The organism is Brevibacillus sp. HD3.3A, assembly GCF_013284375.2.
In the GTDB taxonomy this organism is placed as follows: Bacteria; Bacillota; Bacilli; order Brevibacillales; family Brevibacillaceae; genus Brevibacillus; species Brevibacillus parabrevis.
Genome location: NZ_CP085874.1, coordinates 2,653,925 through 2,711,059, shown reverse-complemented (window position 1 = coordinate 2,711,059; position 57,135 = coordinate 2,653,925). Strand labels below are relative to the sequence as shown.

Annotated in this window: 57 protein-coding genes, 3 tRNA genes and 1 pseudogene (2 of these 61 only partly in view); 13 read left to right on the top strand and 48 right to left on the bottom strand. The window is 54.1% G+C overall.

What is annotated here, in order from left to right; translation table 11 throughout:
- From HP435_RS13425 to HP435_RS13415, 3 genes are all read right to left on the bottom strand, one after another.
- Positions 1-582: the beginning of an MATE family efflux transporter gene (locus HP435_RS13425; protein ID WP_173598828.1), read on the bottom strand. Its footprint begins 801 nt before the window's first position; only the first 582 of its 1,383 coding nucleotides appear in the window; it begins with the start codon at positions 580-582; the stop codon falls past the left edge of the window.
- A 37-nt stretch (positions 583-619) separates the two neighbouring features.
- The gene (locus HP435_RS13420; protein WP_173595872.1) at positions 620-1,207 is read right to left on the bottom strand and encodes a TetR/AcrR family transcriptional regulator; all 588 of its coding nucleotides are present in this window, start codon (positions 1,205-1,207) and stop codon (positions 620-622) included.
- Positions 1,208-1,426: 219 nt separating this feature from the next.
- A complete protein-coding gene (locus HP435_RS13415) occupies positions 1,427-1,882 on the bottom strand; it encodes a hypothetical protein (protein WP_173598827.1) in 456 nt (151 codons plus the stop codon).
- A 218-nt stretch (positions 1,883-2,100) separates the two neighbouring features.
- Here HP435_RS13415 and HP435_RS13410 point away from each other — a divergent pair, with 218 nt between their 5' ends.
- Both HP435_RS13410 and HP435_RS13405 read left to right on the top strand, forming a co-directional pair.
- On the top strand, positions 2,101-2,763 hold the full coding sequence (locus HP435_RS13410; RefSeq protein ID WP_173598826.1) for a hypothetical protein: 663 nt from the start codon (positions 2,101-2,103) through the stop codon (positions 2,761-2,763).
- 160 nt (positions 2,764-2,923) lie between these two features.
- A complete protein-coding gene (locus HP435_RS13405; RefSeq protein WP_173598825.1) occupies positions 2,924-3,424 on the top strand; it encodes a hypothetical protein in 501 nt (166 codons plus the stop codon).
- Positions 3,425-3,820: 396 nt separating this feature from the next.
- Here the strand turns inward: HP435_RS13405 and HP435_RS13400 are convergent, their stop codons facing one another.
- The 4 genes from HP435_RS13400 to HP435_RS13385 all read right to left on the bottom strand — a co-directional run bounded on the left by HP435_RS13400 (position 3,821) and on the right by HP435_RS13385 (position 4,826).
- A complete protein-coding gene (locus tag HP435_RS13400; RefSeq protein ID WP_173598824.1) occupies positions 3,821-4,291 on the bottom strand; it encodes an imm11 family protein in 471 nt (156 codons plus the stop codon).
- Between the two features lie 245 nt (positions 4,292-4,536).
- Positions 4,537-4,620 (bottom strand) — tRNA-Leu (locus tag HP435_RS13395).
- A gap of 11 nt (positions 4,621-4,631) precedes the next feature.
- Positions 4,632-4,707, bottom strand: a tRNA-Thr gene (locus HP435_RS13390).
- Between the two features lie 42 nt (positions 4,708-4,749).
- Positions 4,750-4,826, bottom strand: a tRNA-Asp gene (locus HP435_RS13385).
- A gap of 185 nt (positions 4,827-5,011) precedes the next feature.
- On the opposite strand from HP435_RS13385, the gene HP435_RS13380 reads away from it, so the two are divergent.
- Complete coding sequence (locus tag HP435_RS13380; protein ID WP_122963463.1) at positions 5,012-5,920, top strand: C40 family peptidase; 909 nt, start codon at positions 5,012-5,014, stop codon at positions 5,918-5,920.
- 63 nt (positions 5,921-5,983) lie between these two features.
- Here HP435_RS13380 and HP435_RS13375 read toward each other — a convergent pair whose 3' ends face one another.
- From HP435_RS13375 to HP435_RS13295, 17 genes are all read right to left on the bottom strand, one after another.
- Positions 5,984-6,226: a hypothetical protein gene (locus HP435_RS13375; RefSeq protein ID WP_063227052.1), complete on the bottom strand. Its 243-nt coding sequence runs from the start codon at positions 6,224-6,226 to the stop codon at positions 5,984-5,986.
- Between the two features lie 98 nt (positions 6,227-6,324).
- Complete coding sequence (locus tag HP435_RS13370; protein ID WP_173598823.1) at positions 6,325-8,106, bottom strand: M3 family oligoendopeptidase; 1,782 nt, start codon at positions 8,104-8,106, stop codon at positions 6,325-6,327.
- Positions 8,107-8,234: 128 nt separating this feature from the next.
- Positions 8,235-9,452, bottom strand: coding sequence for a M20 family metallopeptidase (locus HP435_RS13365; protein WP_122963465.1), 1,218 nt, complete (start codon positions 9,450-9,452; stop codon positions 8,235-8,237).
- Positions 9,453-9,510: 58 nt separating this feature from the next.
- Entirely contained in the window at positions 9,511-10,470 is a 960-nt protein-coding gene (locus HP435_RS13360; protein ID WP_173598822.1) for a P1 family peptidase, read from the bottom strand.
- A 3-nt stretch (positions 10,471-10,473) separates the two neighbouring features.
- Entirely contained in the window at positions 10,474-11,031 is a 558-nt protein-coding gene (locus HP435_RS13355; protein ID WP_122963467.1) for an ECF transporter S component, read from the bottom strand.
- 61 nt (positions 11,032-11,092) lie between these two features.
- Entirely contained in the window at positions 11,093-11,929 is an 837-nt protein-coding gene (locus HP435_RS13350; RefSeq protein ID WP_173595865.1) for an energy-coupling factor transporter transmembrane component T family protein, read from the bottom strand.
- 12 nt (positions 11,930-11,941) lie between these two features.
- Positions 11,942-12,802: an energy-coupling factor transporter ATPase gene (locus tag HP435_RS13345; protein WP_122963469.1), complete on the bottom strand. Its 861-nt coding sequence runs from the start codon at positions 12,800-12,802 to the stop codon at positions 11,942-11,944.
- A complete protein-coding gene (locus tag HP435_RS13340) occupies positions 12,799-13,668 on the bottom strand; it encodes an energy-coupling factor transporter ATPase (protein ID WP_173598821.1) in 870 nt (289 codons plus the stop codon). The genes HP435_RS13345 and HP435_RS13340 overlap by 4 nt, the downstream gene beginning before the upstream one ends.
- Before the next feature lie 158 nt (positions 13,669-13,826).
- Positions 13,827-15,128 (bottom strand): sigma-54 interaction domain-containing protein, encoded by a 1,302-nt coding sequence (locus tag HP435_RS13335; protein ID WP_122963471.1) that lies wholly within the window; start codon positions 15,126-15,128, stop codon positions 13,827-13,829.
- A complete protein-coding gene (locus tag HP435_RS13330; RefSeq protein WP_173595863.1) occupies positions 15,125-15,370 on the bottom strand; it encodes an LPXTG cell wall anchor domain-containing protein in 246 nt (81 codons plus the stop codon). Before HP435_RS13330 ends, HP435_RS13335 begins: the two co-directional genes overlap by 4 nt.
- A gap of 110 nt (positions 15,371-15,480) precedes the next feature.
- Positions 15,481-16,152, bottom strand: a complete 672-nt coding sequence (locus HP435_RS13325; RefSeq protein WP_173595862.1) for a GNAT family N-acetyltransferase — start codon at positions 16,150-16,152, stop codon at positions 15,481-15,483.
- Positions 16,153-16,189: 37 nt separating this feature from the next.
- Positions 16,190-16,858 carry a GNAT family N-acetyltransferase gene (locus HP435_RS13320; protein ID WP_173595861.1) on the bottom strand — a complete coding sequence of 223 codons (669 nt, stop codon included), beginning with the start codon at positions 16,856-16,858 and terminating at the stop codon, positions 16,190-16,192.
- A gap of 26 nt (positions 16,859-16,884) precedes the next feature.
- Complete coding sequence (locus tag HP435_RS13315; RefSeq protein WP_173595860.1) at positions 16,885-17,742, bottom strand: carbon-nitrogen hydrolase family protein; 858 nt, start codon at positions 17,740-17,742, stop codon at positions 16,885-16,887.
- 155 nt (positions 17,743-17,897) lie between these two features.
- Positions 17,898-19,157 carry a M20 family metallo-hydrolase gene (locus tag HP435_RS13310; protein ID WP_173595859.1) on the bottom strand — a complete coding sequence of 420 codons (1,260 nt, stop codon included), beginning with the start codon at positions 19,155-19,157 and terminating at the stop codon, positions 17,898-17,900.
- Positions 19,154-20,776, bottom strand: a complete 1,623-nt coding sequence (locus tag HP435_RS13305; protein WP_173598820.1) for an amidohydrolase — start codon at positions 20,774-20,776, stop codon at positions 19,154-19,156. The genes HP435_RS13310 and HP435_RS13305 overlap by 4 nt, the downstream gene beginning before the upstream one ends.
- A gap of 45 nt (positions 20,777-20,821) precedes the next feature.
- Entirely contained in the window at positions 20,822-22,315 is a 1,494-nt protein-coding gene (locus HP435_RS13300) for a sodium:solute symporter family protein (RefSeq protein ID WP_173595857.1), read from the bottom strand.
- The gene (locus HP435_RS13295; protein ID WP_063227036.1) at positions 22,312-22,515 is read right to left on the bottom strand and encodes a DUF3311 domain-containing protein; all 204 of its coding nucleotides are present in this window, start codon (positions 22,513-22,515) and stop codon (positions 22,312-22,314) included. Before HP435_RS13295 ends, HP435_RS13300 begins: the two co-directional genes overlap by 4 nt.
- A gap of 165 nt (positions 22,516-22,680) precedes the next feature.
- Here HP435_RS13295 and HP435_RS13290 point away from each other — a divergent pair, with 165 nt between their 5' ends.
- On the top strand, positions 22,681-24,339 hold the full coding sequence (locus HP435_RS13290) for a PucR family transcriptional regulator (protein WP_122963479.1): 1,659 nt from the start codon (positions 22,681-22,683) through the stop codon (positions 24,337-24,339).
- 40 nt (positions 24,340-24,379) lie between these two features.
- Positions 24,380-24,571 carry a hypothetical protein gene (locus HP435_RS13285; RefSeq protein ID WP_063227034.1) on the top strand — a complete coding sequence of 64 codons (192 nt, stop codon included), beginning with the start codon at positions 24,380-24,382 and terminating at the stop codon, positions 24,569-24,571.
- 75 nt (positions 24,572-24,646) lie between these two features.
- Here HP435_RS13285 and HP435_RS13280 read toward each other — a convergent pair whose 3' ends face one another.
- The 6 genes from HP435_RS13280 to HP435_RS13255 form a co-directional block, all read right to left on the bottom strand.
- Complete coding sequence (locus HP435_RS13280; protein WP_122963480.1) at positions 24,647-26,260, bottom strand: ABC-F family ATP-binding cassette domain-containing protein; 1,614 nt, start codon at positions 26,258-26,260, stop codon at positions 24,647-24,649.
- A gap of 458 nt (positions 26,261-26,718) precedes the next feature.
- Complete coding sequence (locus tag HP435_RS13275) at positions 26,719-27,834, bottom strand: sulfate/molybdate ABC transporter ATP-binding protein (RefSeq protein ID WP_122963481.1); 1,116 nt, start codon at positions 27,832-27,834, stop codon at positions 26,719-26,721.
- A complete protein-coding gene (gene cysW, locus HP435_RS13270; protein ID WP_173595856.1) occupies positions 27,831-28,697 on the bottom strand; it encodes a sulfate ABC transporter permease subunit CysW in 867 nt (288 codons plus the stop codon). Before cysW ends, HP435_RS13275 begins: the two co-directional genes overlap by 4 nt.
- Before the next feature lie 12 nt (positions 28,698-28,709).
- Positions 28,710-29,546: a sulfate ABC transporter permease subunit CysT gene (gene cysT / locus HP435_RS13265; protein ID WP_173598819.1), complete on the bottom strand. Its 837-nt coding sequence runs from the start codon at positions 29,544-29,546 to the stop codon at positions 28,710-28,712.
- Positions 29,547-29,587: 41 nt separating this feature from the next.
- Positions 29,588-30,655: a sulfate ABC transporter substrate-binding protein gene (locus HP435_RS13260; protein ID WP_173595854.1), complete on the bottom strand. Its 1,068-nt coding sequence runs from the start codon at positions 30,653-30,655 to the stop codon at positions 29,588-29,590.
- Positions 30,656-30,842: 187 nt separating this feature from the next.
- Positions 30,843-31,076, bottom strand: coding sequence for a hypothetical protein (locus HP435_RS13255; RefSeq protein WP_173598818.1), 234 nt, complete (start codon positions 31,074-31,076; stop codon positions 30,843-30,845).
- Between the two features lie 90 nt (positions 31,077-31,166).
- On the opposite strand from HP435_RS13255, the gene HP435_RS13250 reads away from it, so the two are divergent.
- Positions 31,167-31,469 carry a DUF3846 domain-containing protein gene (locus HP435_RS13250; RefSeq protein WP_122963651.1) on the top strand — a complete coding sequence of 101 codons (303 nt, stop codon included), beginning with the start codon at positions 31,167-31,169 and terminating at the stop codon, positions 31,467-31,469.
- A 93-nt stretch (positions 31,470-31,562) separates the two neighbouring features.
- Here the strand turns inward: HP435_RS13250 and dut are convergent, their stop codons facing one another.
- On the bottom strand, positions 31,563-32,099 hold the full coding sequence (gene dut, locus HP435_RS13245) for a dUTP diphosphatase (protein ID WP_122963484.1): 537 nt from the start codon (positions 32,097-32,099) through the stop codon (positions 31,563-31,565).
- Between the two features lie 208 nt (positions 32,100-32,307).
- Here dut and HP435_RS13240 point away from each other — a divergent pair, with 208 nt between their 5' ends.
- Positions 32,308-33,252 (top strand): oxygen-dependent tRNA uridine(34) hydroxylase TrhO, encoded by a 945-nt coding sequence (locus HP435_RS13240; protein ID WP_122963485.1) that lies wholly within the window; start codon positions 32,308-32,310, stop codon positions 33,250-33,252.
- A 449-nt stretch (positions 33,253-33,701) separates the two neighbouring features.
- On the top strand, positions 33,702-34,166 hold the full coding sequence (locus HP435_RS13235) for an NUDIX hydrolase (protein ID WP_229049904.1): 465 nt from the start codon (positions 33,702-33,704) through the stop codon (positions 34,164-34,166).
- Here HP435_RS13235 and HP435_RS13230 read toward each other — a convergent pair.
- Entirely contained in the window at positions 34,159-34,854 is a 696-nt protein-coding gene (locus HP435_RS13230) for an HAD family hydrolase (RefSeq protein WP_173595851.1), read from the bottom strand. The genes HP435_RS13235 and HP435_RS13230 overlap by 8 nt on opposite strands.
- Before the next feature lie 125 nt (positions 34,855-34,979).
- Between HP435_RS13230 and HP435_RS13225 the strand changes: the two genes are divergently transcribed.
- The 3 genes from HP435_RS13225 (at position 34,980) to HP435_RS13215 (ending at position 37,318) form a co-directional block, all read left to right on the top strand.
- Positions 34,980-36,431 (top strand): amidase family protein, encoded by a 1,452-nt coding sequence (locus HP435_RS13225; protein WP_173595850.1) that lies wholly within the window; start codon positions 34,980-34,982, stop codon positions 36,429-36,431.
- A 126-nt stretch (positions 36,432-36,557) separates the two neighbouring features.
- Positions 36,558-37,034, top strand: a complete 477-nt coding sequence (locus tag HP435_RS13220) for a GNAT family N-acetyltransferase (RefSeq protein WP_122963652.1) — start codon at positions 36,558-36,560, stop codon at positions 37,032-37,034.
- Positions 37,035-37,147: 113 nt separating this feature from the next.
- On the top strand, positions 37,148-37,318 hold the full coding sequence (locus HP435_RS13215) for a hypothetical protein (RefSeq protein ID WP_173595849.1): 171 nt from the start codon (positions 37,148-37,150) through the stop codon (positions 37,316-37,318).
- 80 nt (positions 37,319-37,398) lie between these two features.
- Here the strand turns inward: HP435_RS13215 and HP435_RS13210 are convergent, their stop codons facing one another.
- The 16 genes and pseudogenes from HP435_RS13210 to HP435_RS13135 all read right to left on the bottom strand — a co-directional run bounded on the left by HP435_RS13210 (position 37,399) and on the right by HP435_RS13135 (position 54,972).
- Positions 37,399-37,845: a hypothetical protein gene (locus HP435_RS13210; protein ID WP_122963495.1), complete on the bottom strand. Its 447-nt coding sequence runs from the start codon at positions 37,843-37,845 to the stop codon at positions 37,399-37,401.
- Between the two features lie 320 nt (positions 37,846-38,165).
- Positions 38,166-39,767 (bottom strand): serine hydrolase domain-containing protein, encoded by a 1,602-nt coding sequence (locus HP435_RS13205; protein WP_173595848.1) that lies wholly within the window; start codon positions 39,765-39,767, stop codon positions 38,166-38,168.
- Between the two features lie 72 nt (positions 39,768-39,839).
- The gene (locus HP435_RS13200) at positions 39,840-40,916 is read right to left on the bottom strand and encodes a M42 family metallopeptidase (RefSeq protein WP_229049903.1); all 1,077 of its coding nucleotides are present in this window, start codon (positions 40,914-40,916) and stop codon (positions 39,840-39,842) included.
- Positions 40,913-41,554: an FMN-binding negative transcriptional regulator gene (locus tag HP435_RS13195; protein ID WP_173595846.1), complete on the bottom strand. Its 642-nt coding sequence runs from the start codon at positions 41,552-41,554 to the stop codon at positions 40,913-40,915. Before HP435_RS13195 ends, HP435_RS13200 begins: the two co-directional genes overlap by 4 nt.
- Positions 41,555-41,572: 18 nt before the next feature.
- Positions 41,573-42,526: an alpha/beta hydrolase gene (locus HP435_RS13190; protein WP_173598817.1), complete on the bottom strand. Its 954-nt coding sequence runs from the start codon at positions 42,524-42,526 to the stop codon at positions 41,573-41,575.
- The gene (locus tag HP435_RS13185; protein ID WP_173598816.1) at positions 42,523-43,845 is read right to left on the bottom strand and encodes a serine hydrolase domain-containing protein; all 1,323 of its coding nucleotides are present in this window, start codon (positions 43,843-43,845) and stop codon (positions 42,523-42,525) included. The genes HP435_RS13190 and HP435_RS13185 overlap by 4 nt, the downstream gene beginning before the upstream one ends.
- Before the next feature lie 5 nt (positions 43,846-43,850).
- On the bottom strand, positions 43,851-44,828 hold the full coding sequence (locus HP435_RS13180; RefSeq protein ID WP_173598815.1) for an ABC transporter ATP-binding protein: 978 nt from the start codon (positions 44,826-44,828) through the stop codon (positions 43,851-43,853).
- An 8-nt stretch (positions 44,829-44,836) separates the two neighbouring features.
- A pseudogene (locus HP435_RS13175) lies at positions 44,837-45,852 on the bottom strand (ABC transporter ATP-binding protein).
- A gap of 13 nt (positions 45,853-45,865) precedes the next feature.
- Positions 45,866-46,894: an oligopeptide ABC transporter permease gene (opp3C, locus tag HP435_RS13170; RefSeq protein ID WP_173598814.1), complete on the bottom strand. Its 1,029-nt coding sequence runs from the start codon at positions 46,892-46,894 to the stop codon at positions 45,866-45,868.
- Positions 46,891-47,823: an ABC transporter permease gene (locus tag HP435_RS13165; protein WP_173598813.1), complete on the bottom strand. Its 933-nt coding sequence runs from the start codon at positions 47,821-47,823 to the stop codon at positions 46,891-46,893. Before HP435_RS13165 ends, opp3C begins: the two co-directional genes overlap by 4 nt.
- 37 nt (positions 47,824-47,860) lie before the next feature.
- On the bottom strand, positions 47,861-49,525 hold the full coding sequence (locus tag HP435_RS13160) for a peptide ABC transporter substrate-binding protein (RefSeq protein ID WP_173598812.1): 1,665 nt from the start codon (positions 49,523-49,525) through the stop codon (positions 47,861-47,863).
- A gap of 30 nt (positions 49,526-49,555) precedes the next feature.
- Positions 49,556-50,494, bottom strand: coding sequence for a dipeptidase (locus tag HP435_RS13155; protein WP_173598811.1), 939 nt, complete (start codon positions 50,492-50,494; stop codon positions 49,556-49,558).
- A 16-nt stretch (positions 50,495-50,510) separates the two neighbouring features.
- Positions 50,511-51,473, bottom strand: a complete 963-nt coding sequence (locus HP435_RS13150) for an ornithine cyclodeaminase family protein (protein WP_173598810.1) — start codon at positions 51,471-51,473, stop codon at positions 50,511-50,513.
- A 10-nt stretch (positions 51,474-51,483) separates the two neighbouring features.
- Positions 51,484-52,590, bottom strand: coding sequence for an alanine racemase (locus HP435_RS13145; RefSeq protein ID WP_173598809.1), 1,107 nt, complete (start codon positions 52,588-52,590; stop codon positions 51,484-51,486).
- Entirely contained in the window at positions 52,587-53,255 is a 669-nt protein-coding gene (locus tag HP435_RS13140; RefSeq protein WP_122963509.1) for a helix-turn-helix transcriptional regulator, read from the bottom strand. The genes HP435_RS13145 and HP435_RS13140 overlap by 4 nt, the downstream gene beginning before the upstream one ends.
- 346 nt (positions 53,256-53,601) lie before the next feature.
- Positions 53,602-54,972 carry a D-serine ammonia-lyase gene (locus HP435_RS13135; protein ID WP_173598808.1) on the bottom strand — a complete coding sequence of 457 codons (1,371 nt, stop codon included), beginning with the start codon at positions 54,970-54,972 and terminating at the stop codon, positions 53,602-53,604.
- A gap of 312 nt (positions 54,973-55,284) precedes the next feature.
- On the opposite strand from HP435_RS13135, the gene HP435_RS13130 reads away from it, so the two are divergent.
- Both HP435_RS13130 and HP435_RS13125 read left to right on the top strand, forming a co-directional pair.
- On the top strand, positions 55,285-56,316 hold the full coding sequence (locus HP435_RS13130; protein WP_173598807.1) for an ABC transporter substrate-binding protein: 1,032 nt from the start codon (positions 55,285-55,287) through the stop codon (positions 56,314-56,316).
- A 126-nt stretch (positions 56,317-56,442) separates the two neighbouring features.
- Positions 56,443-57,135, top strand: partial view of a helix-turn-helix domain-containing protein gene (locus HP435_RS13125; protein WP_173598806.1) — the beginning only. The gene runs 945 nt beyond the window's last position; the window shows 693 of its 1,638 coding nt (coding positions 1-693); the start codon lies at positions 56,443-56,445; its stop codon lies off the right edge, out of view.

Here is a 57,135-nt window from a genome sequence, read left to right as displayed (position 1 = left end):
GAGCACAAACAGAAACACATAGTTCAAAACAATATTGAAAAATGCGGTGACGAGCAGTGACATCATCGCCAGATTCGGGTTGCCGTCGTTGCGGACGAAGACACTGAACGTGTTTTGCACAGTAATGGCGAACCCGCCGACCAGCAGTACGTTCATGTATTCCTTCACATAAGGCAACGTATCGTCGTTCGCCCCGAGAAAGACAGCCAACGGCTCGCGGAACAGGAAAGCGAGCGCTGCCAGCAGCAACGTCAAGCCGAAAATCAGCGTCAACGAATGGGTAAATACGGAGCGTGCCTCCTTGATTTGCTTGGCTCCCAAATGACGCGAGCAAATCGTCGCCCCTCCGATGCCGATCCACAACGATAAGGCAAAATAGATGGAGAACAGCGGAAATGCAACGTTGACACCAGCAAGCGCCACTTCACCAAGCCGTTGCCCGACAAAAATGCCGTCCACAACAACGTTCACTGACATCATGAGCATACCGATGACAGAAGGAACCAAGTAACGGACAAAAACTTTCCCCACAGAATCGGTTTCCAAAGACAACAACTGGTTATGATCTTGATTTGTATTCATCCTGCACCTCTATTCGATTAGCTGAAACTGGGCAGACTCACTCTTCCCGCCCGTCGCTGCCCGGAACAATTCCTCGCCATAGCAAGGAAAAGGTCGTATTTGTCACATGGAGAAAATAATCCGGATTTTCGAAAATGAGCTTGGCCGTCGCCCCTTCGTAAATGGTATGCACAGCCAAAGCGCTCGCCTTGGCGTCGGCCTGAATAGTCGAATCTCTCCGGAAAGCAAGCTCCAACAAATGAAGCAAGTGATACGAGTACAATTCATACATCGTAATGAACAGCTCCCGCAATTGCTCCGGAGGCATGAAAGCCATCAGAAACATCAGCTTGACATTTTGATTGTCCAGATAGCGGTCTTTCATTTCGATCACAAACCGATCAAGCAGCGGGCGCATCGGCTCCCCCTTGTGCTCATCGAAGAAAGAGGTCAGAAAAGCCATCTCCTGCTTGGTCGCTTCCTCGTGAATCTCTATGACAAGCTCTTTTTTGCTGGCAAAATGCGCGTACATCGACTGCTTCTTAATCCCGACCGCATCGGCAATATCCGCAAGCTTCGTTCCCTCGAACCCGTACTGCAGAAGATGACTGACCGCGACTTTTTTAATCTCTTCTCTTCGGCTCACAAACGTCCCACCTTTCGAATGACTTCTCTCAATACCTGACCACAGTCAGTTTTTGGAACAAAAACATAATACCATGCGAAAATGTAAGCAGCAACAAAAAACTGACCGTAGTCAGTTTGAGGTTATTACTCTTTTTGTTGTACGAATCATCTGACCATTTTGCTGAGCTTGCTGTCTTCCCATCATGAAGATCCGCTCTATCGTAAAAATCCTTCGTCTCTAGCCTTGCTTGTTGATGAGAAAATCCAGCCACCAGCCATCTTGCGGATGCAGGAAAGCAGGGCTATTGCCGACGTTTACAGCCGAAATCACAAGCTCCACTGCTCGCGCTTCCTCCGATTCAACAAACAGCACTTTGTTCGGTCCCGGAAAATCCTGTTTGCTGGACGTTGACTGAAAAAAGGCTTGCGCTCCCCGCACTTGCACTCTCAGTCGTATACTCCGGTTTTGGAAATGAAAACGTGCAGCGTTCAGCACGAGAAAAGCCGAAGAAATGATCCCGACTGTGATCACTTGAATGTTCCTTCGTTGCTTCGGGGCGATTTGAAAGGACTTGGCCCCACCTACATTGCCGCTCAAGGAGAATCTTTCAAGACGAATCACTCGCGCGCGGATTCTCTTAGGTTTATGCTTCAGTTTCAGTTTCTTGACAGGGGAAGATTTTTTTACTGCCATCGCTTGTCACCTCCTCTATCAACAAATGCTGGAAACAAAAAGTCGGCAACGGACAAGTGTACCCTGGAACAAAAATAGCTTCCTGCCCATCGATCATCTCGCTCCTTTTCTTTCCTTTGCCCCGCGAATGGGGAACAGACCAATTACGATTCATTCGTTTTTTTGTCCAATCCCCCATCTGCATTTTCGAATAGATTATCGCATGGAGGTGAAATAAATTGAGCAAAGACAAACTAAAGGTAAAATATACCGATAGCTCTTTAAAGGAACCTTTATCCAACGAAGAGTATAGACAGACTTACGCTGATATGAATGATTTAAATGAAGCGGCAAGCGCGTTTTTTCGAATCCCTGTTTTTTTTAGCCACCAAAACCTGTTTACTCTTGGACCATCGCAGCCACTGTTATCACCGGAGCAAAAATTCATCATTCGGATGTTTAAGGAAATCAAAAAAGTTCTGCTTTTTCCTAGGACGATACCGAACACCGACCAATATCCGAATACAACCTTGGAAAATATCCGGACGATGATCAACTCCAGTTACGGTGCGGCAGCTGCTTTATTAAAGCCAACAAGTGCAACAGGTCAAGGAGAACCTTATACCCCCTTCTTGCAGATTGAACCTTCCATGGCACTGCAATACGGACTCCCTTTGCTCCTTGTGAAACAAGATACGATTTCAGCAGGAGGAATTTGGGGTGATGCCGGTCCGCTTGCTCCCTACACGCCACTGACCTGGCACTCTTCAACCGGTGTAACCGTGAATGAGTTTTTTGATAGTGTTCAGTGGAAGGAGGCTTTGCAAAACTGGGCAGGGCAAGTGCGCAGCGGTTACTTTATTCAAACAGGCCCTGAATTTAAACATACTTGCCGTAACTAAATGAAAGATTGCAGGGGACTACAAATGGCGGTTACATTCCCCGTTACAAGTCCCCCTATTTAAACTTGCCTGCCTATTGTTGAATTTTCCGTAACAGGATCAGGTCTGTTGCCCCACCCTTTGACGTGTATTGGATACTAGAAAGGAAGCGATCCAAACGATGGCAAATCCAAACCTCAATCTGAAAAAAGGAGAATGCGTCGGAGTCGTGTACAAACAAGCGGGCGTTTGGAAAGTGCATGACGGAGTTTTGACTGCACCGATTGCGGATGGCAACAAGCCGCCGAATACCGTTACAATCATTCATTTCGTCGTGAATCAAAAGACTGGCAAACTCGTACGGCAAACACGCAAATTGCAAAATGTGAACCAGGTGCTGCGGACCATCAATAACCCGACGTTCGCCTTAAAATGTCCCTCTACTACCAATCCGAATCTGCGCGTAGGCGATTGTGTCGTTGTCAAAATAAATAAAGTGAACACGCCATCAGGCTTGGATGCCAAAAATGGTCTATTAGTCTGTTCTCTACAAAACCGCCTCGCCCCAAAAGGGAGAGTTTGGATTAATCATTGGAAGATCATCACGAAGACTCGACCTCGCGTTTTCCTGGAAACCAAACAATATCCGAACGCGCTTTTTGTGCGAAAAGTAATGGTCTAAACACACAACACTTCGATCCGTGACACTGGCAAGCAAATTCAATGGTTTGCAATGATCAAGTTGTACATCATTATTGTTAATTACGTACAACACTTATGTTCATACACACGATACGCAAAGTTGTGAAGTGAAAAAGATCCCGGCCAATGACAAACTTTGGCCGGGATCTTTCCATTTTAAAAACGATAAGCACGTTGAATTTTTCAAGCATACAGGTCATGAGCGGTCACATCCACTTTCCTAAAAACGCCGAGACGTTTTTCACAGAAAAAATCCCGTAGTCACCTGTTGGTAACGTACGACATTGACCTCATACCAAGCAACGTCGAGCTGTCCGTCTCAGAAATTAACCTGCGGGATGAAGAAACGTCTGTAACGCATGCGGATGACCCGGTTTTATTGGATGACAAGCTCTTCCAGGTGCACCTTCAAGCGCTCGTTTAACATCGACTTGGCAAGCGTCTCCGACACGATCGGGTCAACCAGAACAACGTTCTTGAGAAAAAAGAAATCGGCGTCTGCCGCGCACTTCTCATCAATAACTACGGACCGGACTCCCTTGACTAAGAAGCTATCGGGATGCTCGCCCTGCGCCAGCCGCTCCAGAGCCAGAGCCTTGCCCGCGTATTCCGACTGCTGATAGTCAAAGCAGGACAAGCGTTGCTCTGCATGAACGAGAAAATATGTTTTCTCGGTATTCTTGCCATTGGAGTAGCGCGTATCTGCTTGTATGATCTGTACGTCACATTTATGAAGCTTCAAGAGCGCAGCCAATTCAGCCGATGCAAAAAAAGCCCCTGAGGTCGTTACTGCATGCTCCGACTTGGTAGTATGTTTCAAGCGGAGGGTCAAATACGACATCGCCATCGATGTAGCCGCCGTCCGGATAGGTATGTCCGAGCAGAAAATATTTCATCCCTTCCCCCCCTCATAGAATAAGCCAGCATGTCTATTTTAACTCTAATTGCTCATAGGTTCACCAGTATTCTCCAAAAGAGTACAGGCAGCAACGGAATCGCCGAGGAATCTAGCCGGAGCGGTGACGATAAATAAAAGACCCTTAAATTACGAAACTAAGCAATTTAAGGGTCTTTTATTATGTTCGCAGTTGATGCGGTCGAGAGGACTTGAACCTCCACGGTGTTGCCACCACTAGAACCTGAATCTAGCGCGTCTGCCAATTCCGCCACGACCGCATATGAAAATATGGTGCCGGCAATAGGACTTGAACCCACAACCCCCTGATTACAAGTCAGGTGCTCTACCAATTGAGCTATACCGGCATGTTTGCTGATTTGCTTTTCGCCATGCTTCTCGTAAAAGAATGGCGGAGCTGACGGGACTCGAACCCGCGACCTCCGGTGTGACAGACCGGCGTGAACTCCAACTTCACCACAGCTCCATGTGGTTTTTCCATTTTTTGCTCACTCTCGTGGGCACTCTTGTAATATAGCATGTTCCCTATCAATTATGCAATAGTTTTTGAAATCTTTTTTAAAACATCATTTTTTCATAGATTTACCATTGAAAATCCGCTAGAATTTTATCTAGATATGCAGAAAATAGTAGATTGGTGGAGACGATGATATGAAACTTACTTCGAAGCTACTCACCTCCCTCGCCCTCTTCACTCTGCTGCCTACTGCTGCCCACGCCGCCTCAGGAGTGTATGTGGTATCAGCAGGTGATACGTTGAGTAAAATCGCCCGCGAGCACCAGACTACCGTGAGCCAGCTCATGCAAGTCAACCAACTGCAAAGCGACCAGCTGTCGATTGGTCAGACGTTGTCTTTGCCTGATGGCAGTCTGTCGACAAGTGGTGACTCCGACGCTCCTCATGATGTCGTAACCGCGCCTTCCGACTTCGCGCAGGAAGAACCAGCAGAATTGACCGCTGGCGAAAAGGCTCGTGTGACGGTTGACGTTCTCAATGTTCGCAAAAAAGCGTCCACCGATGCAAAAGTATTAGGCAAGCTCAAATTTGGTGATGTAGTTGAGGTCGTCCAAACTGGCAGTGAATGGACAAAAATCGAATTTGAAGATGATGAAGCGTACGTCTTCACCTCTTACCTGAGTCCAAAACTCACTCCGGATGTTACTTTTTCTGGTGACGTTGATTCCGCCAGCCTGAAGCATCTGGAAACGATTTTTGAACCTTTGCTGAAAACTCCGTACGTGCTTGGCGGGACCACGCCGGACGGATTTGATTGCAGCGGCTTTACTTCTTACGTTTTTAACCGCCTTGGGGTTACACTTCCTCGCACATCCGAAGAACAATTTCGCGGCGGGACATCGATTCCGCTGGATCAAGCCCAACCGGGCGATCTGCTCTTCTATGATGCGCTTGGAAAAGGACGCGTTTCCCACGTAGCGATTTATTTAGGGAACGGAACGATCGTCCACGCAAACGGGGATGACGTTCGCTACGGAAAAGTGGAATACATGCACAAGCTGTATCCATTTTACGGCGTCAAGCGCTACATCGATCTGCAATAAGGAATCCACGCATACAGCCCACACCTGTCATCAGGTTGTGGGCTGTTCGCATGTTGGATCGGCTCAGTGAATTTCGGTGTTATGTCCTGCCTGGGGCGGCTGTTGGTTCGCCCCGATTTCGATCTTGCCCAGAGCTTGCTTCATTTTGTCGAGCTGAAGCTGGTAATCGCGCACCACTACGGTGAGAACGCTGACCGATTCCTTGAAATCCGGTTCGCTGCTGACCCTGTCGATGGCTCTATGTAGATGCAGCATTTTGTTCTCTGTTTCCCGTAGTAGGTCGAGTAACTGCAATCCGTTTACCACGTGATCACCTCATTTGTTTTTTCTTACTTTCTCCCTGTCAGCAAGTTGCTATGCGCACAAAAAAAGCCCGATGCTCAGATCGGGCTTTTTCCTGCAGGCTAGGCGCGCGCAGCCGCCAGCTCTACAAACGTATCGATATCTTTGGCAATCAGGGCGAGCGAGTTGCGCCAGAAGTCAACGGAGCGAACATCTACGTCCATAATCGCAGCGACGTCGGCGATGCTCATTTTTCCGGTCACGGACAACAGCTCGTCATATTGCTGCACAAACGCTTCACCGCGCTTCACATACTCGGCGTACAGCCCTTTGGCAAACAGCAGGCCAAATGCGTACGGGAAGTTGTAGAAGTTGAAATCGGCGCTGTAGTAGTGCGGTTTGCACACCCACATGTACGGATGCAGCACGGAAGAATCCAGCCCTGCTCCATATGCGTCTTTTTGCGCTTGCAGCATCAGTTCCTTCAACTCGCCAACCGACAGGGAGCCTTCGGAACGGCGGGCAAACACCGCGCTTTCAAACAAGTAACGGCTGTAAATATCGACGATGACCTGGCTTGCACCGGAGATGTCATTTTCCAAAATCGAAAAGGCTTCTTCCGGGGTTGCCTGAGCCAACGCCGCTTTGGCGATGATCGTCTCGCACAAAATCGACGCGGTTTCCGCGATCGGCATCGGGTAGTCGCTGTTGTAAAACGCTTCCTGCACCAGACATTCTCCGTGATAGCCGTGGCCCAGCTCGTGCGCCAATGTGCTCACGTCGTTGTAGCTGCCCGTGTAGTTTGCCATGATCCGGCTTTCCCCTACCATGTGCAAGTTGTAGCAAAATGCTCCGCCGCGCTTGCCTTCGCGAGTCTCAGCGTCAATCCACTGGTTGTCGAACGCGCGGGCAGCATAATTCGCCAGTTTTTCGCTAAAGCTACCAAAGTGCTTCACGATGAAATCACGCGCTTCCTGATACGTAAAGCGCATGTCCGCTTCGCCAACCGGAGCGAACAAATCGTAGAACGGCAGACCGTTCTCATGGCCGAGCAGCTTCGCTTTGGCCTGGAAGTATTTTGTAAAAGCTGGCAAGCTTTCCTTCATCGCGGTCAGCATCGCGTCGAGTGTCGCCTTGTCCATGCGCGAGTCGAGCAGCGTTTTTTCCAGAGGCGATTCATAGCCGCGCAGCTTCGCTACCGTAATGACTTCGCCCTTGATCCCATTCAGGCTCGCCGCAGACGATTCCTCGATCTTCTTGTAGGCTGCCAGTTCAGCCTCGTAAGCCGTTTTGCGCAGAGCGGCATCTTTTTCATGCGCCATGTTGCGAACGACAGGCAACGGCAATTGCTTCGCCTCTCCGTCGATGGTAATGTCGACCAAAAGCGTCGACGTCAGCATTTCTTGCAGCTTCGTCCAGGCATTGGAACCTGTGTTTTTCATTTTGGCCAAAATGATTTCTTCTTTTTCGCTGAGCATGTACTTGCTCTTCTCGGACAGTTCCGTCAGCATGTAGCGATGGGTTTCCAGCAGGTCGGACTGGCTGATCAGCTCGCTCAGATTGTCCAGTTGGCCGAGCCATTTCTGGAACAGGACGCCCGGCTCCACCAGTTCAACAGACTGATCCTGGATTTTCTCGATGAATTGCAGCGCTTTTTCATTTTTGGCGTCAACGCTCGCGGTCAGTTCGCCATAAGCGTACAAGCGATATTGCGTCTGCAAAATCGAAGTCATCTGCGCAATGTATGTCTCCATCTTTTGCACAGCGTCATCTGCCGTTTGCAGGCTCGCTTGCGCCCAGCTTTTTACCTCGTCCATCTCCCGGCAAAGTTTCTCCCAGTCTTGCTTGCACTCCGGCGAATCAAACGATGTGTACAACACATCCAAATTCCAGCGCATATTCATAGGCCCGGCCTCCTCTTGCGTATGTATCAGTCTCTATTGTAAAAAAATTTGGATAGATTAAGCAAGTTTTTATCAAATTGCAACGCGAAAAAGACTTTGCCACACGCTTTGGCAAAGTCAGCTTTTTCTCACGCACGGACAGGCTGTGTCAAGAAGGTCAAGGCAGACAAGGCAAACAGCTGAGTCGATTCCACCAACTCATCAATGTCCACGTACTCATCGGCATGATGCGGAATGTGGCGATCGCCCGCTCCGGTCGTCAAGATCGGGATTCCGGCCTTGTGCAAAAAAGTTCCGTCCGTCGCTCCCGGCACTCCGTTGTAAATCGGTGCCTTTCCGGTGATCTCGCGGTAGGCGCTGGCAACGGACGTGACGACTTCCGCTTCCATCGCGGTCAACGTCCACGGACGCTCCTCGATGACTTCCAGTGTCGCCTTGAATTTGTCGTCCTCTCTGGCCAATGCTTGCAAAATCGCTTGCATCTCTTCGTGGAGCCGCTCATGCTCTTGTCCGGGAACAGTCCGAATATCCAGGGTCGTCATGCACTGATCGGGCACGACGTTGATTTGCGCATCGCCTTTGACCGGCGCCTGAACAATCGTTGGCGTAATGCTCGGCCAGCCAAGCATCGGGTGCTCGCCCAGTCTCGCCATCTCCCGGCGCTCCAGCTCTTCCAGGGCCACGATAGCGCGGGCCATCCGCGTATTGGGATTGATCCCTGTCAGCGGCATCGCGCCGTGCGCCATTTTGCCATATGTACGCAAGATCGCCCGCATCGCTCCTTTTTGGGTGATGCACAGCTGGTTTTCTTCCGGCTCGCAGATGATGGCGGCATCGACGCCTTTTGCCCAACCCCTTTTGATAAAGTCCTTGATCCCGATCATCATGCCTTCTTCATCGCACGGGATGCACAACAAAATTTTGCCCGCAAACGCTTCCTTGGAACGTTGAATGGCCTTGACCGCGCAAATCGCGGCGGCGAGGTTTCCTTTTGTATCGCACGCGCCCCGTCCGTAAATCCGCCCGCCGGAAATAGCCGCACCGAACGGATCGTAGCTCCAGGCATCGCGATCGCCCTCTGTCACGACGTCTGTGTGTGCTTCGAACAGCAACGTTTTCCCCGGTCTGCCCGAGTCGTAAAAAGCGATGACATTCGGACGTCCTGGAACGACTTCTTCGTAAAAGACTTGCAGCCCCATCTTGCGCAGGTAATCGGCCACAAACAAAGCGACCCGCTCCTCGTTTGCCCCCGCCTGCTCCGGGCGAAACACGCTCGGAATCCGCACCAGCTCCTGCGTCAAGCGCACAACCTCTTGCTCGTCTACAAAGGATATTACCTGATTCATCAGACCGTCTCCTCCCCTGCGTCCCTATGCGTGATCAATAGGCTGTTTTCTGTTTTCGTCAGTTGTGAAAGCTGCTGTAGGCCGGAAGACCGCCCGCTTCTTTCGCCGCCTTGACCGCGTTCACGACAGCCGCAGCCAGCACATCTGCCGACAAGGCTCCCACTACATCTACCGCAGCTTCCATCTCTCCTGTCGCGACGGAAAAAATCGTGTCGCCATCGTACATCGTATGGATCGGCCGAATGGTGCGAGCAAGCCCGTCGTGCGCCATTTGCGCGACTTTTTGCGCCTCGGCCTTGGTTAGCTTCGCATTGCTGGCGACGACGGCAATCGTCGTGTTCGTGCCCGGGGGAATCGGGGAAAAAGCGTGTTGGAGCATCATGTCCACGCTGTCGCGAATCTCGCGGTGCTCATCCAAAGGGCCTGCGAGAATCTCGCCCGTCTTTGGCTCCATCACATGCCCGACCGCATTGACTGCGACGAGCGCACCGATGACCAGACCGTTTGGCAAAGTGAGCGAAGCACTGCCCAGACCGCTTTTCATCGCGTTGGCAAACCCGTTCAGCTTGCCCACCGAAGCGCCTGTACCCGCGCCGACATTTCCTTCGCTGACCGCTTCCGAAGTCGCCGCCGCTGCCGCCTGATAGCCCATGTGGCGATCCGGCCGCACCCGATAATCCCCGACAGCAAGATCGAACAAAACCGCAGCAGGCACGATGGGCACGACCCCGTAGCCAACATCCAGACCGACGCCTTTTTCCTCTAGATACTGCATAACCCCTGTGGCGGCGTCGAGGCCGTACGCGCTGCCTCCGGAAAGGCAGATGGCATGCACGACGCTCACGAGATTGAGCGGGTCAAGCAAATCCGTCTCGCGGGTGCCCGGGGCAGAACCCCGGACATCCACGCCGCAGACAGACGGCTTGTCGAGCAAAATGACGCTGCAGCCTGTCAATGCTTCTTCGTTTTGGGCGTGCCCGACTTTGACGCCTGGCACGTCGACAATCGTTCCTGTCATTGGCTAAAAATCTCCTGAAATTTTTGATTTTTGTCTCCCGGAGCTTCCAAGCTTTTTCCACGCTGCCACGACCGCCAAGGTGACGATCACGGAAACGACCGCTTCCGGCAAACCGTTCGTAACGGCAACCGTCGCCGCTACCCCGAATGGCATGTAGCCGCGAATTACGGCCAGCCCGAGCACCAGGACGGTGTTCGTCAACGCTCCGATGAATCCGGCTGCGCCAATGGCGAGGTACTGGTTGACATTTTTCAACCCGACGTAGGTCAAATACGCCGTCACCCCGATAAACAAGCGCGGGAGGATCGCTACCAGCGGATCTTTAAAGAGCGGAACAGTGGCGTTCAGGAAGGAAGAAACTCCAAAAATGAGACCAATGATCATTCCAACGCCCCAGCCCTCCATGATGCCGCCAATGACTGCCGGGATGTGCATGATGGTGGCATTGCCTGCCGCCGTAGGAACAGGAATGTAGCCGAGGCGCGTCACCCCGAGCAAAATCGCAATCGCTCCGAGAACCCCGGCAATGACGATCTTGCGTACGGTCAATCCTTTTTCCATGCGTACTCCTCCTTTTACCTGCGATTGATATGGAACCCTCTGTAGGGAGAACTCCCGAATACTACCACGGTATTCCCAGCATGACGACGGAAATGACTACGCTTGCAACCAACGCCGCATAGTCGATGCCTTTGGCCTTGTACTGCGTATAACGCGTCCGGGATGCACCTGGCATATAGCACCTTGCTTCCATCGCCAAAATCAGATCCTCGGCGCGGGACAGCGCGACATTGAATAGCGGAATGATGATCGGGAACATGTCTTTGGTGCGCTGCACGATCCGCCACCACTCGCCTGTGCCGAAGTCTGCGCCGCGCGAAGCCTGCGCTTTCATCATTTTTTCCATTTCCATCGCAAACGTCGGGACGAAGCGAATCGCGATCGTAATGATCAAGGCAAACGCATGGACGGGAAACTTGACTTTTTCCAACGGCCCCAAAAGCCGCTCCATCCCGTGTGTCAGCTCGGTCGTCGAGGTGCTCAGCGTCAGCACGCTGGAGAGGAAAATCACTTCCACAAAACGCATCGCCGAGACGATGACGAGCCGGATGCTTTCGCTGGAGATCGAGATAATGCCGTACTGGAAGTAGACTGTGCCGCCATTGGCGATCTCGCCGTAAAAAAGCAATTGCATGATGGCCAAAATAATGATGAACGGAATCGCTGGCTTGATGCCGGAAATGCCGTAGTGCAGCGGGATTTTCGATACCTGGAACAGCCACAGGCACACCGCCAGCGCAAACAGGTTGCCGACGTATGTGTTGCAGATGGCAATCGCTACGATCAGGATGGCAAAAGCGCCAAGCTTGAACCGGGGGTCGAGGCGATGCACGACAGAAGCAGTCGGCAAATACTGGCCGATGGTAATATTGCGCGTCAATTCAAATTCCGCAGACATGGACTCCCCTCCCTAGCGTTGGATCAGCTTCAAAATTTCGCAGGCGGTTTCTTCCGGCAAAAACGCTCCCGGATTGATGTCGTAGCCGCGTTCGCGCAGACGGTACAAAATATCGACCGATTCCGGCGTGCCGATATGATGCTCGCGCAGCAGCTCCTGGTTTCCGAAAATTTGCCGCGGCGTTCCTTCGCAGACCGCCTTGCCATTTGCCATCACGTAGACGCGGTCCGCGAGCTGCGATACCTCTTCCATGTTGTGGGAAACAAAAATTACCGTCAGTCCTTCTTCGCGATTCAAGCGTCTGATTCGCCCGAGCAGTTCCAGGCGGGAACGGGGATCGAGACCAGCGGTAGGCTCGTCAAGCACCAGCACTTTTGGCTGCAAAGACAAAACGCCTGCCAGTGCGACCTTGCGCTTTTGACCGCCGCTCAGTGCGTAAGTCGGCCGATCCTTCATTTCCTGGAAGTTCAGGCCAACGAGGTCCATCGCCCATTTCACGCGGTTTTTCACTTCTTCCAGCGGAAGTCCCATTTTAAACGGACCGTAGGCCACATCGTCTCCGACCAGCTTTTCGAACAGCTGGTCTTCCGGGTTTTGAAAAACGAGGCCGACTTGTCTGCGCAAGGAACGAATGTCGATTTTCGGCTGGGAAACATCCATGCCGTTCACGATGACTTTCCCTGATTGCGGCCGAATCAAGCCGTTGAAATGCTGGATCAGCGTCGATTTGCCGGAGCCTGTATGACCGATGATCGCCAGGCACTCGCCCGCTTGCACTTGCAGGCTGACTTCATTCAGCGCCACATGCGATAGCGGGGTTCCTTGCATGTACACATGGGACAGCTTTTGCACGTCTACAATCGGCTGTGTCATGACCCGCTCGCCTCCGCCTGTCTGACGTACAGGCGGTCGACCTCCGCCACGACTTCCGTATTGTGGATCAGATCGGGGGCAAACGCTGGCAGCTCCGCATGAACCAGTGCGGCGATCCGGCTTGCGTCCGGAACGTCCAGATGAAGCTCGCGCAGCCTGTCCTGATGCGCGAACACTTCTCGCGGCGTTCCTTCCAGCACGATTTGGCCGCCCTCCATCACAACGACCCTGTCCGCCTCCGCCACCTCTGACATGTGGTGTGTGACGGTCACAATCGTCATCCCTTCCCCGTGCAGCTTGCGAACGACTGCCAGGATGTCCTGTCGGCCGTAGCTATCGAGCATGCTCGTCGCTTCATCGAGAACGAGGCATTGCGGCTTCATCGCGAGAATGCCGGCAATGGCGATCCGCTGCTTTTGCCCGCCGGACAGATGATGCGGCGGACGATGGCGAAAAGCGCTCATCCCGACCGCTTCCAGGGCGAAATCGACTCGCTCCTTCATCTCCTCCAAGCCTACCCCGATGTTCTCCAAGCCAAATGCGACATCATCCTCCACAATCGTCGCCACAATTTGATTGTCAGGATGCTGGAACACCATTCCTACGCGGCTGCGCACTTCGTGAATCCGCGCTTTTTCCTTCGTGTTAATACCATTGACCAGGACATCGCCCTCTTTTGGCATCAAAATGCCGTTGAGGTGTTTGGACAACGTCGATTTTCCAGACCCATTGTGCCCGATGATCGCCAAATACTCACCGGGGTACACTTCGAGAGAGATGTTTTGCAGCACCGGGATTTGCTGGTCCTGACTCACCTGGTAGGCGAACGAGACGTTTTCAACACGTATGATAGGCTCCATAGACATGTGCTTCCCTCCCTTTCCACGGGTGTGCGTATGTATGCTATGCCTTGAAAGTAAGCAACTCCCGTGCCAAGTCTTTATGTTTCAAATTTTCTGTAAATTACACAAATTTTGTTGACTCACCTGTTGCATCCAGCATCATTTCCGTTGCGTTTGCAACATTAGTTCCATTCCTCATACTTCTTCATCTTTCTCCACAGCGTCGTGCGATCCATTCCCAACATCTTCGCTGCTTCTCGCTTGTTTCCTTTTGTCGCTTCCAGAACCTTGCGAATCATCTCTTCCTCATCATCCTGCTGCTGTCTGAGCGCTTGTTTGCGGGCGAGTTTTTTGGACAGAAACTGCGTGTCTTCCAGCCGCAAGTAGTCGCTTTTGCACAACAGCACCATCCGTTCCACGACATTGCGCAGCTCGCGCACATTCCCCGGCCAGTCGTATTGCCCGAGAAAATGGTACACCGCTTCATCGACGCCTTGCAGCCGCCTGTCTCCTCGCTGTGCGATTTCCTCCATGATGGCCTCCATCAAAAGCGGGATGTCCTCCGTGCGTTCGCGCAAAGGCGGCAGCTCCAACGTCAGCACGTTCAGCCGATAGTACAGGTCGGAGCGAAACAGCTTTTCTTCCATCATCTGCTCCAGATTCCGATTCGTTGCGGCAATGATGCGCACATCGACAGGCACGATTCGCTCGCCGCTGACCCGGCGCACCTTTTTTTCCTGAAGGACGCGCAACAGCAATGCCTGAATCGTGATGGACATTTCCCCGATCTCGTCGAGAAACAGCGTGCCTCCGTGGGCCAGCTCAAACAGGCCGGGTTTCCCGCCTTTTCGCGCTCCGGTAAAAGCCCCTTCTTCGTAACCGAACAGCTCGCTCTCCAGCAGATTGCCCGGAAGCGCGGCACAGTTCACCGCGATAAACGGCCCTGTCGCTCGCTGACTGCTCAGATGAATGCCTTGGGCGAACAACTCCTTGCCTGTCCCGGACTCCCCTTGAATCAGCACAGTCGCATCCGTTCTGGCAAACGTTTCGGCCCATTCTTTCGCCTCTTGCATCGCTTTGGAATGCCCGACGATATCTTCCAGGCGGAATTTGGCTTCCAAGCCGCTTTCCATGCTTTGCTTGCGAATGCGCATCTCCATTTTTTGAATGTCCGTAATCTCTTTAAAGGTCGAGACAGCTCCGACAATCTCTCCGTTCACGACAATCGGCAGCCGATTGATAATAATTTGCCGATTCAGCACGGTAGCAATGTCACCGATTTCCTTTTTTCCGGTCGCCAAAATGCGCAACATGTCCGAGTTCGGGATGTAACGGGTTATTTTTTCGCCGACGACATGGGACGGCAACCCGAGTATTTCTGTCGCGTTCTGGTTGACCCAGATGATCGTATAGTCGTGGTCGACTGCGATGATCCCGTCATGAGAAGCATCGAGGATGGCTTGAATGTGAATGTCGCTAATCATTGGCCTGGCTCTCCTTCCTCGGCACGGTCCACGAGAGCAGCCACTTCTGCTGGCGGCCGTCTGGGCCGGCGCTTCGTTTTTCGCTTCTTTTTCCGCAAGACGAACAGGGCGAGCAGCATCAAAGCGAGCATCGCAAGCTGGATGGGCTGAGACATTTTCGCGCTGACCCAGCCGCTCATGAGCAACAGATGGAGCAGGACGGCTATGTAGAGAAGAATGGATGCGAGGTTTGGCGCATTCACTCTCTTCCCTCCTCTATGGACAATGTTGGGGGCGGTAGAAGAAAAACTCCCGTGAAGCCACGATGAATAGCCCCACAGGAGTGTCGGTTCTTGCTGTCAGATCGTTTCGTTTAGATCGGCAAAAGCTCCACGCTGTCTTTGCTTTCAAGCTCTGCGACCATGTCCAGCCAAGCTTGCGGCTTTTGCGGGAGGACGGCGTAGTAGCGCTTGAGGAAAGTGACGATCAAATCAGCTTCCAGCGTGTTTTGCTCTTCATTGGTCGGCATGAAGCCAAGGTCCAGTCCTGCGACTGCCTCCCCGTCGTTTTGCCAGGATGGATGGACGTAATGGAAATTGGTGCGCTTGTAGCCGAGATGGGACAGCACTTCGCGGCGAACGAACGGGTCCATCGGCTTGATGCCGCCGAAGCTGTGCTCTTCCACGCGGTACGGGTCGTAAATTTCCGCAAACATGCCGTACAGTTCTTTGCCGTTTTCCGCAGCGAGCGCGAGCAAGTCTTTTTGGCGCTCTCTCGCCAGGAAGCGGCCCACTCCCAGTCCTTCGCGGCCAATGATAGTGAAGTCGGTCATGGCGACGTTCATGTCCGGGTAATAACGGTATTCGGTAGCGCCTACCACTTCTCCTTCATGAACGGCCACAAACACGCGGATGGACGGGTCTTCGAGCGGTTCTTTCCACAGATCGTAGTCAAGCACTTCCTCCGGCGGGAAAACGTCCTGCATCAAGCGGTGCATGTTGGCGAACAGCGGGTTGTCGATATGTTGAATGCGTACAAATTCCATCGGTTTCGTCCTCCTGAAAAAATGATTCTTTTTTGGCTTATCGTGCCAGAAACGGATTTTTCCATTCCATCAGCACGGCGTAGTTGCGGGATTCCTCGTCTTCCAAATAATCGGCCACGATCTGCACAGGCACGCGCCCGCAGCGCATCAGAAACGTGATGACGGGGTCTTTCACTTCGCCCGAAACCACATGCTCCACGTATTGCTCTGGCGTCCATTGGTTCGCATAGCGTCCGTAGCCCGGCATTCTTCCGCCGCCGAGCAAGCGCGTCAAGCCTTTTTGCACAACCAGCTCATACATCGCCTGCATCATCAGCTGTCCCAGTCCGAGCTTGCGGTGGCTTGGCCGAATGCATATGTCCACGATGTACAAGGTGTCGCCGCCAGGATTGTGGCTCCTGATATAGCCGTCGTCCGTCACGTCCGCCCATTTGTGCTCGGGGTGCGCCGGATCGAACGACACGAGCAGCGCCGTCATTGATCCGGCCAGCACTCCGTCTACCTCAACGCAAATCGCGCCCTCGGGAAACAGCGTGATATGGTTGGTGAGCTGCTCCTGGTTCCACCACAGCTCGGATGGAAACGGCGGCGGGAAGCTCTCCGCCTGAATCTGGATCAGCTCGAAAAAGTCGGAGCGGTTGTAGTTGCGGATCACAGCCTTGCGCGGCTTGTCACCTTCAAACACATACAGCTCTTTGCGGTACATTGCCATCCTCCTTACGTGCGCTGATGCTAGTTCCAATCGGTGTACAAGTCTGTCCGGCGGTCACGCCAGGTCGTCACGGAGCCTTTTTCCCGCACTTCATACAAAAGCGACAGGTCGAGGTCGGCAGTCACGAGCATGTCGTGGTTGATCTCCCCTTCGGCAAGCACTCCGCGCGGCGGGAACGGCACATCGTTTGGCGTCAGGATCGCTGCCTGGCCAAAATTGGCGCGCATAAAGTCGACAGTCGGCAGCGAACCGATTGTGCCTGTCAGCACGACGTACACCTGATTTTCGATCGTGCGCGCGTGGCTGGTGTAGCGCACGCGATGGAAGGCGTGGCGGTCGTCTGTGCAGGACGGACAGAAAATGACATCCGCTCCGCGCGCTTTGGCAATCCGCACCCACTCTGGGAACTCGATGTCGTAGCAAATGATCATCGCGACTTTACCTTTGTCGGTTTCAAAAATTTGCAGGGAGTCGCCCGCGCCCATGTTCCAGCCTTTGACCTCCCACGGGGTGATGTGGATTTTCTTTTGCTGGCCGACTCGGCCATCCGGGTAGAACAGAAAAGCCGTGTTGTACAGCTTGCCATTCTCCTCGATGATGTGCGTGCCCCCGATCAGGTGCATGTTGTACTTGGCCGCCAAGGAAGAAAACAGCTGGACGTACCGCTCGGTGAACGAAGGCAGCGCGGTAATCGGCAAAGCGCGTCCCTGCTCATCGCCAATGGACATCAGCTGGGTGGTGAACAGCTCGGGAAACAGCAGAAACTCGGTTTCGTACTCATCGGCGTTGCGAACGTAGTGCTCGACCTGATTCGCAAAATCTGCAAAACTATGTATCGTGTGCAAGTGGTACTGCACAGCGGAAACGCGCATTTTCATTGCATTCTTCCTTCCTGTTTTCTTATCCTTAAAATATATCAAAAACGATCGGCAAAGTCTTCCTTTCCATGCGCCGCAAAGGTTTCGCTTCACGAAAAGTCGCCTGCCAGTGGATCGGCAGGCGATTTTTTGTGCGGCCGCGGCGCGGTGTCCGTCTAGCTGCTCGCGCTCATGCGCAGCGCCGTTTGGTACAGCAGCTCTGTCCCGAGCGCGATATCCTCGTAGGTGGAAAACTCTTGCGGGTTATGGCTGATTCCGTCTTTGCAGCGGACAAAAATCATCCCGTAGTCGCATACGTACGATAACGCCAGGGCGTCGTGAAACGGGCCGCTCATCAATTCCCGCGGCTCTAGGCCGAGTGCGCGGCTCTCTTCGTGCATGATCGCCTTGATCCAGTCCGCACAGTAGCGAGGGTCGCTGTTCGTATCTTCGGTAATCGTGTATTGCAGGCCGCCTTCTTCTGCTGCCGTCGCGATCGCCTCGCGCAGCGCCTTTTCCCGATCGTCGCGCCGGGCCAGGTCGATGTCGCGCAAATCGACGGAAAAACGCACGCGCTCCGGGATGATGTTGCGCGAATCAGGAAACACCTGCAAATGCCCTACCGTGCCGACAGTAGGCGCCGCAGGGTCGAGCTTCGCCAGCTCATTGACCGCGAGAATGACCTTCGCTGCGCCGACCAAGGCGTCTTTTCGCATCGGCATGGGCACCGATCCGGCATGTCCGGCAAAGCCCGTCAGCTCCACCGTCCACCAGAGCGGGCCGGAGATCCCGGAGACAATGCCGATCGGCTCGTCTGCGCCATCGAGCACAGGGCCTTGCTCGATATGCAGCTCCAGGTAAGCCCCGATGCTGCCTTCCGGATAGACAGATTCGGCCAACCGATCCGGGTCGCAGCCAAAGGCGACGAGCGCTTCCCTGCGTGTCACGCCATCTTTGTCGGCTCGCGCCAAATCTTCCTCAGCCCATTGTCCCAAAATTCCTTTTGATCCGAACAAGCCTTTTTGAAACCGACAGCCTTCCTCGTCGCAAAACGCGACCACTTCGATCGGTTGCTGCGGCACGATCCCTTGTTCGCGCATCGTCTGCACGGCTTCCAGAGCGCCCAACACGCCGATCACGCCGTCGAATCTGCCGCCGTACGGTTGGGAGTCGATGTGCGAGCCGATCATCAGCACAGGCGCTTCCGGGCTTTTCCCCGCCATTCGCCCGATCAGGTTGCCAAAATGATCCACCCTGGCAGCAAGTCCCGCTTCCTCCATCCACGAGCGCACCAAGTCCACCCCTGCCCGATCCTCTGTGGACAAAGCCAGCCGACATACGCCCGTCTCGCCGATTTTGCCGATTTGGGCCAGCGCCTCGATCCGTTTGCGCAATCGTTCTGCGTTGATCGCAAGCGTCCTCGCTTTTTCATTCATGACTGGATAACCTCCTCGTCTTGTCTTTGGTAAACCAGCTTGCCGTCGATCATCGTCTGTTCGACCTTCAGTTCCTTGATCCGGTCATGCGGAGTGGCGAGAATATTGCCGCTGAGCACGACGAGATCAGCCAGCTTGCCAGGTTCGATGCTGCCTTTTTGCCCTTCCTCAAAGCTGGCGTACGCCCCGTTCCAGGTGAACATGCGGATCGCTTCCGGCACACTCACTCGCTGGTTGGCTCCCACCGATTGGCCCGATTTGCTCTGGCGGTTGACCGCCGCATGAATCCCGATCAGCGGGTTAAAATCGGTAACAGGGCTGTCCGAAGCGCCTGCGGCCACGATTCCGCACGCAAACTGATCCTTGGCCGGGAACATGTGGCGAACCCGCTCCCCGATATTTCGCACGTACGAATCGCCATGGTCGTAAATAAACGCCGGGTTCGGGATCGGCACGACACCGAGTTTCGCCATCCGCGCAAGCAAGTCAGGAGAAGAGACGCCTGCATGCTCGATCCGGTGGCGGTGATTTTCGCGCGGATGGGCAGCGAGAGCGGCTTCGAAGCAAGTGAGCAGCATGTCAATCGCACGATCTCCCTGTGCATGGGCAGTAATCTGGAACCCTTTTGCATGGGCCTCTCCCAAAATCGTATTCAACTCGTCCTGCTCATAGTAGAGGATTCCGCAATCGTCGGGGCGACTGGTGAACGGCTCGCGCATCGCCATCGTCGGCGCAATGCTCGCTCCATCTGTGAAAATTTTCGCCGGGCCGATGCGAAAGCGCTCATCGCCAGTACCCGTCACCATTCCCGCGTCGATCATCCGCCGCACAAATTCCTCCGACTGGTTCAACGAGCAGACGATGGCGTAGATGCGCACCTTGACGTCTCCGGCGAGCACCGCCTTTTGCATCGCCCGGAAGTTTTCAGGGCCATACCCGCCCGCGTCGTGTATGCTGGTGATTCCTGCCGCCACAAAGTCTTCCGAAGCCAGCCGCAGCCCTTCCCTGTATTCCGCTTCGGAAAAGGCAGCCTGCTCGAACATTTTCATGTGTGCCGTCTCGACCAAAAAGCCTGTCAGGTTCCCACGCTCATCGCGGTCAATCCGTCCGCCCTGCGGGTCAGGCGTGTGCCGATCGTAGCCGGCAAGCGCCAGTGCCCTGCTGTTGACCACGCTGTGATGGGCGCAAGTGCGCATGACAAAAATCGGATGATCGGTCGAGACGTCGTCCAGCTCGGCCAAAGTGGGATAGCGCTGCTCTGCCATCCCGTTTTCATCGAATCCGCACGCTCGCACCCACTCGCCCGCCGGGGTTTTTTGCGCCTGCTCTTTGAGTGCGGCGAGCAGTTCGTCAATCGAGCGAATGCCGCGCGCCTTGCAGTCCACCCCCAATTTGTTCGTGCCGTAAATCGTCATGTGCAAATGCGCGTCAATAAAGCCTGGCAAAAGGCTTTTGCCTTGCAGATCGATCACGTTTGTCTGCGGGGTGATCCAGCGCTTGATCTCCTCCGTCGTTCCGACCGCGACAATGCGGTTCTCTCTGACAGCTACCGCCTCTGCGATCCGATTGTTTGCATCCACTGTCACTACATGTCCATTGAGAAACACCGTTTCTGCCATTTCATTTCCTCCTTTTTGTCGTCAGCCGTGTTTGGGCCTTTTGCTTTATTTGAACGTAGGCGTTCCTTCCGTATTGGCCGCCTGCTGTCCGTTGACGAACAGCGGTTTGGTGATAAGCGTCACGCCGAACATCACGACGATGTTCACCAGCAGCGCCACGACCCCGATGTTCAGATCCTGGATGACGGAAGGCCAGTGCGGAAACAGCGTCGCGAGCGTCGCCTGCGAGACCGTCGTATAGGCGACCGTCAACACTCCGGCTGCAATTCCGGCAAACGCCCCGTATTTATTGACGAGCGGCTGTTTGCCCAAGCTGAACAGCAAAGCGGGAAACAACTGGGTCACCAGACTGTAGCCCATCAACAGCAAGGTGACGAGCGTGTCTCCGCCGCTGAGCGTAAAGTACAGCGAGATGAGCGACAAAACCGGAACGAGCAGCTTGGCGACTTTGGCGATCTGGACATCCGAGGTGGCTGGCGCCATGACTTTGTAGACGTTTTTCGCCAAAAGGGTCGCTCCCGTCATCAGCAGCATCGAGCCTGGAACGAGAGCCGTCAGCAGCCCAGCCGCGCCGATGATGCCGACGATCCACGGGTCAAACGTCTTCAGCGACAAACGCAAAAGCGATAAATCCCCATCTGCCCCTTTCAAGCCGGGCACTTGCAAAATCGCCGTAAAGCCGACGAAGAACACAAACAGCAGCATCAAGGTGTACAGCGGAAGCATGATCGTATTTTTGCGGAACACGTTTTCGTTTTTGGCGGAAAACACGGAACCGAACGTGTGCGGCCACATGTAAAAACCAAAAACCGTGATGAGTACGGTAGAAATATACCAGGAGGTGCTAAGCCCTTCTGTCGGGAAGGTCAAAAAGCCCGGATTAGCCGCATGCACGGCTGCAAACATCGGCTGGATGCCACCGTAATAGTGATACGGCAAATAAATCCCGAGAAAAATGACCACGAAAAAAATCATGATGTCTTTGATCGCCGCCGTCCAGGCCGAGCCGTGGATGCCGGAGAGCATGACGTAGATGGTAACGGCAATGACTCCGAGCCAGACAGCGGCTGCTGGCGAGATCGTGCCGTACGAGGCTTCGGAAACGATGATGCCCAGCCCTTTGAATTGCAGCACGAGGTAAGGAATGATCGCGATCACGCCAACGGCGGCGACGAGAATCCCCAGCATCGGGCTGTTGTACTTGCTCACGAAAAAATCGGATTGGGAAACGAGCTTGTGCTCTTTGGCATAGCGCCAGATCGGGGGCAACAGCCAGTAGGAGATGACGTAGGCAAGCGAAATGTAGGACAGGACGTAGTAAGACGGCGCTCCTTTGGAGTAAGCCCAGCCGCTCCCTCCGAGGAAGGTGAACGTCGTGTAAATCTCCCCGGCGACCAGCAGGAAAATAAAGATCGAGCCAAACCCTCTGCCGCCTACTGTCCATTGCTCCATGTTCATGTCTTTGCCTTGGCGTGCGCGAATCCCGGAGTAGAACGACAGCAGCAGGAAGGCAAAAATGATCAGCAGAGCAATGTTCATGATGAACTCTCCTCCTCTTTTGTAGCCGGATCGAGTTGATGGATGACCGCCATAATGACAGAAGTCAGTACAACCCACAGGACAATCCAGAACAAGACAAAAGGCATGCCCAGCACATAAGGCTCCACCCGGTTCACAAACGGCACTCCGCCAAGCATGCCGATAAACGGCACGACTCCAAGCCAATCTCTTGCTTTCATGCAGATCCCCCTGTTTACTCGATTTGTCCCATTGCCTGCGCGCGCTTTGGACATGTACTCTATTATTATCGAAAAATTCAATTTTCTCCTTTGTCCTGCTGACCAGAAAACAGCGCGTTCTTTTGTTTATTGAGCCAAAAGCATTGAAAGACGGAGGGAAATGGCGTGATAACAGTCCGTGAACTGATCGAAGTTGGAGGCTTTACGAAAGCATCCGTGCTTGCCGGGGAAGACTTTCTCGACAAAGAACTGCTTGGGGTTACCTCGTTTGACTCGCCGGATGGACACAGATGGCTGCGCGCAGGCGAATTTGTGCTGACGACAGGCTTTCCTTTTCTGATCCGCCAAAATACGTGTGAAGCTACCTTGATTCAATTGATCGACGAGTTGGCTGCCATCGGAACGCCTGGTCTGGCGATCAAACTCGGCCGCTACATGGCGAGCGTGCCTGCTGCCGTCCTCGCCCACGCCGCGAAAAGGCAAATGCCGATTTTGTCCTTTCCGATGGATAAAGCGTGGTCGGACGTCATCGTGCCTGTCACGCAGTACATCAACGACAAACAGCGCCTTGAGCTGAATCGCACACATGCGATCTACGAGCGGTTTCACCTGCATCTGACTGCCAATGATCCGGTGTCCAAGCTCGCGGCACTGCTCGCAGACTTGCTGCAAACGCCGATCAGCATCGAAGTGCCGAGCCTGAGATGGAAGTGGGCCGCTTCGCCTGACGCTCCCCCTGGCGGCTTTGGCTTTGCAACCGACGAGGGGCACGACATCCCGCTCGGACAAGCCGCTTCGCCTTCCATGCTGAAAAATCCGCTCGTCAAAAGGGCAGATGGCCGTCACGTGCGCTGGCTGCTTCAGGAGCGGAACGTACAAGGCGCGATCTGCACCGGAATCATCGAACGAGATTTATACGCCTGGGAAAAAGTCGCGATCGAGCAAAGCGCCGCCCTGTTGTCGCTGGAAATCGAGCGGCAGCGTTCCGTAAACGAGACGTACCAGCGGTTTCGCAATGACTTTTTGCAGCTGTTGCTAAGCGATCAGATGCACGCGCGAGACGTGCTCACGCGCAAAGCGGATGAGGTAGGCTGGAAGCTCGCCGATCACTACACGGTCGCTGTTCTCGGCGTCTCCCCTCTGGAGCGGACAGGGATCGAGAACTGGAACGACAACCGCGACTTGCTTTTGGCTCTGACTCCTTCCCTGTCCGCCCTTGATGACGCCATTTTGCTGGGACTCGATCAGCAAAACCGCATCGTGCTGCTGATCCCGACAGCCAGTGGCTCTAGTGATTCCACTGCTTGCCTGACCAGCACCAAACAAGTTCTCGCTGCTTTGCTCGCTTTTTCGTGGCAACAGCGCGTGTTTGTCGGCCTGGGGCGGTTTCACGCCGGACACACGGGCATTGCTGCCAGCTATCGCGAGGCGCAAATCAGCTTTCGTGCGGCGATGCGCGGGCTTGATGCCAAGGCAGCAGCGAATACCACCATCGTCGCTTTTCACGACCTCGGGCTGGAGCGCATCCTGTTTGCCGAGCAGCCGGACAGAGAGGCACGCTTGCTCGCTCAGGAATACTTGGACAAAATCAACGAATACGATCGCGAAAAAAACGGGCAACTGCTGGATACGCTTCACATCTTTTTGCAAGTGGACGGCAATCACGCAGAAGCGGCGTCACGGCTGTACGTGCATAAAAATACGATCAAATATCGGCTGGCGCTCATTCGCGAACTGACGGGCTTAAACCCGGATCACGGCCATGACTTGCTGTTGCTGCGCATCGCCATGACAGTGCAATCGATTGGTTTTGCCAAAGGCTAAGCTGGTATAATGGCAACAGAGCGACTTAGGGGGAATGTAGATGGATGAGTGGCTGAACAAGCCGGTTAAGACGAAGGAACGGCCCAAAAAGCGAGGAATCGTCGAATACATAGATGATCAGTACATCGTTGTTTTCTTTACGTTGCCGCGCAAGGAACGCGTCATTTTTTCGAGCAAGGAAGCTTTTTTGAACAAAATCGAGTTCGTCGAAGAAGCAGCACCCCCGAACTGACCCACGCAAAAAATCCCGTGTCTGGCATCTGACTACTGCCTTTGACACGGGATTTTTTATGGAAACAAGCAGGTTTTACGCGTAGTGTTCGTCGCGAAGACGCTTGATCTCGTCGCTTTCGAGGTACTCGTCATACGTCATCATCTTGTCGATAACGCCTTTCGGAGTGAACTCGATGATGCGGTTGGCGATCGTTTGTACGAACTGGTGGTCATGGGAAACGAACAGCAAGGTTCCGTCGAAATCGATCAAGCCGTTGTTCAAGGCTGTGATGGATTCCAAGTCCAAGTGGTTCGTCGGCTCATCCATGATCAGGACGTTTGCGCTCGCCAGCATCATTTTGGACAGCATGCAGCGAACTTTTTCGCCTCCGGACAGCACGTTTGCTTTTTTCAGCGCTTCGTCGCCGGAGAACAGCATGCGGCCGAGGAAGCCGCGGATGAACGTTTCATCCTGCTCTTTCGAGTATTGACGGAGCCAATCCACGAGACTCAGCTCGGAGTTGAAGTATTCAGCGTTGTCTTTCGGGAAGTACGCTTGCGAAGTCGTTACGCCCCATTCGAAAGAACCGCTGTCTGCCTGTACTTCGCCCATCAAAATTTGGAAGAAAGTCGTTTTTGCCAGCTCGTTTGGTCCGACAAACGCTACTTTGTCTCCCTTGTTGATGACAAGGTGCAAGTTTTCAAACAGCTTCTCGCCTTCGACTGTCTTGCTCAAGCCTTCGATGGCAAGCAAATTTTTGCCTGCTTCGCGCTCCGGCTTGAAGTTGATGAACGGATATTTACGGCTGGACGGACGAATGTCTTCCAGTGTAATTTTTTCCAACAGCTTTTTCCGCGAGGTCGCTTGCTTCGACTTGGAAGCGTTGGCGGAGAAACGCGCGATAAACTCCTGGAGTTCCTTCATCTTCTCTTCTTTTTTCTTGTTCTGATCGCGAACCATCTTCAGCGCCAATTGGCTGGACTCGTACCAGAAGTCGTAGTTCCCCACGTACATTTGAATCTTGCCGAAGTCGATATCCGCAATGTGCGTGCACACTTTGTTCAGGAAGTGACGGTCATGGGATACGACAATGACGGTGTTCTCATAATCGGCGAGGAAGTTTTCCAGCCAGCGAATCGACTCGATATCCAAGTGGTTCGTCGGCTCGTCCAGGAGCAGGATGTGCGGGTTGCCAAACAGCGCTTGCGCGAGCAATACCCGTACTTTTTCCGTACCGGACAGGTCTTTCATCAGCTTGTCGTGCAGGTCTGTCGGGATGCCCAAACCGATCAAAAGGCTCGCTGCATCTGCTTCCGCCATCCAGCCGTTCAGCTCTTCAAATTCCCCTTCCAGTTGGGAGGCACGGTTGCCGTCCGCTTCGGAGAAGTCTTCTTTCATGTAGAGCGCAGTCTTTTCTTCCATGATCTCATAGAGGCGCTTGTGGCCCATGATGACCGTTTTCAAAACTTCATACTCGTCAAACTCGAAGTGGTTCTGTTTCAACACAGCGATACGCTCGCCTGGTGTCACCGAAACGTGTCCGCTTGTCGGCTCGATCTCTCCGGAGAGGATTTTGACAAACGTAGACTTCCCGGCACCGTTCGCACCGATGAGGCCGTAGCAGTTACCAGGGGTAAACTTAATCGATACATCTTCAAACAGTGCGCGTTTGCCGTAGCGCAGCGTCACGTTCTGAGTGCTTATCATCGTCGCAATACCTGCCTTTTTTGAATCGTTCAAACACTTATCTTATCAGAGATAGCTGCATTTTGCAAAAAATATCGGGCGAAAACGCCGCGCGCTTCTCCGGCGTCGGCCGACAAATACGTGACAATCTCCCCTCCTCCACCTTGTCTATTTTACCAGAAAATCCCTGATAAATAAAAATCAGGGCGCTCGGGCACATTATGTGATGTCTCTGTATCTCGAGCGAGGGAGGTTGGGGTTATGTCCAAGAAAAACGGTGTGAAAAATGAGATGGGAAACAAGGAAAATCCTTCGCAAACCAGATCTTCCACTACTGTAGGCAAAGAAGAAACCCGCTCCAAGCAGCGCGGCGAGTAAAATTCGTTGAGGTTCGTTTCCTCACACAAAAACCAGTCTGCTGATGAGTAAACGGCAGACTGGTTTTTGCCATGACGAATGGCGGAGTGCGAAGCGCGAAATCAAACGGTGACGTGAACGGGAGTCAAGGCAGGTGTCGGTACAGATTGCAGTTCGGATTCCACGTAGATGGACAAATTGTTCAGCGTGACATACACGACGTCGCCTTCTTCCACGAGAAGTTCGAGGAAGCGCTGCCGGCCCATCTCCGCTTCAAACACTTCTTTCGTATCGAGGCGTCTCAACTCCAGACGCACGAGCGGGCCGAGCAGCGTAATCCGCTCGATATGCGCCTGAACAGCCGTAGCGGCAGCTGATTGTGGCGGATGCAGCGACACTTCCGCATCATGCGGACGCATGTAGCCGATCGCCGGGCCTTCGCTGACACCTTGCTCTGCTGTGAACTCCGCCTCGCCCAGTTTGATCCGCCCGTTTTGAATGCGTCCGCGAAACAGATTGACGCGCCCCAGGAAGCTGTACACAAACGGGTTGGCTGGCTTGAGATAAATTTCTTCGGGAGAACCGACCTGCTCGACGCGCCCTTCGTTCATGACGACGACGCGATCAGCCAGCTCCATCGCCTCTTCCTGGTCGTGGGTGACGAACAAAATCGTCAAGCCGAGCTTTCCATGCAAGTGCCGCAACCAACGCCGCAACTCCTGTCTGACTTTTGTATCCAAGGCGCCAAACGGTTCATCCAGCAGCAAAAACTTCGGCTCGACCGCAAGCGCTCTTGCCAACGCCACGCGCTGACGCTGCCCCCCGGACAGCTGCGACGGATAGCGGTGCGCCAGCCCTTCCAATTGCACGAGCCTGAGCAATGAATGCACTTTTTCGCGAATTTCTTCCTTGCTCGGTCTGGTTTTGCGTGAACGAACCGTCAACCCGAACGCGATGTTGTCAAAAATGTTCATGTGCCGAAACAAGGCGTAATGCTGAAAGACGAAGCCGACTTTGCGCTCGCGGACATCGCGGTTCGTATTGTCCTCGCCGTTGAACAGGATGCTTCCTTGCTGCGCCTGTTCCAGCCCGGCAATCAGCCGGAGCAAGGTCGTTTTGCCTGAACCGGAAGGCCCCAGAAGCGCAACCAGCTCCCCTTCGGGTATGTGCAGATTGACATTTTCCAGCGCGGTAAAATTTTTATACGACTTGGTAATGTTGACAACTTCTATGCTCATCCTGCTTTCTCCCCTGACGCGTCAAAGTAATAATCCTCTTCCGCCTTGGACTTCCGCTCGGTTTTCCATTCGATCAAGCTTTTTAGCACCAGCGTGACCAGCGCCAGCACAGCGAGCAGCGTTGCGACGGCAAACGCAGCGGCGAACTGGTACTCGTTGTACAAAATCTCCACGTGCAACGGCAGCGTATTGGTCATGCCGCGAATATGGCCGGAGACGACCGATACCGCGCCAAACTCCCCCATCGCCCTGGCGTTGCAGAGGATCACACCGTACAAAATCCCCCATTTGACGTTTGGCAGCGTGACGCGCCAAAACGTTTTCCAGCCGCTCGCTCCCAGCGATACAGCCGCTTCCTCCTCGTCTTTGCCCTGCGCTTCCATCACCGGAATCAGCTCGCGGGCCACGAACGGAAACGTCACAAAAGTCGTCGCAAGCACGATCCCGGGCACCGCGAAAATGATTTTCAGATCAAACGCAGCCAGCCATGGCGCAGCAACCCCCTGACTGCCGAACAACAGGACGAAAATCAGCCCGGCGATGACTGGCGACACGGCGAAAGGCAGATCAATCAGCGTAAGCAACACATTTTTGCCGCGAAACGAAAACTTGGCAATCGCCCAAGCGGCGGCAATCCCAAACGTGACGTTCAGCGGTACGCTAATCGCCGCTACGAGCAAGGTCAATTTGACCGCAGACAGCGTTTCCGGCTCGGCAATCGCAGCCAGAAAAACACCCGCCCCTTGCTTGAACGCCTCAGTGAACACGGCGATCAGCGGCAAAATGAGAAACAGGCCCAAAAACAGAAAAGCGACTGCGATCAGGCTCCAGCGAACGTAGGCTGGCTCGGTTACATGTTTCATTTGTCCCACCTCCTATCGTGCCGCATCGAACTTGTTGATTCGCCATTGCAAGTAGTTAATGAGCAGAAGCATGACAAACGATGCGACGAGCATGACGGTTGCAATGGCGGTAGCTCCCGCGTAATCGAACTGCTCCAGCTTGGTCATGATCAAAAGCGGCACGATTTCCGTCTTGAGCGGCATGTTTCCGGAGATAAAGACGACAGAGCCGTATTCGCCAAGCGCCCGGGCAAAAGCGAGGGCAAAGCCCGTAATGATCGCCGGCAGCAAATGCGGCAAAATGACGCGGGTAAACGTGGCAAACCGCGTGGCTCCCAGCGTCGCAGCCGCTTCCTCCATCTGCAAGTCCCAGTCCTGCAAGACAGGCTGCACGGTTCGCACGACAAACGGCAGCCCGATAAAGGTCAAAGCAACCCAGATGCCGATCGGCGTATACGCCACTTTTACGCCCCACTCGGCCAAATACTGCCCGATCCAGCCGTTTTCGGCGTAGATGGAGGTGAGCGTAATCCCGCCTACCGCTGTCGGCAAGGCGAAAGGCAGATCGACGATTCCGTCAATGATCCGCTTGCCAAAAAAATCGTACCGGGTCAACACCCAGGCGACCAGTACACCGAATACCGCATTGACACAAGCGGCGAAAAAAGACGTGAGAATGCTGACGCGAATCGATGCGATCACCCTCGGATCGAGGATCGTTCCCACGAATTGCTCCCAGCTCATGGTAGTGGCCTTCAAAAAAAGGACGGACAGGGGGATTAATACCAAGAGGCTCAAGTAGATGATGGTATAGCCCATCGTCATGCCAAAGCCCGGCAGGAACCCCCTGCGCAAAAATGATTTTCTCATGGAGCTAACTCCTCTGATGGCAGGATAGGTTATGGACTGGATTACGGTTTGTACAGCTGATCAAAGACGCCTTGGTCGGAGAAGTGCGTTTGTTGAGCTTTTGTCCAGCCGCCAAAAAGTTCATCTATTGTGAACATTTCGATTTCAGGAAACGCAGGCGTATGCGCTTTGAGCACTTCCGCGGAACGTGGGCGATAGTAATGCTTCGCCGCAATTTCCTGCCCTTTTTTCGTGTACAGGAATTGCAAGTAGGCGTCGGCGACTTCTTTTGTCTTGTGCTTTTCCGCATACTTGTCGACGACGGTCACCGGAGGTTCTGCCAGGATGCTGAGAGACGGATTGACGATTTCGAATTTGTCTTTGCCCAGCTCGTTCACAGCCAAGTACGCTTCATTTTCCCAGGCGATCAGCACGTCGCCAATCCCGCGCTCGACAAACGTCGTCGTCGATCCGCGCGCTCCCGAATCGAGCACAGGCACGTTTTTAAACAAGGCTCCCACGAACTCTTTTGCCTTGGCTTCGTCACCGCCATTTTTCTTCAGGGCGTATCCCCATGCGGCGAGGTAGTTCCATCTGGCGCCACCGGAAGTTTTCGGGTTCGGCGTGATGACGGAGATGCCCGGTTTGACCAGATCATCCCAATCTTTGATCTGCTTCGGGTTGTCTTTGCGCACGAGAAAAACGATGGTAGACGTGTAGGGAGAGCTGTTTTCCGGAAGCTTTTTTTGCCAGTCTGCCGCAATCAGTCCCTGCTCGGCGATCGCGTCGATGTCGTACGCCAAAGCCAATGTCACCACGTCCGCTTCCAAACCGTCGATGACGGATCGGGATTGCTTGCCGGAGCCGCCGTGCGACTGCTTAACGTTGAGCGTCTGTCCGGTTTTCGCCTTCCACTCCTGGGCAAATTCCGCATTGACTTCCTGATAAAATTCTCTAGTCGGGTCATACGAGACGTTCAGCAGCTCGACGGTCTGTGAGCCGCCCGCTTCCCCGCTCCCGTTTGTCCCTGTTCCTTGCGACGCAGCCGAGCATCCTCCCAAAGCGATAGCTACGGCAACGATCCCGATGCGTTGCAGGATGGATTGAATATTGCCCTTTGTGGTGTTCATACTGGTGACCTTCACTCCCCGTTTTTAATCTATACTATTTTACTCGGAATACTTAGTTATCTACGATTATACCTGCCTTTTTATCGCTGTCAATCATATTCCCATCCACTTTATGCCCACTAGCTGGGCGAGGTGAGAAACGGCGGCGCAAAAAAGACGTATGGCGTGTGGCTGTACGTTCGTTTAGCTACTCGGTAAGCAGGGGGAGCAGCTTCCGAATGCCAGTGATTTGCTCCCCGCTGTCGTTGTTTCGCATCTCGCTATCGGTTTTCCGCTTCGCACACCGTTTTTTCGCTTCTCGTTGCCATTCTCCACTTCGCGCCACCGTTTTTTCGATTCTCGCTGCTGTTTTTCCGCTTCGCACCACCGTTTTTTCGCTTCTCGCCGCCTTTTTGCCCTTCCGCACTGCCGCTTTTTCCATCCGCTCGCAACATATTCCGCGCAATCCCAGCCAACACTCTCGCGCATTTTTTGGCTTTCGGTTATGATGGGACAAAAGGAGTGAATGATCGTGATCACCGTTTATGTCAAACGTCCGCATGAGGACGCAACGATTGCCGAAATTGCCGATACGGATGCTTTATCCGAGCTGGTCGATGGGGATTTTGAAGTGGTGACGGACGACCATCTGGAAGGGATCTCGCTGATCGTGAATGAAGATGGACGAGGTGTATTGGCCAACAATTTTCCGATTACCGCAGACGGCTACCTCGACTGGGTATATGGCCCGTGTGTGTTCGTCAAGGCAGACGGCCGTTCTCTTAGCGAGGACGACATTCGTGTCATCGACCAGTTTCTCGCCGCCAAAAAATAGCAGCTGCCAAAAACAAAAAGACCCCTCCTCCGTCAGCGCATGTGTCTCGCACACTTGCTCGGAGTGAGGGGTCTGTTCTTTTTTAGGGCTGTCTTATCCGTTAATGCCGCTGCTGCCGAAGCCGCCAGCGCCTCTCTCAGTCTCATCCAGCTCGTCTACCACTTCGAAACGGGCAACAGGCACGACACCGATTACGCCTTGCGCGACGCGGTCGCCTTTTTTGATGAAATAGCTGTGAGAATCCACTTCTGTGTCTACCGTCACTTCTTTTTCTCCCGCATCGAGGCAAACGTTGCCGATCTTGCCGGACGGAATGCGGATGTTTTCCATCAAGACGCACACTTCTCCGCGGTATCCCGCATCGATCGTGCCCGGAGCGTTCGGCAGGCGCAGTTTTGTTTTCGCGCCAATGCCGGAGCGCGGACGCACTTGCAGCTCGTAGCCCTCTGGCAGTGCAAAAGCAAGTCCGGTCGGGATTTTGACGGTTTGCCCCGGAGCAATCAACACGTCTTCGACGGCAACGAGGTCAAATCCCGCGTCCAAGGCACGGGCGTATTGGGGAATGACTGCCTCCGGGTGCAGTTTTTTTAGTTTGACCTGGGCAACCAGGCGATCATTTGTCTGATTCATCAAAAGTCTCTCCTCATCTATCACCATTCTGCTAATGTCCTTCCATAGTGTACAAGATGGGCCACCATCCAGCAAGTTCAGCCACTTGCCCGCGTTTTCATAGAACGATCACAAATTCCTGTCTTTTTCTACACTTTTGTTTGCGGATTATGATATAATCACCGTTGCGTCATAAACTACAATTGAAAAAAGAAAGGTGGATTGTACCTTGCAAGTACAAAAACCATACCGCATTTTGCTCTACTACAAGTATACTCCGTTGGAAAACTACGAGGAGTATGCTGCTGAACACTTGCAATTTTGCAAGGAAAACGGACTCAAAGGACGGATCATCATCGCTCCGGAAGGAATTAACGGAACGGTATCCGGCACTGTCGAGCAGACCGACGCTTACATGGAATACGTGCGAAAAGACCCGCGCTTCGCGGACATGTGGTTTAAAATAGACGAATCGGAAGAACACGCATTCAAAAAAATGTTTGTTCGCGCGAAAAAAGAACTGGTGACCTGGCGTCTGGAAAACGACGTTGATCCGAATGAGAAAACAGGACACTATTTGAGCCCGAAAGAGTTTTACGAAATGATGCAGCAAGAGGACGTTGTCATCCTCGACGGCCGCAACTACTACGAATACGACCTCGGACACTTCCGTGGCGCGATTCGTCCAGAAGTAGATTCTTCCCGCGAGTTCCCTGAGTGGATTGCGGAAAACATGAGCCAATTCAAAGACAAAAAAGTCCTCACCTACTGCACAGGCGGCATCCGCTGCGAAAAGCTGACAGGCGTGCTTTTGGATCAAGGCTTTGAAAATGTGTACCAGCTTCATGGCGGAATCGTCACCTACGGAAAAGATCCGGAAGTAAAAGGCCGCCTGTGGGACGGAAAATGCTACGTATTCGACGAGCGTATCTCCGTACCGATCAACCATACCGAAGAAGATGTGGTTATCGGCCGTTGCCACTACTGCGGCACTGTGGAAGATCGCTACGTGAACTGCGCCAACCCTTTCTGCAACAAACAGCACTTCTGCTGCACAGAGTGCGAGCAAAAATTCAAGCGTTCCTGCTCCGACGAATGCCGCGAGCATCCGCGCAACCGCTTCGTTGAAGAGGAAGAAAAAGCGAAGCTGCAAGCCGCTGGAGCGAACGCATAACCATACGAAAAGGAAACAAGCTGACCGTGCCTTTGTGCCAGTCAGCTTGTTTTTTATTTGCCGCTGTCTGATTCGGTGCGAAACGCGGCGAGCTGTACAATCGGTGTTCGGTCATCCCACTCTTCCCCCTGCTGCTTTCTTCTGATTTTTTTGTTTGGTCGTTGCCAAAAAGCTCCCTCACTCGTATTACTTGGCGAAGTGTCAAAAAAAACAGGAGACGTATGCCATGGAAAAAAGCTCAGCATCATTCTCGGCTTCATTGTCGGGCTTGTGTTCGTCAACTTCGACTTTGACTATTCTTTTCTGCTCGAAATGAATGTCGATTCTGCTTTTGTGAGAGCGGCCGTCAAGACAACCGGTTTTGTAGGCGCTTTGTTCTGTGGACTCACCTTGCTATTCGACGCCTGGAAAGCCATTCGGTCCAGTTGATAATGGAGGGAACAACGCTTGTGAATGACTATATCTCGACCATGCGAAAGCTGATCGGCCACGAAACGCTGCTCACAGTCGGCTGCGGAGCCATTTTGGAAGACGAATCGGGACGCATCCTTTTGCAACAAAAACACAACCGCATCTGGGGCATTCCCGGCGGTCTGCTGGAGCTTGGCGAAACGTTCGTGGAGACGCTCAAACGCGAAGTGCTGGAGGAAACCAGTCTGACTGTCTTGCAGTGGCAATTGTTTGGCCTCTACTCAGGAAAGAACGGCTTCGCCCAGTACGCCAATGGGGATAAAGTGTTTAGCGTCCAGCTGATCTTTCGCGTCACGGACTACGCAGGCGTGCTCCAGACAAATGAAGAGAGCACCCGCCAACAGTTTTTTGCCAAAAACGAATTGCCGGACAGTCTGAACCCCCATCAGGCTCCGTTCATTTTGGACTGGGTACATGGAGTGACCCCGCCGATTGTCAGGTGAAGTCTGCGCCTCTCCCCATCTGGCCTTGAAAAGACGGAAGTACCCATGCGCTGATCTCTGCCAAATCGTCAATGACGGCATGAGCGTCGGCAGCTGCTGCATACTGGGAGCAGCGTTTCCATACCGCCTTCATTCCAACCGCCCTGCTGGCGCGAACATCGTTGTCGGGGTGGTCACCTATGTACATCGCCTGTTCAGCAGGCACTCCAAGCTTGTCCAATGCCCGGTGAAAAATCGCCGGATCAGGCTTGCGCAAGCCTTCCCATTCCGATATCAGCACTTCGTCAAAATAAGGCGCGATGCCCAGTGCCTTGACATTGTCGTACTGGAACTGCCCGAAACCGTTTGAGATCAAGCCCAGCCGGATGCCCTGCTTTTGCAGGTCGGCAAGCATTTCATGCAGATGCGGGAACGCGACACAATGCTTTTGAAAATGACAGAGGTAGTCTTGCAGCAAAAAGGCCGCTTCCAGCTTCGCAATGGCAAGCTCCTCAATGAGCTGCGCGTACACTTTGTCCTTCCATACGTATCCGTGCTGATCCAGCTCGATAAAACGTTGCACGAATGTTTCCTGTCGGACGTGCTGAAGCTGGGAAATTCGCTCGTACTGGTCGTGGACAAACCGGATGAGCGAAGTATCGCGGTCGAGCAAAGTGCCGTCCAGATCGAATAGTACCGCTTGTATCATCTGCATCACACTCCTTGTTGAATGATACGAACATTCCCGCATGTAATTGTTCCACAACCATTTGCCCGCTTCCCTGCATTTGGTAAACTAAGAAAGATCAAATCAAACAGAAAAAGGTGAAATTTATGTCGCCGAACCATGAAGCAAGCATCCTGGAATGGCAAGCTGCCATGGAAGCAGGACACACGACGTCCCGTGAGCTGACCATTCTGTTTTTGGAACGGATCGCTGCCTACGACAAACAGGGACCGACCATTAACGCCATCAGTGAAATCAATCCCGATGCCTTGCATATTGCCGAAGCTCTGGACAGGGAACGGGCGATATCCGGCAGTCGCGGGCCGCTTCACGGCATTCCGATATTGATTAAAGACAACATTGCGACCGGAGACAACATGCACACGACAGCCGGGTCGCTCGCCTTGGCCGATTCGTACGCGTCGGCAGACTCGTTTGTCGCCGCACGTCTGCGCGAAGCAGGCGCCGTCCTGTTGGGCAAAACCAATCTGACCGAATGGGCGAATTTCATGGCTGACAACATGCTGAACGGCTACAGCTCGCGCGGCGGACAAGTTCTCAATCCGTACGATCCTGCGTTCGATGTCGGCGGCTCCAGCTCCGGTTCAGGCGCGGGAATCGCGGCAGGCTTTGCCGTAGCGGCTGTCGGAACAGAGACTTCTGGGTCGATCCTCGGCCCTGCCAAAAAAAATTCGCTCGTCGGTATCAAACCGACGGTAGGCTTGATCAGCCGCCAGGGCATTATCCCGATTTCCCACAGCCAAGACACGGCAGGCCCGATGACGCGAAACGTAACGGACGCGGCCATTTTGCTCGGCGTCCTGACAGGTGTCGATCCGCAGGACGCGGCGACCGGAAAAAGTGCAGGGCTGGCCCACCGCGATTACCTCCCCTTCCTCGACGCAAACGGACTGCAAGGTGCCCGAATCGGTGTCGTGCGTTCCGGCTATTTGGCTGAATGCGACGAGGAAGAAGCCGCTCTTTACGAAGCCGCCATCTCGCAGCTGCGGCAGGCTGGCGCTACTGTCATCGATTCCGTAAGCATTCCTTCTGAAAATGCCGATTGGAACTCGCAAGTTTTGTATCACGAGTTTAAGACAGGTGTAAATGCCTATTTGAAAACATTGCCCGCCTCTTTCCCGATCCGCACCCTGAAAGATATTGTCGCCTTCAATCGCAAGCACGAAGCAAGAGCGCTCCGGTTTGGGCAAAGCGTACTGGAGCAGTCCGAGCAAACCAGCGGCACCTTGACCGATCCTGCCTATTTGCGGCAAAGGCTGTACGATCTGGAAATGTCGCAACGCCAAGGGATCGACGCCGCACTCAAGGAACACGCCCTGGACGCTCTGCTGTTCCCGGGAGACACGGGCTGTGACATTGCGGCGAAAGCGGGCTACCCGTCCATTGCCCTTCCCTCCGGCTACACTGCGCAAGGAAAGCCTTTTGGCATCATGCTGACTGGACTGGCCTTCTCGGAGCCTGCTCTTCTGCGCATGGGCTTCGCCTACGAGCAAGCGACTTTGCTGCGTGTCCCGCCTGTCTTGACGGAGCAAGCTTGATAGCTTAACTCCTTGTTGAGAACCTGGCGAGCGGCACAGACGATACACTGCTCTCGCCCATTCGTGTCGCAAACCAATCGCCAGAACGCCAATCCCAAGCTCAGTAGGATCGAAGGTGAATTTTTGTTGGAAAACGTTCGTTTGCGCCCGACCACTGCGGAAGATTTGCCGATTTTGTTTGAGCAGCAGCTCGACCCGGAGGCAAACCATATGGCCGCCTTTACCGCTAAAGACCCGAGTGACAGGCAAGCTTTTACCGCCCATTGGAACAAGATTTTGGCAGACGACTCGATTGAGAAAATGACCGTACTTGCCGATGGACAGATCGCGGGCTACATCGTTTTCTTCGAGCAATTTGGCAGCCCTTCCGTCGGATATTGGCTCGGCAAACCATTTTGGGGCAAAGGGATCGCGACACAGGCGCTTACCGCCTTTCTCGCGCTTCTCCCCGTCCGACCTGTTTACGCCCGCGTCGCCAAAGACAACGTCGGTTCGATCCGCGTCCTGCACAAATGCGGCTTCCGCCAGGCAGGAGAAGACGCGGGATTTTCCAATGCCCGCGGCTGTGATGTCGAGGAGCTGATCATGGTGCGGGAAGGTTGACGGCTTGACGGCAGCATAAGTGACGCCAACGCCTCGAAACGCTCTGAAACCCCAGCATCTTCCAATCGTATACACACATAGAACCGAGAATGTCTCCACAGGAGGGAAGTGCCGTGGCTCTTTTCGGCAACATACTGGCTGCCATCCTCTTGTTCGCCTGGGCTGGCGCAGAATTTCTGTTCGGCCCTGCCCCGGGAAAATGGCGGATGCGTCTCGGCTTTTTTCTCGGCCTGGTTGTCATCAGCGGTGTGCTCTACTGGGGCGGGTACTGGCTGATTGGTTGACAGCCTGAGCGCCCTGACTGCCCTTTCTGTTTCCGCCCACAAAAAACGCATGTACCCCGAATCGGTGCATGCGTTTTTCTTTACATAGTCGTTTGCTGTTCTGCCTTGCCCAGTCGGTCCTCGAAAAGCTTGCCGAGCTGGCCGATGTCCACTTCCCACTTGTCGTCCTTGTAGTAGACGGTCGCCTTCGTCTCGCCTTTTTTGCCTACGATGCGAATGCTCGCCGTCTTGACCTCGTAGGTGCCGTCCGGCTGAAACGTAATGTCTGCATCCTTCAGTTCGCTGTCGAGCACAGGCGTGATCGTCTTGTCCACCACTTCCTGCGTAGCCACCGCCGCTTGCCGTCCCATCTGGATGACTTCCTCCGGGCTGAAGTGAAAAAACAACACCAGTACGACTCCGATGATGGCTGCAAGCGAGATGATCCGAATCAAGCTGCGCACGACCCATTGAGCTGCCAAGATCAAGACTATGATACAAACCGCGACGGGCCAGTAATCTTTCACGAGTTGAAGAACTTGCTCCATCCTCATCACTCCTTCACCATTTCATTTTCGCCAAAAAAGGGCGGTCCCTAATCACAGACGACAGAGAAAATGGCGCTTGTTTTTGAAAAGTAGAAAAAACCGCCGCAAAGGTGCGGACGGACTCTTTCGGCACAACTTTTCAATCTGTAACACCATTCGACAACTGCCGCATCGAGTCCTGCCACGAAGCGCAAAAACGGCGACAAATCAATGACAAATGCGGGAAAGCTGATGGTGGAGACAAGCGCAAAGAAGGCTGCCGTACGGATAACCTTTCCAGTCCGTACGGCAGCCTATTTTTCTTTTGGCTTAGTGCCTGCTTAGTTCCTTTTGGCGAAGGCTACTGCTTGTGCTCTGCCCGTCGACACCCGGAACCCGCTGACCGCTTGATTGGCTGCTCGCGCAAAAGTGAGAGTTACGCCATACAAGCTTCCCCCGACTCCGGCGATAAACTGATCGGGGGCCGTGCGCAGCAACTGCTGCTTTTTGTTCCGGCGATGCGAGAGATAGAGCGTCCCGTCCTCGACCAGCACCTCGTAGGCGGTTCCCAGCTCCGCGCTCTCGTACGTGCCCGCATATGCCAGCCCGTCTGCCTCGCATTCCTGATCAGGCTGCCATTTTTTCAGTGGGATGCAGCGCGTTCCAAAGCGAAATCCGGCTGTTGAACCGAGATACAGCTCGTAGTTGGCCGTTCCCGCTTGATAGCGGTTTCCCTCCACCTGAACAAAGGGCGCAGCTCCGTACTCTTCAAGCAAATACAGCTGATCTCCCTTGCCCACCACTTGCGCGATGAGCGCGTACGTTCCGTCGGAATAATACGTCCCGGCCACGTCCTCGTCTGCAAAATCGGCATCGTAAAAGTCAGGCAAAACCTGCGGCTCCACCTCGCTCCGCTCCACCCCCAGCAGCAAGTCGACGATTTTCTCCGCAGCCCTGCCGATTGCTACCGTATCCGTGTTGCTGAAAATGGCGATATCGATATCCTCTACCAGAAACCGGACGGTACAACTGCGGAATGCCGCGTCTGAACCGTCGTGCCCGATAAAAGGACGCCCCTGGTACAGAGCAGGATCATTCACGATCAATCCGCCCGCGTAATGAATCTTCGTTCCGTCCAGCAGCGTCGGGCAGGCAAACATCTCGGAAAGTGTCTCCCGTTTGCAAATGACCGGCTCCTTGAAGTTGGCCATCCACTTCATAAAATCAGTTGCGGTCGTGTGCAGCGAAGTGGCGCCATACGTGCCGTAGTTCAGCACGGCATGAATCAGCTCCCCGCCGACGCGCTTGTAAGAATCCGCGCCATTCGGAATCACCTGCCAATACCGATCCTTGAAGCACGTTTGCGCCATGCCGAGCGGGGCAAAAATCCGCTCACGGGCAAACTCGTTCAAACTTTTGCCGGACACTCTTTCAGCGATTTCGGCCAGGAGGGTAAAATTCGAGTTGCAGTACATATAGCGGGTAAGTGGCGGAAAATTCAGCTCCGTTTGCGTGGAAATAACGTCTTTGGCGTCAGACTGTGTGATCGTGTCATCAAGCCGGACTCCTTGCAGCATGAGCAGCTCCCACTGATCCCGGATGCCGCTCACGTTGTTCATCAGATTGCGCACCGATACAGGCTCGGCGAACGAAACCATGTCCGGCACGTAGCTGCGAATGTCGTCATCTACGTTCAGTAGACCGTCTTCCTGAAGCAGCAGCACGCACATCACAGTAATTTGTTTAGACACAGACGCAACGTGAAACACCGTCTCGCCCGTGATCGGCAACCTATGCTCCACGCTGGCGTAGCCAAAGCAGTTTTCGTAGACGATTTCCCCGCCTTTGCGAACCACAACCTGTCCGCCCGGGCATACGCCTTGCTGCCAATCTGCGAACAAGTCATCGATTTTTGCCGCTATCCCCGCATCATATCTACTCACAACCTTGCCTCCTCTGGCTCAGCAGACCAGCTTCCTGTTACATCAGTCGACCTCTGCCTCTTTTTCCCAACTCTACCACTTCTGCCGAAAGCTTTCAATGAAAGCGACGAGGAGCTGAACCGCGTTTTCCAGATCGTCCAGATGCACGAGTCCAGTCGCAGAGTGAATGTAACGGGACGGGACCGAGATGCATCCGGCTACCGTTCCTTTGCCAGCGAGGCTGATTGAGTACGTGTCTGTCACGCAGTTCAAATACACGCCGCGCTGGTACGGGATGTGATTTTCTTCGGCCGTTTGCACCAGCTTTCTCGTCAGCTTTTTCGGGACGCTGCTTCCCGCCCAGTTGTCGGTGACCCACTCGAAAAACAGGATGACCGGGCCGCCGCCAAGCGCCAGCGGAATCATTTTCTCCTCGATCTTCGGCGTCCCGCCAGTGAGCGCGACATCGAGCGCCAGCGCAACGTCCGGCTGAACGGCAAAAGCGGCAGGGCCTGCGCCGCGCATCCCGACTTCTTCCTGAACCGAGCCGACCGCATAGACCGATGCGGTGAGCTGTTTGCCCGCGAGCCGCTTCATGACTTCGAGCATGACGGCGCAGCCGGAGCGGTCATCGACTGCTTTTCCGGTAAACACTTTGCCGCCGTTCAAAAATTGCCCCTCCCGCGAAAAGGTGACGAAATCGCCGACCGTGACGCCAAGCGCTTCTGTTTCCTCTCGGCTCGCCGTCCCTACGTCCACATACAGCTCGCTAAGCGGAATCGCCAGTTTCGCCTCTTCCGCCGTCACGATATGGGACGGCTTCGCTCCTGTGACTCCCTTGACGATGCCTTTGTCCGTATGAATGTCCAGCACCTGGTTGATCACCATGCGGCTATCGTGACCGCCGACCGGGTGAAACCAGACAAATCCTTTTTCGTCAATGTAGCTGACGATAAAGCCGATCTCGTCCATATGCGCGCACAACATGATTTTCAGGTCGGGATCGCTCCCTTTTTTAATGAAAAACTGGTTGCCTAGCGCATCGCTTTGGTGCTCGTCCACCACATCCAGCAAATTTTCCCGCAAGTAAGCGGCAACCCGCTCCTCATCCCCCGCCACACCGGGGATCGCGTCCAGTTCGGTCAGCCATTTTTGCAAACTCATGTTCATTGCTCCTCTCCTGATTCTGCTCTGGGCAACTGACGCTGCATCATGTTTCCTAGCTCTGCCACCACCGTGTCGGGGCTTTGCGCCAGTGCGTCCGCCACCCGTTGGCGAATCGGCAGCGGCTTGTCCTGGCTCAGCTTGAACGCCCCTTCGATTTTCGTTACCTGGATCTCGAAAGCGACCAGCTCTTGTTTCAGCTTCTCTGTATAGTCTTGTGGAATGGCGTCAAAATGCTTTTCATAAGCAGGCTCGAACGTGCGGATCGTCTGCAACAGCGTCTGCGCGACGTCTTCTGCCTGCGAATAAATGACAGGCTTGCCGTAGACGTGCACAGCCGCGTAGTTCCAAGTCGGCACACCGTAGCGGCTTTCATAATATTGCGGCGAAATATACGCATGCGGCCCTTGGAACATGACCAGCACGTCCTGCTCCGCAAACGTTCGCCATTGCGGATTCGCCAAAGCCATGTGGCTGACCAGCGTGATCTTCGCCTGCTCGTGCTCATGCTCCACCAAAAAAGGCAAATGGGTCGCCAGCGGAATCGTCCCGTCGAAGCTGACGATGGTAGCAAAATGGTACTTTTTCATAAAGGCTACTAGCGTCTCTATATCGTTTTCGCGATAAGATGGGGGAATAAACATCGTCGACCTCCTTGTCTGTCAGGTGTAAAACACGCGTTTCAGCTCGGCAGCCGTTTCGGCCAACGCTTCTTTGCTCGCGTCTACCTCGCCGGAAAAGTTGAAAAAGCTGTGCACCATGCCAAGGTAGCGCTTTGCTTTTGCCGCGACACCGAACGAAGCCAGCCGCTCGGCATACAGCTCTCCTTCGTCGCGCAAAGGATCGAACTCGGCCGTGACGATTACAGCTTGCGGCAAGCCGCTTAAATCGGCAGCAAGCAAGGGAGAGGCGAGCGGGTCGTTGATCTGTTCCTCATCCTGCAAGTAATGAGCGCGAAACCAGAGCATCTCGTCGTAAGTCAAGTTGTATTGATTCCCGCATTCCCGACAAGACGCCGTATCGAGGGCAAACGAGACAACCGGATAGATCAGCAGCTGGCAGCACAAGCCAAACTCGCCGCGATCGCGCGCCAGCAAGGAGACGACAGCCGCCAAGTTGCCGCCTGCGCTCTCTCCGCCAACAGCGATTCGCTTGCTGTCTCCGTTGAAGGAAGCCGCATGCTCAACTACCCACTTGGTCGCCGCATACGCATCCGAGACGGCTGTCGGGAACTTGTGCTCAGGCGCGAGGCGATAGTCGACAGAGACGACGATGCAGCTCGCCGCTTGTGCATAATAGCGACAAATGCGATCGGTTATCTCGATATTCCCGAGCACGAAGCCGCCCCCGTGAAAAAAGACGAACACAGGCAGAAGCTCCGGCAACCCTTCCCCGCCTGGGGTGTACAAACGAATCGGCAGCTCTGCTCCCCCTTGTTCTGCCACCGCAATCACCCGATCCTCTACCGCTGCTACAGACGTCTCAAGCTCCGAGAGATTGGCCCGCGCTCGTGAAAAAGCGAGACGCGCTTCTGCGGGCGTCATAGATTCGGTATCTGGCAGTCCAAGCAAGCTTTGTTTGCGAAATACTTCCTTTACTTGCGGATGTACACTCATGCCTTCCTCCCCTTCTCTTGACGAGTCCACATGCGAAATCCGAAAAAGGCCGCCCACGCCTGCTCGTCGTCATTGGCAAAAAACCGGATCGGGTACTCGTCCTTTTCCATGACAAGTGTCTGACTGTCGCTGGCGCGCAAATCGTAGCGCTCGCCGCCAAAAACGAGAGTCGGCTTGTCTTGGGCAAGCTCAATCTGCAAGCTGCCCCCCTCTCTGGACTGATACGTGCCTGCGAGCTTTTCCAGTTGTTCCTTTGTCGCCGTATAGTGCGGCTCCTGGCTTGCTTTTTGCGTGAGCGGCAAGCCGAGCGCCTGGTTGACCGCCGCCAGCCAAATGTCTCCTGCTGGCATATCCGTCGCGTTGATCAGGACAGCTGCGACAAGCCCCTGTTCCGGGACGAAACCGAAGCAAGACGATACCCCTTGCTGACTTCCGCCGTGGCTGACGAGCGTCACGCCCGAATAATCGGGAACGATCTCCAGCGCCAGTCCGTAAAATTGCTTGCGGCCAACCTGATGAACAGGCTGCCACATTTTGCGCAGCAGCTCTTCGCTTGCGACCGGATTTTCGCCGCCTACAAAAGCCGCGCCGTAGCGCAACAGATCGTTGACCGTAGAGCGCAAGCCGCCGCCCACCTCGTAATTTCCCAGACTCGGCCACGGCACCGCTTCCAACTTGCCTGTCTCGTTGTTTTTCATATACGGTACAGAGACGTCAGCCATTTTCGCAATTTCTTCCAGACTGTACGTGGAGCGGTGCATGCCAAGCGGAGCGAGGATCGTTTCCGTGACGAATCTGCGGTAGAGACGGTTCGTCAGCCGTTCGATGATCGCGCCTTGCAGCAAAAAGGCATCGTTCGAGTAGCTGAAATACTCGCCCGGTTTGCCCAACAGCTCGTACTCCTGCCCCGCGATGTACGTGAGGTGGTCTTCCAGCCTGTTGATTTCCGGTTTGCGGGGAAGAGGCGGCAAGCCGCTCGTGTGCGACATCAAATGATGGACTTTTACCATGCCGGGGTCATCCATGCCGCACAGCTTGAACTCGGGAAGATGCGCGCATACCGGATCATCCAGGGATAAGCGCCCTGCTTCCACCAGCGAAAGCAGCGCCAGCACCGTCAGCGACTTCGTGACGGAGCCGCACCCGAACAGCGTGTCGGGGCCAATCGGCCGCTTCGTTTGCAAATCGGCATAGCCAAAGCCGCGCTCGTATACAACCGTTCCGTTTTTCGCAACAGCGATGGCGATGCCCGGAATTTGCTCTTCGTCCATCCGCTTGGTGACGTATGCTTCGAACTCAGGCCAGTTTTCCACTGCCATCTGTGTCACTCCCCCTTCTCCCCATACAAATGGCATTTGACATAACGCTGCGGAAGCACTTCCGCAAAGCTCGGTATTTCCTTGGCGCAAATGTCGAACGCTTTCGGACAGCGCGTGTGAAAGCGACAACCGCTTGGCGGATTCAGCGGATTGGGAATCTCGCCTTGCAAAACGATTCGTTCTCTGGACTGCTCCTGAACCGGGTCAGGCAAGGGAATGGCGGACAGCAGCGCTTCCGTGTACGGATGCAGCGGTCGCGCATACAGCTCATCGCTTGCGGCAAGCTCGACCAGTTGCCCGAGGTACATGACGGCGATCCGGTCGCTAATATGCTTCACCATGGACAAGTCGTGGGCGATAAACAAATAGGTCAGCTGTTTTTGCCGCTGCAAATCCATCAGCAGGTTGACGATTTGCGCCTGAATCGACACATCGAGGGCGGCAATCGGCTCATCCGCCACGATAAAGGAAGGCTCGACTGCCAACGCCCGGGCAATCCCGATCCGCTGACGCTGCCCGCCGCTAAATTCGTGCGGGTAACGATTCGCCTGCCTGGAACTGAGTCCGACAAGCTCCAGAAGCGCGCTGACCTGCTCTTTCCGCTCTTTTTTCGCAAGATTCGGACGATGGATCATCAGCCCTTCGGAAATGATCTCGGTGACAGTCATTCGCGGATTCAAAGACGAGTACGGGTCTTGAAAAATCATTTGCATCTGGCTGGTGTACGCCTTGTGCCCCTTGCGCTCGGTCATGTCGCTTACACGCTCGCCCGCAAAGCGAATTTCGCCGCTGGTCGGCTTGTACAGCTGCAACAGCGTCCGGCCCACCGTCGATTTGCCACACCCGGACTCTCCGACCAGTCCCAACGTCTCTCCTTGCCAAATGTGAAAGCTGACATCATCGACTGCGCGCAGCGTCTGATTCGGCCCGAGCTGGAAATGCTTGCTGAGATGGTTCACTTCAAGTAGTACGCGGTTGTTCATGGCCTCATTCACCCTCCTGCGACTCCTGCCAGCCGCTCTTGCTGCTGCGCCCGCTGATCGAGCAGCCAGCACTTGGCTGTATGCCCGCTCGACACTTCTGTGAGTGGCGGCGAAAAATGTTTGCACACCTTCATCACGTGCGCACATCTCGGGGCGAACGGGCAGCCTTGTTGCTGGCGGGCGAGATCAGGCGGCGTACCCGGAATCGGGATGAGCGGCTCGGTGCCAGCGGCATCCAGACGAGGCATCGAGCGCAGCAATCCCCACGTGTACGGATGTTTGGGACGGTAAAAAATTTCCGCAATCAGCCCTGTCTCCACTACCTCTCCGGCATACATCACAGCCACTTTTTGCGCCATGTTGGCGACGACTCCCAAGTCATGCGTAATCAAAATGATGCCCGTCCCCGTCCGTTGCTGAAGCGACTTCATCAGCTCCAAAATTTGCGCCTGCACCGTCACGTCGAGCGCAGTCGTCGGCTCGTCGGCAATCAGGACTTTCGGGTCGCAGGCAAGCGCCATCGCAATCCCGACACGCTGGCGCATTCCCCCGGAAAAATGGTGCGGGTACGCCCTGATCCGCTCCTGCGCGTTCGGAATGCCGACCAGTTGCAGCATGTTGACCGCTTTTTCATAGGCGGCGGCTTTGTCGAGCCGCTGGTGCTTGCTGATCCCTTCTACCAGCTGCTGGCCGATCGTCATCGTCGGATTCAGCGACGTCATCGGGTCCTGGAACACCATGGAGATTTCCGCTCCCCGAAGCGACTGAAGCTCTCGCGGAGGCAACGCCAGCACGTTTTGCCCTGCATAGGTGATCTGCCCGGCGGGGATGCTCGTGCTCTGCTTCGGCAAAAGCCGCATGATCGCTTTGGCCGTGACCGATTTGCCGGAGCCGGATTCACCCACGATGGCGAGCGTCTCCTGCTTTTGCAAGCAAAGCTGACCCCTCTTACCGCATGCACCTCGCCTCGCTGGGAATGAAACGCAACATGCAAGCCGTCTACTGTCAGGATCGGTTGATTCATCGACATCCCCTTCTTATTTCGTCATTTTCGGATCGAGCGCATCGCGCAGCCCGTCCGCAAGCAGGTTGAAGCTGATCATGATCAAACTGATCATCACGGCGGGAATCACCAGCTTGTAAGGGAACAGCCGCATCCCTTTGTAGCCGTCGTTGATCAGAACCCCAAGCGAGGCGAGCGGCGCCTGTAGACCAAGCCCGATAAAGCTCAGAAACGCTTCAAAAAATATCGCGGTCGGCAACGTGAACATCAAGGTGACGATGATCGGCCCCAGCGCGTTCGGGATCAAATGCTTGAACATGATCCGGCTGTTGGAAACTCCGAGCGACCGCGCAGCCAGCACAAATTCCTGACCTTTTAGCTGCAAAATTTGTCCACGGACAATCCGCGCCATCCCGACCCAGCCTGTAATCGTCATCGCCAAAATAATCGACGTGATTCCCGGCTCCAAGATGAGGATGAACAAGATAATGACGATCAGATTGGGGATGCCGACGAGCACTTCAATGATGCGCTGCATGACGTTGTCGATTTTTCCGCCGTAATAAGCCGAGATCCCGCCATAAAGGACGCCGATGAACAAGTCCAGCAAGGCGGCTACGAGGGCAATCAACAGCGAAATTTGCGTTCCCTTCCACACCCGCGTCCACATATCCCGGCCAAATTCGTCCGTGCCGAACCAGTGCGCCTCCGTTATATTCCGTTTCGCGTACAGATCGGCTCCGTTGCTGTCCAGCCCGTCAAACCCGAGCCACCCCAGCCCGCTTATTTTCGGCGGCAAATTGGAATGGGCCACATTTTGCCCGTCATAAGTGTATGGGGTCAGCAGCGGCCCGACAAAAGCCAGCACCGTAATGACCATGATCAACACGAAGGCAGGGACGACTCCGCGATTTTTTCCCAGCCGTTTGAGCGCAGCCTTCCAGGGCGAATCCGCAGCTGAAGCCGCAACCTCCATCGCTGCTTCTGCTGCAAATGGCTCGTGCACAAACAAATCGTCTGTTATTTCATGCGGGGACGTCCCGGTTGCCGGCAAAGTCCTCATGTGCTTTCCCCCCATTTTTCACGAATGCGCGGGTCCAAAATCCCGTAGATCATATCGACCAAAAGCACGACCAGAATGAACAACGTGCTGTAAAAGAGCGTAATGCCCATGATCACACTGTAGTCGTTCACCATGATGGATAAAATGAACTGCTCCCCCAGCCCTGGCACCGAAAAAATTTTCTCAATCACCAATGTTCCGGTCATGATCGACACCGCCATTGGCCCAAGCATGGTCACGACCGGGATCAGCGAATTGCGCACGACGTGCTTCCACACCACGGCAAACTCCGAAATCCCTTTGGCCCGCGCGCTCAAAATATAGTCCTGCGTGAGCACCTCCAGCATTTCCGTGCGGATGAACCTGGCGACTGCCGCTATCACCGTCACAGATAGCGCCAAGGAAGGCAGGATGGAATAAGAGTAATCCTCCCAAAGTCCGGGCGGCAGCCAGCCGAGCTTGACGCCCACGTAGTATTGCAACAGCGCCGCGAATACGAACGAAGGGATCGACATGCCCAGGACAGCCATCGTGACGGCTCCCAGGTCAAACAGGCTGTTCTGACGCAGCGCCGAGAGAATCCCCAGCCCCAGTCCGACAATCGAGCCGATCAGCATGGCTTGAAAGCCGATCAAAACAGACGGACCGATCCGCTTGAAAATGATGTCCGTGACCAGGCGCCCCTTGAATTGAAAGGAGACGCCCCAATCACCTTGAACCAAATTCCCCAGGTAGCGGGCGTATTGAACGGGCAGCGGCTGATCCAGTCCGTATTTTTGATTCAACGAAGCCAATTGCTGCTCGGACAGCTTGTCCGGGTTGCTGTACGGGGTGCCTGGAAGCAATTTCATCAGGAAAAAGGTCACGGTCGCAATGATGAACAAAGTCGTCAGCATGACTCCCAGTCGTTTCAAAAAATACAGTCTCATCCGCATGCCTCCCATTTCCGCGCCTGGCTTTTCAACCTTACTCCATATGCGTCCATTTGTACGTAAACTCCGGACCGCTCGGATGCCAGATCAGCCCTTTGATTTTTTGGCTCTGCAAAATGACTTCCCCGTATTGATACAGCGGGACGACCGCCGCATCTTTTTCGATGATGATTTTTTCCAGTTGCAGCAAGATGTCGTACCGTTTCCGCGGGTCCAGCTCCTTGTTGGCCTGTGCCACCAGCTGGTCAAACTGCGGGTTGGAATACTTCATCCGGTTCGCCGGTCCGCCCGTCACCCACATGTCCAAATACGTCATCGGGTCGATGTAATCCGGCCCCCATGTGGACAAAGCGATCTCATACTCAAACGCTTTTTCCTGTTTGATCCGCTGCTGGAACGGAACGGTTTTCAGCTTGAGCTTGAAGCCGGGCAAATTCGTTTCCAACTGCGCTTTCAAATACTCGGAAGTTTGTCGCATGTATTCCTGATCCGCCACAATCATGGACGTCGCAAGGCCGCTTTGTCCGATTTCAGCCAAGCCTTTTTGCCACAATGTTTTCGCTTCTTCGACCGTTCCTTTGTTCAATTGTCCGTTCAGCACACGATAATCTTTCATGTCCGGCGAGAGGGAGAACGCAGCAGGCACCAAGCCGTACAGCGGGATTGAACCATCGTTTAACACGACGTCTGTCAAGCTTTCCTTGTCAATCGCCATGCCGATCGCCCGGCGGATATTTTCGTTTTGGAAAGCGGCAACATCGGGATTCAGACGCATAAAAATGGTCGTCGGAGTCGCTACTTTTTGATAATCTTCCTTGCCTTTGTAAGCGTCAGCCAAAGAGGAGGTCAGACCTGTCACGCGGTCAAGCTTCCCGGTTTCATACAGGTTGACGGCTGCCGAAGGTTCCTTTACGATATAGACATTGATCTCGTCCAACTGGACGTTCGCGGCGTCCCAGTAGGATTCGTTTTTCTTGTATTGCCAGCTTTGCTCGTGCTTCCAGTCGTTCAGAACAAAAGGTCCGTTTGCCAGCACCTGGTCGTACTCCAGGCCGTACTTGTCGCCGGCTTTTTCCACGAATTTCTCGTTTTGCGGCAAAAACGGGGCAAGTGGCAGAAGCGGCAGGAACAGTGGATTCGCTCTGTCCAGCTTCACTTCCAGCGTCTTCGCATCAATCGCCTTGATGCCCAAATCGTCCGGCTTCTTCTCGCCTTGCAAAATCTTGTCGGCATTCGCAATCCCGGCCATTTCGAAAAATACGCCGAATGGCCCCACTTCCCGCAACACCCGCTTCCAGCCGTATTCAAAATCTTGGGCCGTTACCGGATCGCCGTTCGCCCATTTCGCATCCCGCAACAAAAACGTATGCGTCAAAGCGTCCTCGCTCGTTTTATGCTCCTGCGCAATCGCGAGGATCGGTTGGTGCTTGTCGTCGAAGCGGAACAACCCTTCGTTGATGTTGTTGAGCACCGTAGAGCTGACCGCATCGGAAATCTGGGCCACATCGAGCGTGGCGATCTCCGCGCCTTCGGACACATTCAGCACTTGCTTGACGGCACTCGCTTCGCCCTGCTTTCCTTCACTGGCAGGAGAAGTGTCATTTTTCCCAGCCGACCCGAAGTTGCATCCTGCGAGCGCCACGCCGCTTACGAGAACGGCTGTCACGAAACAAAGGAACCGCTTGCTTGCTACCCTCATGATTCTTTTCCCCCTTATGCTCCTGTCTGTTTACCGTTTTTGTGGTCTGTTGCGCATAAAATTTTCCGAGGCAAAGCCGCGCACTTGCTCGTCTGTATAGTACCGCGAAAGCTCGTGCAGCAAATTTTGCATCATGCCTGCATGGGAAAGTCCTTCGATGCGTTCGGGCATCGAGATGCCGTCGAAGTCGGAGCCGATTCCGATGTACCGCTCACCGCCCAACCCGCAAAAATGTTCGATATGGCGGATCAAGTCCGGGATCGCAGCCTTTCGTCCCTCCTTGACGAAGGCGGGAGAAAAAAATACGTGGACCAGACCCCCTTTGGCGAACAGCGCCCGCGCCTGTTCATCAGACAAATTCCGCGGATGGTCGAGGATCGCCCTTGCATTGGAGTGGCTTGCGATAGGATGAGCTGCCAGCTCGATCACGTCCCAGAAAGCCTGTTCATGCAAATGCGAGACATCTGTAAAAAGCCGATTTTCATTCAGAAAATTCACTACTTTTACGCCGAACGAAGTCAATCCCGTAGCCGTTTTGTCCAACGCTCCGCCCGCAGCGAGATTCCCATGATTCCAGGTCAATCCGACAGAGCGCACCCCCAACTGATACAGCGTCGTCAACATGGACAAGTCTTCTCCGATCGCATCCACTCCTTCCAGCGAGAGCAGCGCTCCGATTTCTCCGTCTCGCAGCCGATCGCTGTCGTCCCATTCCTTGATTTGCTTCATCTCGGGATTTTTCCCCAAGACTTCCTCATGGAAATAATCCATTTGCGCAAGCACAGACGAAAGCTTTTGCTCCACAGACAAGTCCGGCGGCGGAAACAGCGCGAAAACTTGAACTTTTACTCCGCCTTGCTGCAAACGCGCTTTGTTCGACTCCAACTGTGGTGCATTGGCGAAAGCAAGCTCGCCTTTTGACAGCCACATTTTCAACAACGTGTCGCAATGCAGATCAACTACGTGCATAACAGGCTGTCCCCCCTTACAAGTCTACATACATGCCCTTGCCCGTCTCCTTCGCCTTGCGATACACAAACGCGGCAACGCTCAAATCTTGAACGGCGATCCCCGTCGAGTCGAACAAGGTAATCTCGCTCGCCGATTGGCGTCCCGGCTTTTCCTTGCTCGTAATTTGTCCCAGCTCTGCAAACAGACTGTCGCGGGAAGGCTGTCCTTGCAATTCTCCCAGGTGCGAAGCTTGCTCCCACCAATCGCAGACGAGCTTGTCCGGCAGCCGATCCAGCTCGATCTCCCTTTTCCCGCTCGTATCGCTTCCCATCGCATTCACATGAGTTCCCGCCTGCAGCCACGACGACTTGAGCACAGGCGAAAAGGCAGGTGTCGTCGTGACGACAATATCGGCTTGCTCGACCGCTTCCTGCGCCGAAGCGGCTTGTCTGGCGCCGAGTCCCATCCGCGTGATTTCCTCGGTCAGTCTGGCTGCCGAAGCATCTGTGCGGGAGTAGACGGAAACGGTTTCAAGCGGAAACAGGTGCAGCAGCCCTTCCAGCTGCGCTCTTGCCTGGACGCCTGCGCCAATCAGTGCGACCGACTTACTCTTTTGGCGGGCTAAATATTTGGCCGCAATCGCCCCTGCCGCCGCTGTGCGGATCGCCGTCAGCAGATTGGCGTCCAGGAGGCACGTCGGCTCGCCCGTTTGCGGACAAAGCAGCAGCATGACGGATTGATGGTTTGTTTTGCCGCTTTGCCAATTGTCGCTCCAGAAGCCGCCTGTCTTCAGGCCAATCGCTGACTCCTCACTCAAATACGCTGATTTGATGCTGTAAATCCCGTTGTGCTCCCCGATTTTTTCGCGAACGGACGGGAAAACGGCGCTTTTGCCTTGAGCAAACTGGGAAAAAGCCAGCTCCACCGTCTCCATCGCTTCACGGAAGCTCAACATCTCCGCAAACAATTCCTGATTGATTACGAGCACTTTTGCCATGACTACACCCCTATTGATTGCATCCTCGCGCATGGATCGGAAACACGGTTTCGACTTTTCCGTCGCGTATTCCGTAAGCCACCTGGTACAAATTGACGGTTGGACAAATGTGGTTCGGAATGATTTCGATGCGCTGGCCGATGGAAAAGGACGTTCCCGGCACCATAATCGCATGCTCATCCGACAGTTTGCGGATGTGTACATCCTGCTGCCCTCGTACCTGCCCAAAACCGCTGGTCGCAAGCAGGCCGCTCGCCCGCGAGTCGATTGTCATCGCTTTCGCCCCTGCATCAGCCACAGCACGTTCGCCATTCGGCCTGGAAATAACCGTGCCGAGAATCGTCGCGGCACAGCGCTCCGTATCTCCGAAAAAGGCGGCGTGCGTCCTGTCGTAAAACACGTAGGTGCCCGGACGTATCTCGGTGACTCCGGGAACGACGCCTGCCCCAAGCAAACCGAGCGTGCAACCGACACTGACCTCGCAGGGAAAGCCCCAGCGCGAGCGGATTCGCTTCCCGATCTCGACCATTGTCTCCTGCGCTTGGCGCGCCACTTTTTCCAGCTCGCTTCTGTCTGCCGCGTTATACACTTGTCCTTCATGAGTGAATATTCCATCTATTTTTGTTTCAGGGAATTTTCTGATAATTTTCTCGACAAGGCTCTCTACCTGATCCGGTTCCACGCCACAGCGCTGCAACCCGGTATTGACCTCGATCATGATTCCGACGGAGCGAGCCTCTCCCCCGTACTCGGAAAGCTGTTCTAGCTGAACAAGCGAATCGACCGCCAGCCTGATGCGTGCTCGCCTCGCCAATGCTTCCAGTCTGGCAAGCTTTTTTCTCCCGACAATTTGCGTCGCCACAAAAATGTCTGTCAGTCCATAGTCGGCCATGACTTCCGCCTCGCCAAGCTTTGCCACGGTAATCCCTTGTGCTCCGCCATCGATCTGCATCTGGGCGATTTTTGCGCATTTGTGCGTCTTGATGTGGGGGCGAAGAGCAGCCCCTCCTGAATCGGCGAGCGACTGCATCTCCTGCACATTTTTCTCCAGACGGTTCAGATCGATGAGCAGAGCGGGCGTGTCCAGTTCGTCCACGCTTGATCCGATCAGCTTCATCTGCTCAACTCCTCTTGCTCCTGCTTCTGATTCCTGCGCAGCTCGTCTAGGTAGCTGTACATGGTTACCTTGGAAATTTTCAGCTCGGCAGCGACTTTTTCCAACGCGCCCTTGATCAGAAATACCCCTTTTTTGTCCATGAACTGGACGATTTGCATTTTTTCGTTCTTGTCGATTTTCTCCACGTCTTTCTCGGCGATCATCTGGTTAATCATCTGCTCTACGATCTCCCACACATTTTGCACCACTTCCACTTCTTCGCGCTCCAGCGGCTCCTCGTCCATGCGGATGAAGTCCTCGATGAACTCGCGGGTGCTCACCAGTGGGTGAATGTCGATGTTGATGCAAAAAGCGCCGATGGCTTCCCCGTCTGCATTGCGGATCAGCGCGGTCGTCGACTTGATCGTCCGCCCATCCTCCGTCTCGGTCCGGTAATTGGCGACGACGTCATTTTGCAGCTTTTGGGACAAGAGAACTTGTGTGATCAAATGGTTGAACGATTGCCCGACAGCTCTGCCCGTGACGTGGTTGTTCGCGGTGTAGATGACGGACGACTGCGGCGAACTCAAATCGTGGAGCACAACTTCGCAGTTTTTGCCAAACGTCTGAGCCATGGCATCGGCGATCGGAATGTATCGGCGCAGTTCCTCGGCGTATTTTCCCATGCTTCACTCTCCTTTCCTCCGGGATGGTGGTGCTATTTGTTATCCCTCATTATACTTGTCCATATAATTTATTCAAGATAAAATATAATTTTTTCTATAAAATTCTGACGAATAGACTTTCTTATCAAAGCTGATCAGAGCCGGAATCATCCGTTAACGCAGCGAAACCACAGCTTTTCCTCCCACTTCACAAGAACGAGAATAGAAAAAGTTATGTATAAAAACTTCTCTGTCTTTTCTGCGTTTCTTTATATTTTTTTCTACACCAGATAACGCATCGCCTAAAAAAAAGAACGCCCTCGATCCTCGCAGACCAACGGCGTTCTCGTGTATGAATGAAACGATGTTACGAATGGCTCTGCTCTTCGCATTCCAATCCTTTGGCATAGTACGCTTCCTGAATATGCGCAGGCACCATGCTGCCCCCTGTCGCCCAGGCGATATGGGTTGCGTTTTTCATTTTGTCCGCAAGACCGTGCTGCTCGATGTACTGCTGCCCCGCTGCTTGCGCAAGCAAACGGATCGGCCCTGGCATGCCAGCCAGCGCAGACGGCTCAAGCCGCACGGATTCGCTGTCGCGCAAAGCCCGCAGCAGCCTGTACAGCTCCCCGTCCGCCACCGTATAGACGCCGCTGAGCAACGGTTCCATGACTTTGCCGACGAAGCGCGAAGGACGTCCTACGGCGAGTCCGTCAGCGTCTGTCTTGTTGTCGATGCCAAAGTCTTGCACAGCCAGCTTGTCATGATACCCCGTCATCAAGCCGAGCAGCATGCAAGGCGAATGAGTCGGCTCCGCAAAAAAGCAGTGGACGTGATCGCCGTAAAGCAGCTTCAATCCGTAGGCAACGCCACCCGGCCCGCCGCCTACCCCGCACGGCAAGTACACGAAAAGCGGATGCTCGCTGTCCACGATCACCTGCTGCTCCTCCAGCTGCTTTTGCAACCGTCCGGCGGCGACGGCATAGCCGAGAAACAGCCGCTTGGAGTTTTCATCGTCAATAAAATAGCACTGCGGGTCGGCTTCTGCCTGCTTTCTTCCCTCTTCGACCGCTTTGCCGTAATCGGATTGATACTCGACGACTTGCACGCCTTTTGCGCGCAGCAAATCTTTTTTCCACGCTTTTGCATCCGCAGACATATGAACCGTCACCCGAAACCCGAGCTTCGCGCTGATGATCCCGATGCTCAGTCCAAGATTGCCTGTCGATCCTACGGCGATGGAGTATTGGGAAAAGAACCCGCGGTACTCTTCTGTGGCAAACACGGAGTAATCGCCGTCTGCGGGCAGCCTATCGTACTTTTTCGCCAGTTCTTCTGCGTGGGCAAGCACCTCGTAAATCCCGCCTCGCGCCTTGATGGAACCCGCGATCGGCAAATGGCTGTCGCACTTCAGCAGGAGACGACCCGGTATTGCCTGACCAAAACGCCTTGCCAGCTCGTCTTGCATGTTGGGGATCGAAGCAAGCGGCGACTCGATCAGCCCGGAAGCCGAGCTCGTTTCCGGAAAAGCCTGCTGGATAAACGGGGCAAATCGGCGCAAACGCTCCTCTGCATCTTGCACCTCTTCCGCCGTAACCGTCATTTCTGCTTCCGCCACCGGAGTCAGACGCGGATTTGTCCAAAATACTTCCGCTGTTGCCATCAGCTCGGACAACAATGGATACTCGCTTTTCCATTGCTCGATTGTTTTTCCTTCAACTCTCACACCGTTTTCCATCGCAATCGCAAACCTCCACCATTAGGCATTTGATATTCGGGAATATTTCGTCTTTTCAACCGCTGTGAGTCATCTGTGTGATGAAGCTTGTCCTTTAGTATGATAGTGCAACAAGAACGCGGGAAGCAACCCATTTGCCGGAAAAGAAAGCCCTCTTTTCGGACGCAAGCATTACACCGCCAGCCTTGTTCTCTTGTTTTTCTATTAAAAGAATTTACGTTTGTCCATTGAGCAACCTCCTGCGATCTCCTAAGATGAGGTTGATTGATAATCATTATCGATACATTTTTACAAGGGAGATGTCCTCGCAAAATGATACAGGTACGACCGCTCATCGCCACCTTGCAAGCTGTCTTCTTCTCCGCAGCGCTCTTGCTCTCCGGGTGCGGGCAATCAGCACCTACCCCCGCCCCAACCGATGCTGCCCAGAAGACAGCGGAAGCGCCCGCCACTGCAAAAGGAGCCGCTGCAACCACGCAACCGACGGGCGACAGCCAGAAGCAAACGCGACTGTACAAAGACTTCATGAATCGCGAAGTGGAAATTCCCGCGCACGCCGAACGCGTGATCTTCATCGGCAATACGGCTGGAGATTTGCTCGCCCTCGGCGTCAAGCCTGTCGGGCTGAATATGATCGATGCGAAGCCGACCGTGTTCGGCGGCGAGCTGCAAGGCGTCGAGGACGTGGGCCATCCGGGCGATCCGGAAAAAATGCTCGCGCTCAATCCCGATTTGATTATTCTCGGTGTGAACATCGAGGAAGAGCGGCTGCAAGTGTTTTCGAAAATCGCTCCGACCGTCGCTTTTGACAAATATCGGCCTGTGAAGGAGCGCTTGCTGACGTTGGGCGATATTTTGGGCAGACAACCAGAAGCCAAGGCGTGGATCGCCGACTACGAAAAGCAAACAGAGCAGTTCTGGAGCAACATGCAAGCCCAAGGTCAGGTGAAGCCGAACGAAACGGCCAGCGTCTTTATTTTTTACGACGGCGGCAAAAGCCTTTACGCGCTTGGCACGCAAGGACTGTCCTCCAGCCTGTATCACGAAAAAGGCTTCAAGCCTACCGGGGCTATTCAAAAAATGCTGGACAACGGCGTGTCTTTTGAGGAGTTTTCCAAAGAACGGCTCGGCGAAGTCGCCGGGGATCACCTGTTCCTGATGGTATCGCTCGACGACTCCAAAGCCGAATTTGAGCGTTTCATCGAAAACCCGCTGTGGAAAAACTTGCCTGCCGTCAAAAACGGCCACGCCTATCTCGTAGACGCAAAATGGGGCTATGACGACGCCATTACCAAGCAACGCGTTTTGGGCGAGCTGCCAACCATTATGCAAGCCAAAAAGTAGATCGATTCGACACCTTGCATTGCCTGCGAACAGCTTTTCAACCTTTTCGTTGAAAGGCTGTTTTTCTTTGCGTATGATAGATAATGATTATTATTCTCGATTGTTAGCAAAAGGAGGCTCTCCTTTTTGAACCAACTTGCCATCCCTCCCCTGCGCACGCTCTTGTTCTCGTTCCATGAAATGCTGTTTCAGTCGCCTGCCGAGCCTGAACGGATTTCGCCTGGCGCTCATCATACGCTTTTGGCATGTACAGGCGGGTCAGGTGCCGTGCAAGTAGACGAGACAAGCCTGATGTTGGCAAAAGGAACCTGCTTCCTGTTGCCGCCGGATACATCGTGCCTCGTTGCGCCCGCTGCGGAAGAAAGCGTCAGCTATTTTCGGCTCGATTTCTTTGTCTATCAAATGGAGGATCAGTCGTCTCATCCGTATCGGGGAAAGCTGTTCGCCGGGGCGGATGATTTTGTCGTTCATCCGTTTTCACCCGTTTTGCAAAAACTGCAAACGTTGTATGCCACTCGTCACCCGGACAACGATCCCGGCGGAATGCGCGAGCGCATTTTGTTTCATGAGCTGCTGGAATTGATTTTCGCTGCCAAACGAAACGCGGATACGCGCCTGTCGCCGGAGCTCGCTGTCGAGCAAACACGCGCTTTTTTGCACACGCACTTTCAAGAGCCGATTACCGTGGAACAGCTGGCTTCTCTCGCCCACCTTCCCCGTTGGCAATACTCTCATCTGTTCAAGTCGCTGACAGGGCAAAAGCCGCTCGATTACTTGACCGATTTGCGGATCAGGCGGGCAAAGGAACTGTTGCTCTAC

Excerpts from the sequence above, each read along its gene's own strand:
- HP435_RS13225 (WP_173595850.1), top strand. The coding sequence starts at position 34,980 with ATGTCGCCGAACCATGAAGCAAGCATCCTGGAATGGCAAGCTGCCATG.
- HP435_RS13130 (WP_173598807.1), top strand. The coding sequence starts at position 55,285 with ATGATACAGGTACGACCGCTCATCGCCACCTTGCAAGCTGTCTTCTTC.
- HP435_RS13230 (WP_173595851.1), bottom strand. The coding sequence starts at position 34,854 with ATGATACAAGCGGTACTATTCGATCTGGACGGCACTTTGCTCGACCGC.
- HP435_RS13400 (WP_173598824.1), bottom strand. The coding sequence starts at position 4,291 with ATGGCGATGTCGTATTTGACCCTCCGCTTGAAACATACTACCAAGTCG.
- HP435_RS13295 (WP_063227036.1), bottom strand. The coding sequence starts at position 22,515 with ATGAAAGCAAGAGATTGGCTTGGAGTCGTGCCGTTTATCGGCATGCTT.
- HP435_RS13315 (WP_173595860.1), bottom strand. The coding sequence starts at position 17,742 with ATGAAAATGCGCGTTTCCGCTGTGCAGTACCACTTGCACACGATACAT.
- HP435_RS13140 (WP_122963509.1), bottom strand. The coding sequence starts at position 53,255 with ATGGGAAAATACGCCGAGGAACTGCGCCGATACATTCCGATCGCCGAT.
- HP435_RS13305 (WP_173598820.1), bottom strand. The coding sequence starts at position 20,776 with ATGGCAGAAACGGTGTTTCTCAATGGACATGTAGTGACAGTGGATGCA.
- HP435_RS13135 (WP_173598808.1), bottom strand. The coding sequence starts at position 54,972 with ATGGAAAACGGTGTGAGAGTTGAAGGAAAAACAATCGAGCAATGGAAA.
- HP435_RS13160 (WP_173598812.1), bottom strand. The coding sequence starts at position 49,525 with ATGAGGGTAGCAAGCAAGCGGTTCCTTTGTTTCGTGACAGCCGTTCTC.
- dut (WP_122963484.1), bottom strand. The coding sequence starts at position 32,099 with ATGAATCAGACAAATGATCGCCTGGTTGCCCAGGTCAAACTAAAAAAA.
- HP435_RS13320 (WP_173595861.1), bottom strand. The coding sequence starts at position 16,858 with ATGTACCGCAAAGAGCTGTATGTGTTTGAAGGTGACAAGCCGCGCAAG.
- HP435_RS13325 (WP_173595862.1), bottom strand. The coding sequence starts at position 16,152 with ATGGAATTTGTACGCATTCAACATATCGACAACCCGCTGTTCGCCAAC.
- HP435_RS13360 (WP_173598822.1), bottom strand. The coding sequence starts at position 10,470 with ATGACAGGAACGATTGTCGACGTGCCAGGCGTCAAAGTCGGGCACGCC.
- HP435_RS13210 (WP_122963495.1), bottom strand. The coding sequence starts at position 37,845 with ATGGAGCAAGTTCTTCAACTCGTGAAAGATTACTGGCCCGTCGCGGTT.
- HP435_RS13345 (WP_122963469.1), bottom strand. The coding sequence starts at position 12,802 with ATGACACAGCCGATTGTAGACGTGCAAAAGCTGTCCCATGTGTACATG.
- HP435_RS13405 (WP_173598825.1), top strand. The coding sequence starts at position 2,924 with ATGGCAAATCCAAACCTCAATCTGAAAAAAGGAGAATGCGTCGGAGTC.
- HP435_RS13165 (WP_173598813.1), bottom strand. The coding sequence starts at position 47,823 with ATGAGACTGTATTTTTTGAAACGACTGGGAGTCATGCTGACGACTTTG.
- HP435_RS13355 (WP_122963467.1), bottom strand. The coding sequence starts at position 11,031 with ATGGAAAAAGGATTGACCGTACGCAAGATCGTCATTGCCGGGGTTCTC.
- HP435_RS13350 (WP_173595865.1), bottom strand. The coding sequence starts at position 11,929 with ATGTCTGCGGAATTTGAATTGACGCGCAATATTACCATCGGCCAGTAT.
- HP435_RS13150 (WP_173598810.1), bottom strand. The coding sequence starts at position 51,473 with ATGGCAAAAGTGCTCGTAATCAATCAGGAATTGTTTGCGGAGATGTTG.
- HP435_RS13380 (WP_122963463.1), top strand. The coding sequence starts at position 5,012 with ATGAAACTTACTTCGAAGCTACTCACCTCCCTCGCCCTCTTCACTCTG.
- HP435_RS13195 (WP_173595846.1), bottom strand. The coding sequence starts at position 41,554 with ATGTTTATTCCCCCATCTTATCGCGAAAACGATATAGAGACGCTAGTA.
- HP435_RS13310 (WP_173595859.1), bottom strand. The coding sequence starts at position 19,157 with ATGAATGAAAAAGCGAGGACGCTTGCGATCAACGCAGAACGATTGCGC.
- HP435_RS13260 (WP_173595854.1), bottom strand. The coding sequence starts at position 30,655 with ATGAACACCACAAAGGGCAATATTCAATCCATCCTGCAACGCATCGGG.
- HP435_RS13285 (WP_063227034.1), top strand. The coding sequence starts at position 24,380 with ATGGATGAGTGGCTGAACAAGCCGGTTAAGACGAAGGAACGGCCCAAA.
- HP435_RS13415 (WP_173598827.1), bottom strand. The coding sequence starts at position 1,882 with ATGGCAGTAAAAAAATCTTCCCCTGTCAAGAAACTGAAACTGAAGCAT.
- HP435_RS13190 (WP_173598817.1), bottom strand. The coding sequence starts at position 42,526 with ATGAGTGTACATCCGCAAGTAAAGGAAGTATTTCGCAAACAAAGCTTG.
- HP435_RS13200 (WP_229049903.1), bottom strand. The coding sequence starts at position 40,916 with ATGAACATGAGTTTGCAAAAATGGCTGACCGAACTGGACGCGATCCCC.
- HP435_RS13280 (WP_122963480.1), bottom strand. The coding sequence starts at position 26,260 with ATGATAAGCACTCAGAACGTGACGCTGCGCTACGGCAAACGCGCACTG.
- opp3C (WP_173598814.1), bottom strand. The coding sequence starts at position 46,894 with ATGAGGACTTTGCCGGCAACCGGGACGTCCCCGCATGAAATAACAGAC.
- HP435_RS13255 (WP_173598818.1), bottom strand. The coding sequence starts at position 31,076 with ATGGAAAAAGCGGCAGTGCGGAAGGGCAAAAAGGCGGCGAGAAGCGAA.
- HP435_RS13370 (WP_173598823.1), bottom strand. The coding sequence starts at position 8,106 with ATGAATATGCGCTGGAATTTGGATGTGTTGTACACATCGTTTGATTCG.
- cysT (WP_173598819.1), bottom strand. The coding sequence starts at position 29,546 with ATGAGAAAATCATTTTTGCGCAGGGGGTTCCTGCCGGGCTTTGGCATG.
- HP435_RS13340 (WP_173598821.1), bottom strand. The coding sequence starts at position 13,668 with ATGTCTATGGAGCCTATCATACGTGTTGAAAACGTCTCGTTCGCCTAC.
- HP435_RS13300 (WP_173595857.1), bottom strand. The coding sequence starts at position 22,315 with ATGAACATTGCTCTGCTGATCATTTTTGCCTTCCTGCTGCTGTCGTTC.
- HP435_RS13335 (WP_122963471.1), bottom strand. The coding sequence starts at position 15,128 with ATGATTAGCGACATTCACATTCAAGCCATCCTCGATGCTTCTCATGAC.
- cysW (WP_173595856.1), bottom strand. The coding sequence starts at position 28,697 with ATGAAACATGTAACCGAGCCAGCCTACGTTCGCTGGAGCCTGATCGCA.
- HP435_RS13365 (WP_122963465.1), bottom strand. The coding sequence starts at position 9,452 with ATGAATCAGGTAATATCCTTTGTAGACGAGCAAGAGGTTGTGCGCTTG.
- HP435_RS13185 (WP_173598816.1), bottom strand. The coding sequence starts at position 43,845 with ATGGCAGTGGAAAACTGGCCTGAGTTCGAAGCATACGTCACCAAGCGG.
- HP435_RS13155 (WP_173598811.1), bottom strand. The coding sequence starts at position 50,494 with ATGCACGTAGTTGATCTGCATTGCGACACGTTGTTGAAAATGTGGCTG.
- HP435_RS13180 (WP_173598815.1), bottom strand. The coding sequence starts at position 44,828 with ATGAACAACCGCGTACTACTTGAAGTGAACCATCTCAGCAAGCATTTC.
- HP435_RS13145 (WP_173598809.1), bottom strand. The coding sequence starts at position 52,590 with ATGAAGCTGATCGGATCAAGCGTGGACGAACTGGACACGCCCGCTCTG.
- HP435_RS13275 (WP_122963481.1), bottom strand. The coding sequence starts at position 27,834 with ATGAGCATAGAAGTTGTCAACATTACCAAGTCGTATAAAAATTTTACC.